The organism is Polyangium fumosum (assembly GCF_005144585.1).
Classification (GTDB): domain Bacteria; phylum Myxococcota_A; class Polyangia; order Polyangiales; family Polyangiaceae; genus Polyangium; species Polyangium fumosum.
The window spans coordinates 1-55,766 of the sequence record NZ_SSMQ01000083.1; the positions used below are offsets into that span (position 1 = coordinate 1).

Genomic DNA, 55,766 nt, shown 5'->3' on the forward strand with positions numbered 1-55,766 from the left:
CACGCCCGCGCCGGCCTCGCCGCCCTGGCCGCCGACGCCGCCGCTGCCGCCGTTGCCGCCGACCCCCGCGCCGCCGTCGCCGCCGACGCCGCCGGTGGGGGTGTTGTCCGAAACGATGACGCAGCCGCTGGTGAAGGCCGCGACCGCGAGGGAAGTAAGAACAAAGGCAAACGTAGCGCGAGACTGCATGTTCCGAGTCCTCCGAAGTTGGGAGGCGCCGGGGGCCCGGGGGGCTCCGGCGCGGACGATTTCAAGACGTGACAGGGTAGTACGAGCAGGCCGACGGATCCTTCAAAACCGACCCGTGCTCCGTACGCCCGTTCAGCGATCGCGGCAGATCCGTTCAGCCGGATCCCTCACGGACGATGGAGCGCGCAGATTTTCTGCGGATCTGCCTTGCAAGCGTCGTGGGGCTTTGCTAGACACCGCGCTCCGTTTTCCTGGGAGCGATCGCCTATGGCGTTCGTCTCTCCCGAAGCCGTAACGGCGCTTCGGTCTCAGCTCGCTTCTTCGGCCGCCGTGGGACACCCCCCGGTGACGCGAAGAGGGATCCTCGTCGCGAGACGTCGGGCTGATGTTCCGGAACGTACGACGGCAGGGCTCGGTTCGACAGGCGCAAGCTTGTCGACCGGGTTGGCCAACGACCGGGCGCCCTGGGCCGAACCGGCCCCCTGTCTGCGAGGTTTCTCGGATGCTAAGCAAGGCCAGTGCGATGTTTTCGCGGATTTCTCCGCGAAAGGCGCGCATGATTGCGGACCTGGTCCGCGGACGCGATGCAGCGGATGCGATCCAGCTGCTCCAGTTCACGGAGAAGTCAGCCGCGCCGGTGATGAAGAAGATCATCGAGAGCGCGGTGGCGAACGCCCGCCAGGGTGGCGCCGACGTCGACGCTTTGTTCATCAGCAAGGCGACGGTCGACAAGGGCCCGAACAAGTTCAACCGCCGCTGGCGCCCCCGAGCGATGGGGCGCGCGACGAAAGTCGTGAAGGGCGTCTCTCACATCGTGATCGAGCTCAGCGAGCGCAAGTAAAGGAACACGGCTTCCATGGGACAGAAGACCCATCCGTACGGCTTCCGCGTCGGCGTCATCAAGACGTGGAGCAGCAAATGGTACGAGGACGGTAACGCGTACCAGAAGTGGCTCCACGAGGACATCCGCATCAAGCGGGCGATCAAGCAGTACCTCTACAACGCGAACATCGCGAGCGTGGAGATCGAGCGTGCCGCGAACCGGGCCAAGGTCATCGTCTACACGGCGCGTCCGGGGATGGTGATCGGCAAGGGCGGCAAGGGCATCGAGACGCTGAAGGGCGGCAACGTCGGCACCGCGACCAAGGGTGAGACGGTGTTCCCGGGCGTCGCCTCCTTCACGGACAACGAGGTCTTCATCGACGTCCAGGAGGTCCGGAAGGCGGAGACGAATGCGCAGCTTGTCGCGGAGAACATCGCGACGCAGCTCGAGCGTCGCATCGCGTTCCGCCGCGCCATGAAGAAGGCCGTGGCGACGGCGATGAAGTTCGGCGCGAAGGGCATCCGCGTTCGGTGCGCGGGCCGGCTCGGCGGCAGCGAGATGAGCCGGGTCGAGACGTACCGCGAGGGTCGGGTTCCGCTCCACACGCTGCGCGCCGACATCGAGTTCGGCCTCGCCGAGGCGAGGACGAAGGTCGGCATCATCGGCGTGAAGGTGTGGATCTTCAAGGGTGAGGTTCTCCAGCGCAAATCGCGCCGGATTCAGTAGGACAGACCGATGCTGTCTCCCAAGCGAACGAAGTTCCGCAAGATGCAGAAGGGCCGCATTCGCGGGGTTGCGACCACGGGAAGCGACGTGTCCTTCGGTGATTTCGGCCTGCAGGCACTCGAGCCCGCGCGCATCACGTCTCGCCAGATCGAGGCTGCGCGTATGGCGATTCAGCGTCACTGCAAGCGCGCGGGTAAGCTCTGGATCCGCATCTTCCCGGACCGACCGGTGACGAAGAAGCCGCTCGAGGTCCGCATGGGTGGCGGAAAGGGTGCGCCGGAAGAGTGGGCCGCGGCGGTGCGGCCTGGCCGCGTCATGTACGAGATCTCGGGCGTGCCCGAGGAGATGGCGCGTGAGGCGTTCCGCCTCGCCGGGCACAAGCTCCCGATGGCGTGCAAGTTCATCGCTCGCGGGATCGTGTGAGGTATTCGAGATGAAGGCGAAGGATCTGCGCGAACGCACGACGGAGCACCTGCAGGAGCTCGAGAAGAATCTCGGCCGTGAGGTGTTCGACGCCAAGTTCAAGAACTTCACGAACCGGCTGAACGACACCTCGGCGATCCGCAAGGCGCGCCGCGATCTCGCCCGGGTCAAGACGATCCTCCAGCAGCGTGCCAGCGAGCCGGCAGCGGCGGAAGGGAACAAGTAGAGCCATGGCAACGAACGAGGCGAACGCGACCGCCGCCGGACAGGCTCAGGCCGATACGACCGCGAAGCCGCACGGCTTCCGCCGCAAGCTCGTCGGGCGCGTGAAGAGCAACAAGCAGGACAAGACCGTCGTGGTCGAGGTCGTGCGCAACTCGCCGGATCCGGTCTACAAGAAGTACGTCCGGGCTCGCGAGCGCTACAAGGCGCACGACGAGAAGAACGAGTACAAGGTCGGTGACCGCGTGGAGATCCAGGAGCATCGCCCGATCTCGCGCGAGAAGCGCTGGATCGTGACGAAGCTCATTTCCCGCCCGGTGGAGGAGTAGCCATGATTCAGGTCACGACGCATCTCGAAGTGGCTGACAACTCCGGGGCTCGGGTCGTCAAGTGCATCAAGGTTCTCGGTGGCTCGCGTCGTAAGTACGCGGGGCTCGGCGATGTGATCGTCGTGTCCATCAAGGAAGCCATGCCGGGCACCAAGGTGAAGAAGGGCGACACGGCGCGGGCGGTGGTGGTGCGCACGGCGCGTGAGTATCAGCGCTCGGATGGCACCTACATCAAGTTCGACACCAACAGCGCGGTGTTGATCAACAAGGAGAAGGAGCCGATCGGGACCCGTATCTTCGGGCCGGTGGCTCGCGAGCTCCGCGCGAAGAAGTTCATGAAGATCATCTCGCTCGCGCCGGAGGTGCTCTGATGCGACGGCTCCGAGTCGGTGACCTCGTGCAGGTCATCAGCGGAAAAGACAAGGGCAAGCAGGGTCGCGTGACGAAGGTCCTCGCGGAGGACGACAAGGTCGTCGTCGAGGGGATCAACGTGGTGACGCGGCACCAGCGCCCGACGCCGCGCAACCAGCAAGGCGGCAAGATCACGAAGGAGGCACCGCTTCATGCCTCCAAGGTGATGCCGGTGGATCCGACGACGGGCAAGCCCACGCGGGTGAAGTCTACGATCGTCGATGGCAAGAAGCAGCGCACCGCGAAGAGCGGCGCCGTGATCGCGGCAGGCTGAGCCATGGCGGACAAGAAGGAAGAAAAGGGCAAGGGCAAGGGCGAAAAGCCCAAGGACGCCAAGCCGGCGGCTGCGAAGCCGCAGGCGGCTGCGGCCGGCAAGAGTGGCAAGGAGGCCGGGAAGGGCGGCAAGGGCAAGGGCGAGGTGAAGGCCACGCCGCAAGCCGAAGTCGCTGACGTTCCGCGCGATCCGAGCTACGCGCCGCGCCTGCGCGCGAAGTACCGTGAGGCCGTCGGGCCCGCGCTTTCGAAGCGCTTCGGGTACAAGAACCCGATGATGGTGCCGCGCCTCGAGAAGGTCGTGATCAACATGGGCCTCGGCGCTGCCGTCGGGAACCCGAAGATCATCGACTCCGCTGTCGAGGACATGCGGGCGATCTCGGGCCAGAAGCCGGTCGTGACGCGCGCTCGCAAGTCGATCGCGACGTTCAAGCTCCGCGAGAACCTCCCGATCGGCGTGATGGTGACGCTGCGCGGAGAGCGGATGTGGGAGTTCGTCGATCGCTTGATCAGCTTCTCCCTGCCGCGCGTGCGTGACTTCAAGGGCGTGAGCCCGAAGGGCTTCGACGGCAAGGGCAATTTCACGATGGGTCTGCGCGAGCAGATCATCTTCCCCGAGGTCGACTACGACAAGGTCGACGTCGTGAAGGGAATGAACATCTCGTTCGTGACGACCGCGCGCACCGACGAGGAGGGACGAGCCCTTCTCACGGAGCTTGGGATCCCGTTCAGGCATTGAGGAACGTTCGATGGCCCGTGCAAAAGAATTCGCCAAGCTGAACCGGCCGCCCAAGTTCGCCGTGCGGCACCGGAATCGTTGCAAGGTGTGCGGCCGTTCGCGGGCTTATTACCGCGACTTCGAGCTCTGCCGCATCTGTCTTCGTACGTTCGCGCTCCGAGGCGAGCTGCCGGGCGTGATCAAGGCGAGCTGGTGATGCCATGATGACCGATCCTGTCGCCGACATGCTGACCCGGATCCGGAACGCCGCGCTCGCGCGGCACGATCGGACCGAGGTTCCTGCAAGCAAAATGAAGCAGGCCGTTGCCGAGATCCTCAAGTCCGAGGGGTATATCGCGGACGTGCGGCCGAGCGATGGCAACCCTGCGAAGCTCACGATCGTGCTGAAGTACGGGCGTGATCGCTCGAGCGCGCTCGACGGAGTCCGTCGGGTGAGCCGTCCGGGGCGACGCGTGTACGTCAAGCACGACCGCATCCCCCGCGTGCTCTCCGGGCTCGGGATCTCGATCCTGAGCACTTCGCACGGCCTGATGAGCGACCGCGACGCCCGCAAAAACAAGCTCGGAGGCGAGCTCATCTGCGAGGTGTGGTGATGCAGACGGCTACGACGCAAAATGGCGAGGCCTCCAAGACCTCGCGCGTCGGCAAGCGACCGGTGGACGTCCCCAAGGGTGTCACCGTGTCGATGCAGGGACGCAAGGTCGAGATCAAGGGCGCCAAGGGCCAGCTCGCTCGCGAGCTGCCCTCGACGGTCGACGTGAAGGTCGAGGGTACGAAGCTGCACGTGACCTCGACGGCCCCCGGGCGTGATGGCTCGCGGCTGCAGGGGCTCGTGCGGGCGCTGCTCGCCAGCATGGTGAAGGGCGCGGCCGACGGCTACGAGCGTGTGCTCGAGCTGAAGGGCACCGGTTACCGTGTCGACCTGAAGGGCACGACGCTCACGTTCGCGCTCGGGTATTCGCACCCGGTCGTGTTCAACGTGCCGAAGGGCCTCACGGCGACGATCCCGGCGGATTCGAAGGGCACGGTCCTCGTTCTGGCGGGCGCCGACAAGGAGCTCATCGGGCAGACGGCCGCGACGATCCGCGGCTTCCGCCCGCCGGAGCCCTACGGTGGCAAAGGCGTTCGTTATCGTGGCGAGCGCGTTCGCGAGAAGGCCGGCAAGGCTGGCGGTAAGGGCGGCAAGAAGTAACCGAGCGGGGCGACCTCGTGTCGCCCCTACAGGTACGGGGTTACGACCATGGCTATGAAGATCGTCGGACGGGAGCGCCGTAAGCTCCGTATTCGCAAGAAGGTGAACGGCTCGCCCGCTCGCCCGCGCCTCACCGTCTTCCGCAGCGCGAAGCACATCTACGCGCAGGTGATCGACGACACGACGGGTCAGACCGTCGCGCACGCGTCGACGCTGTCGAAGGACCTGAAGGGCACGCTCGACAACGACAACAAGGTCGACGCGGCCAAGAAGGTCGGGGCGCTCATCGCCAAGATCTGCAAGTCGAAGAAGATCGACCGTGTCGTGTTCGATCGGAACGGCTACCTCTATCACGGGCGCGTGAGCGCCCTCGCTCAGGCCGCGCGGGAGGCGGGGCTCGAGTTCTAGCCCCGAAGGCGCCGAGCCCGCGGGGGCCTCGGGCAAGACGTCTCGGGCGATAGCGAAGACTTCACGGACGACGAAGAAGGCACGGTATGGCGTTCGATCAGGTCGACGAAGAAAAGCTCAAGGAGCGGGTGATCCACATCAACCGCGTCGCCAAGGTCGTGAAGGGCGGGCGGCGCTTCAGCTTCTCGGCGCTCGTCGTTGTGGGCGACGAGTCGGGACATGTGGGCGTCGGCCTGGGCAAGGCCAACGAGGTTCCGGAGGCGATCCGGAAGGGCAATGACCAGGCCCGCAAGAACATCTTCCGCATCCCGCTCGACGGGGCGACGATCCCGCACGACGCGTTCGGGCATGTCGGCGCGGGCAAGGTGCTCTTGAAGCCGGCGAGCCCTGGAACGGGCGTCATCGCGGGCGGCGCGGTGCGCGCGGTCGTCGAGTCCGCGGGCATCCACGACGTTCTCTCGAAGTCGCTCGGCACGAGCAACCCGCACAACGTCGTTCATGCGACGGTCGCGGCGCTCAAGGCGCTGAAGAGCGTGGAGCAGGTCGCGGGCCGGCGCTCGATGCAGGCGGACGACGTGGGTTGGCAGCGCAAGGGTGGCAGCGCGACGGGCGGCGCGACGAACCGCCGCCGTGCGAGCCAGATTCCCCCGGCACGCAATCCGCGTGAGGGGGGTGAAGGAGGTACGCCGTGAAGAGCCATCTCCGCGTGCGGCAGACGGGCAGCGTGACGAACCAGACGGAGCACACGCGCAAGGTTTTGCGGGGCCTCGGCCTCCGCAAGCCGGGCAATGAGGTGCTCGTGGCGAACACGCCCTCGTTCCGTGGCATGGTCAAGAAGGTGATCCACCTCGTTTCGGTCGAGGAAGTCGACGGCAACGGCGCGCAGGCGTCGAAGTAAGGAAGCGTAGCAGCATGGACATCCTCTCGAAGCTTCAGGCCCCGGAAGGCGCCAACAAGAAGGAGACCCGCGTCGGCCGCGGCGTGGGCTCCGGCCTCGGCAAGACCGCGGGCCGTGGCCAGAAGGGCCAGAAGGCCCGGTCGACGGGCAACATCGGCAAGAAGCACTTCCAGGGCGGCCAGACCCCGATCCAGCGTCGCCTCCCGAAGCGCGGCTTCCGGAACCCGCTCGCGGCGATCGTCGCGAACGTGAATGTCGGCGACCTCGAGATCTTCGAGGCTGGCGCGGACGTGAACCAGGATGCGCTGGAGGGTAAGCGCCTGCTCCAGGGTCGTTACGACCTCATCAAGGTGCTCGGCGACGGCGAGCTCACGAAGAAGCTCACCGTGACGGCGCACCGGTTCTCGAAGAGCGCCATCGCCAAGATCGAGGCGGCGGGCGGCAAGGCGATCGTGCTTGCACCCGGCAAGGCTTCGGCGCAAGCCTAACGTCCCTCCGGCTCGAGCCCCTCCAAGGCAGCACACCGACGTACCATGGCCACACTCGCGGGAATTGCGAACTTCCACAAGGTCCCGGAGCTCCGGCGCAGGGTGATCTTCACCCTCGTGATGCTGGCCGTGTACCGCATCGGGGTCTTCGTCACGGTCCCCGGCGTCGATCGCGCCGCCATGTCGAAGTACATGGCGAAGCAGTCGGGCGGGCTGCTGAATTTCTTCAACATGTTCTCCGGCGGCGCGCTGGAAAACTTCTCCCTCTTTGCGCTCGGGATCATGCCGTACATCTCGGCATCGATCATCATCCAGTTGATGGGCATGGTCTACAAGCCCATCGACGAGCTGCGCAAAGAGGGAGAGCAGGGGCGCCGCAAGATCGACCAGTACACGCGCTACGGCACGGTCGCGCTGTCGCTCTTCCAGGCGTACGGCAGCGCCAAGCTCGTCGAGGGCTGGTCGGCCTCGGACTCGGGGGCGGGCATCGTCACGCACCCGGGCCTCGGCTTCCAGCTCATGACGATGATCACGCTGACCACGGGGACGGCGTTCCTCATGTGGATCGGCGAGCAGATCACGGAGCGCGGGATCGGCAACGGCATCTCGCTCCTGATCTTCGCGGGTATCGTGACGGGCGTGCCGGGCTGGGTGGGTAGTTATCTCGCGACGAACGCGGGTAACATCCAGCCGCTCACGATCTCTGCGGTGGGTGCGTTCGTCGTGGCGGCGATCGCGGTGATCGCGTTCTTCGAGAACGGGCGCCGGCAGATCCCGATCGTGTACTCGCGTCGGCAGGTGGGGCGGCGCGTGTACGGCGCGCAGAACGCGCACCTGCCGCTCAAGGTGAACACGGCGGGCACGATCCCGCCGATCTTCGCCTCCTCGCTGCTCATGTTCCCCGCGACGCTGGCGAACATGAACGTGCCGGGCGCGGACAAGCTTCAGTCGATCATCAGCGGCGGCGGCTGGGTGTTCAACACCGGCTACGCGCTCTTGATCGTGTTCTTCTGCTACTTCTACACGAGCGTCACGTTCCAGCCGGTCGACGTGGCGGAGAACCTCAAGAAGCAGCAAGCGAACATCCCCGGGATCCGCCCTGGCAAACAGACAGCGGACTACATCCAGGGCGTGATGAACCGCATCACGTTTGGCGGGGCGATGTACGTCGCTGCCGTGTGTGTCTTGCCGTCGGTGGTCGGCGACCTCCTGCGCGTGCAGATCACGTTTGGCGGGACGTCCTTGATGATCGTCGTGGGTGTTGCGCTGGATACGGTCAACCAGATCGAGGCGCAGCTCATCACGCGCAGCTACGAAGGGCTCACCGGCCCTGGGGCGAGCCGCATTCGTGCGCGGCGCCTCCCCGAGGGATGAGAAGGGGGATCTTCGGATGATCGCGATCTTGGTTGGTCCGCCCGGCTCGGGCAAAGGCACGCAGGCGAAGGTGCTCTGCGGCAAGTTTGGGATCCCGCAGATCTCGACGGGGGACATGCTTCGTGCGGCCAAGGGGGCCGGCACGCTCGATCCTCGTTACCGCGCGATCATGGACGCGGGTGGCCTCGTTCCGGACGAGGCGATGATCGAGCTCATCGACAAGCGCATCGACGACGCGGACTGCAAGAAGGGCTTCTTGCTCGACGGTTTTCCGCGGACGGTGCCCCAGGCTGAGGCGCTCGAGCGTCTGCTTGCGGGTCGGGGCTTCACGATCGATGCTGTTTTGCAGCTTGATGTGGCGCGATCGCTCCTGGAGGAGCGCTTGATCCACCGTCGGACCGACAAAAGGTCTGGACAGATCTACCATCTCGTCTATAATCCGCCGCCCCCGGATGCCGAGCTAGAGCATCGGGCGGACGATCGGCAGGAGGCCGTCGGAAAGCGTCTCGATGCGTACGAGGCGATGACGGCGGCGCTCCTGCCCTACTACGAAGCAAAAGGTCTCCTCCGGCGTGTCGACGGTGTCGGCAAACCCGAGGAGGTCACGGCGAGGGTGCTAGGGGCCCTTGGCCGAGTGCAGTCGGAAGAGTCATGAGGCGATCGAACCAAAGCTCGAAACCCGCAAAAGAACCGAAGGGCGACAAGCTCGAGTTCGATGGTGTCGTTCAGGAAGCTCTTCCGAACGCGATGTTTCGGGTGAAGGCCGACAATGGTCTCGGCGTGCTCGCGACCATCAGCGGCCGGATGCGTCAGTACTACATCAAGATTTTGCCCGGCGATCGCGTTACGGTTGAGGTTTCGCCCTACGACCCGACGCGTGGCCGGATCACGTATCGTCACAAGTAGACCAAGCAGCCCAAGTAGCGGAGCGAGGACAGGGAACGGAGCCGCGACATGAAGGTGCGACCGAGCGTCAAGAAAATCTGCGACAAGTGCAAGGTGGTACGCCGTCGCGGCGTCGTGCGCGTGATCTGCGAGAACCCTCGCCACAAGCAGCGTCAGGGCTGAGCTGGAGCAACCATGGCACGTATTGCTGGCGTCGATCTCCCGCGTCGTAAGCATCTCGCGTATGCGCTTCCGTACCTCTATGGTATCGGACGTGCGCTCGCGAAGCAGATCTGCGCGAAAGCCAAGATCCCCGAGAACAAGAGGGTGGAGGAGCTGAGCGACGCAGAGGTCAGGACGATCCGCGAGATCCTCGACGCCGAGTACAAGGTGGAGGGTGATCTCCGTCGTGAGGTTCAGCTCAACATCAAGCGGCTGATGGATCTCGGCTGCTACCGCGGTCTTCGGCATCGCCGTGGTCTGCCGGTGAATGGCCAGCGCACGCACACGAATGCGCGTACACGCAAGGGCCCCCGCAAGGGCATGCTGCAGCGTCGCCCGGCGACGAAGGCGTGACGGGACGTTAGGAAGAGGACGCTATGGCGAGTCCGAAGACGGCGGCCACCAAGGCCAAGCAGAAGAAGAAGGTCAAGAAGAACATCGCGGCTGGGATTGCGCACATCCAGTCGACGTTCAACAACACGGTCGTGACGATCACGGACATCAACGGCAATGCCGTGGCGTGGTCGTCGGCCGGTGCGCGCGGGTTCAAGGGGTCGCGCAAGTCGACGCCCTTCGCTGCGCAGCTCGCTGCCGAAGAGGCGGCGCGGCGGGCGCAGGAGCACGGAATGCGGTCGGTGGCCGTATTCGTGAAGGGCCCTGGCGCCGGGCGCGAGAGCGCGCTCCGTGCGTTGCAGACGGCCGGCTTCAAGGTGACGTTGATCCGTGACGTCACGCCCATTCCGCACAATGGTTGCCGGCCGCCCAAGCGGCGCCGGGTCTGAGGCAGCGCGCGCGGGAGTCCGCTCGAGGTTACGAACATGGCTCGCTACGTTGGTCCTGTCTGCAAGCTCTGCCGCCGCGAAGGCATGAAGCTCTACCTCAAGGGTGAGCGCTGCTATTCGGAGAAATGCGCCTACACGCGGCGTCCTTACCCGCCTGGCCAGCATGGTCAGGGTCGTATCAAGCTCAGCGAGTACGCCGTCCGGCTCCGCGAGAAGCAAAAGGTGCGTCGCATCTATGGCGTTCTCGAGAGCCAGTTCCACGGCTACTTCCAGGAGGCGAGCCGTCGCAAGGGCCGCACGGGTGAAGAGATGCTGGCGCTCCTCGAGCGTCGCCTCGACAACGTCGTGCACCGGCTCGGTTATGCGGCGTCGCGCTCCGAGGCGCGTCAGCTCGTGCGCCACGGTCACGTGAAGGTGAACGGCAAGCGCCTCGACATCCCGAGCTTCGTGGTTCGGGTGGGCGATCGCGTGGACCTCACCGAGGGCGCGAAGAAGTTCAAGTTCGTGGCGGCCGCCGTGGCCGGCGCGGACAAGCGCCCGATCGCCTCGTGGCTCGATGCCGACCGTGGAGCGTTCTCGGGCTCGGTCAAGTCGACCCCGGTGCGCGAGGACCTCAACGAGCCGGAGATCCGCGAGCAGCTCGTCGTCGAGTATTACTCGCGCTGATTTCCGTTCGCAGGTCGGTGGTTTTGCGGTGAATGTTTCGGAAAGCTGATCGGGGGCGTGCGATGGAGCGCGGCCCCGATCGCTTTTTGATTGCAGGAAAAAAGCGCCAACCGGCGCGACGCGGGCAGGAGACGGCTTCCGCGCACCGAGTGCGGTGACGGCAGCGAGATCTCCGCGCGAACCCCTCGAAGAAAGAGGACGCTGATGACGATGCAAACCAGCGGAAGCATGACGATGATCGCGCGAAATTGGCGCGATCTGATCCGGCCGAAGGGCATCTCGATCGACACCGAGTCGTCGAACAACTTCTACGCGAAGTTCACCTGCGAGCCTCTCGAGCGCGGCTTCGGGATCACGATCGGCAACTCGCTCCGTCGCGTGCTCCTCTCGTCGCTGCAGGGCGCGGCGATCACTGCCGTCCGTATCGAGGGGGCGCTGCACGAGTTCACCACGGTGCCCGACGTCGTCGAGGACGTCAGCGACATCATCCTCAACCTCAAGGAGGTCGTCTTCAAGGCGGCCGCCGCGCGTACCTACACGGTCCGCGTCGACAAAGAGGGCCCGGGGCCGGTGTACGCGCGCGATATCCAGCTCGTCGACGGGCTCAGCGTGCTGAACCCCGACCACCTCATCGCGGTGCTCGACAAGAAGGGCCCGCTCGCGATGGAGCTGACGGTGAACGTCGGCCGCGGCTACGTGCCCGCGGAGCGCAACAAGACGCCGACGATGGCGATCGGAACGATCCCCATCGACGCGCTGTTCTCGCCCATCCGCAAGGTCAACTACACGATCCAGAACGCGCGCGTCGGTCAGGTGACCGATTACGACAAGCTGACGCTCGAGGTCTGGACGAACGGTTCGGTGCTGCCCCAGGACGCGGTTGCGTTCGCTGCGAAGATCCTGAAGGAGCAGCTCTCGATCTGGGTCAACTTCGAGGAGTCGGAGGAGACGAGCTACCAGACGGTGCCGGGCGACGAGGAGCCGCTGAACGAGAACCTCTTCCGTTCGGTCGAGGAGCTCGAGCTCAGCGTGCGCAGCGCCAACTGCCTCCAGAACGCGAACATCACCCTGATCGGCGAGCTCGTGCAGCGGACCGAGCAGGACATGCTCAAGACCAAGAACTTCGGTCGGAAGTCCCTGAAGGAGATCAAAGAGATCCTCGCGAACATGGGACTTTCGCTCGGTATGAAGATCGACAACTGGCCGCAGCTGCTCGAGCGCTGGAAGGCGCAGCAGGCGCAAGCCTAGAGGGTGCGATATGCGTCATAAGAAGGCGGGGAGGCAGTTTGGTCGGGACACGTCGAGCAGGCGCGCGATGCTGCGCAACTTGACGGCGAACCTGATCACCCACGAGCGCATCGAGACGACGGACGCGAAGGCCAAGGAGCTCCGTCGCGTCGCGGAGCGGCTCATCAGCAAGGCCATGCGCCTCGGCAAGGTCGCCTATACCGCGCAGAGCGAGCTGTCGGCGGCCGACAAGGCGCGCCGGCTCCACGCCGAGCGCCTCGTCGCGGCCTACGTGCCGCGCTTCGGCGTGAAGGCTGACGGCACCAAGGTCGACGTCGTCGAGAAGGTGATGCTCGACCTCTCGAAGCGCTTCGAGGGCCGGCCCGGTGGTTACACGCGCATCATCAAGCTCGGCAATCGCCGCGGCGACAATGCGCCGATGGTCTACATCGAGTTCATCGATGCTGCCGCGGTGACCGACAAGCAGGCTCCCGAGGAGCCGGCTGCGGCGGTGACGGCCGAGCCCACGTCGGCCGCGTCGGCTTCGTCCGAGTCCGCCTCGACGGCGAGCTCCGGCGAGACCGCGTCGAACGAGTAAAGCGCTCCCACGAAAGCCCGTGGACGACGGATCGGGTGACCGATCGCCGCCGTTCACGGGTTTGCAAGGGAAACACGAACACGGGTACCGAAAGGTGTCCGTGTTTTCGTTTGTCTGGAGCGCGTGCTCCGCGGCCCCCTCAATCCGCGCCGGCGACGGGCGCAGGCGCATCCGGCGCGGGCGGTCCAGGCGGTCCGGGCGGATTGCCTCCCGCCGGCGGCCCTTCCGCATCGCGACCCGCGTCGGGCTTGCGCCTCGCCAGGAAGATCATCGCGATCAGCGCGACGAGCCCCACGCCGCCCGCCGCCACGTAGCGATGCAGCGAGCTCTTTTGTGGCTCGATGCGCTCCTGCTCCAGCGACGCGAGCGCCTGCTTTGCGCGCTCGTTGCTCGGGTCGAGCTCGATCGCCTTCGTCAGCGGGAACTTGTCCGGCGTGCCTCGCGCGATGAGCGTCACGCCTTCGAGGTACGCGATCTCTGCCTCGACCTTGCGCGCGCCCTCGCCCTTCGGGTCGAGCCGCAGCGCCTTGCGGAGCATCTCCAGCGCGGCCGCTGGTTCCTTCTCTTCGAGCGTCTTCGCGTGCGCCACGTACGCCGGCGCCATCTCCTTGCGACGCTCGAACACCGGCGAGCGCGCGAGCACCTTGTCGAACGCGCTCGTCGCCTCGACCCAGCGGCTTGCGGCCGCGTGCGCGGCGCCCTCGTCCATCAGCTTGTAGACCTCGGCGAGCCGCGCGCGGTCGTACATGCCGAAGAGCTCCCGCGCGATGCGGTCCCACGTGAACTCGCGGGGGGCCTTGTTGCCCGTCTGGTTCAGGTAGGCGTCGCGGAGCTGCCAGATGCCGGGCTCGCCGATCGCCGAAATGGCCTCGCGCGCGGCCTCGCGGAGCTGGATCCGGTCGCTGTTGCTGAACGAAAGGATCACGCGGACGGCGTCGACGTCGCGCGTGCGACCGTAAGCGCGCAGGATGTCGGCGAGGGCCTGCGGATCCGTCACGCCGACGGCCTCGCCGGGGATGGCGCGGCCGAGCAGATCGAGCTGCTTGCTCGCGAAACGCTGGACGATCTTGGCGTCGTGCTGACGGCCCTCGATGAGCGCGGGCACGGCGCGGTCGCGCAGCTTTGCGATCTGCCGCTGCAGATCGACGCGCAAGAACTCGCCGAAGTACGAGTACATCTGCAGGAGCTCGCGCGTCGCGGCCGTCGTGCCTGCGGCCGTCAGCATCCGCTCCATCGCGAGCAGGCGGACGAGATCCCGCCACGTATCGTTTTTCGGCTTGGGCGAGGCCAGGACAAACTCGAGCCAGTCCCCCTCGTCCTCCGCGTCCTTGTCCTTGTCGTCCTTGCTCTTCTTGGGCGCCTTCGTGTCCTTGCTGGCCTTCTCGTCCTTGCCAGCCTTCTCGTCCTTGCCAGTGCCCGCTTTGTCCTTCTCCTTGCCCGCCTTCTCCGCCTTTTCCTTGTCGCGCAGCGACTTGCGCCCGGCTTTGCGCGCGTCGTCGAGCAGGCCTTGCGCCTCCTTGCGGTCGAGCCCGGCGCGCAGCTCCTGCACGCGCGCGCGCACCGCGGGCACGACCGAGGGCGTCACCTCTGCGACGGCCGTACGTGCCGTCTCCTTCGCCCGCGCGTCGCCCGTCGTGAGGCGCTCGAGCACGCGGTCGAGCTCCTGCAACGCCGCGGCGTCGGGCTCTTGCAGCACGATCGGCTGGAGCTTGGGCAGATCTGGCAGAGAAGCGGGCGCGGCCGGCGCGGCGGCGGCCGACGACGAGGGTTGCGTAATCTCGCCCGCGGCGTGCACGTGCAGCGGCACGAGCGCGAGCGCAGAGACCAGAACGAACGACGAAGCGAGCTTCGAGACGTGATTCACGGTGCCCCCGAGAACGACGGGCGAGCGCGCGCCCCTTCCAGGGCGGATCACTCGACGATGCGGAAGTCCGAAAAATCGCCTTGGAATCCGCGCCAACGAACATCGACGCGCTCGACGCGCGCCGCGCTGGGTCCCTTCTGGGCCCAGGCGATGAGCTCTTTCAGGCCGTCTTCTTCGCCCTCGGCGAGGATTTCGACGCCTCCGTCCGCGCGGTTTTTGACCCAGCCACAGAGGCCGAGGCGCTTGGCTTCGCGCTGCGTCGAGGCCCGGAAGTAGACGCCCTGGACGCGTCCTGTCACGTGCAGATGCACTTGTTTCAGCCCCATCGGACCGCTCGATTCCTAGCCGCACGCAAGGGCCGAGGCAACCTCGTCGGCCCGCGGCGCGGACACGGCGCTGGAACGATCCGCCCCCGAAGGAGCGAACCTGTGAGGCAACACGGCCGATTGACAGGGCAGCATCGCTTGATAGAGTCCCCGCCCGCCGAGCCACACGCCCGGCCGCGCCCCTTCGCTGGGGACACCTCGTCACAGTCCGAAAACCCGCCCTTCCCAGGGGCGGGCATCCACGAGAGCCGGCCCAAGGGCCGACTCGAAGCTCGACCTTCCTACAACCCTACCGACCTCGGGGAACGCGCCGTCGACCGGCCGACGCCCCGCCGTGGAGTTTTCGATCGATGCACCTGCGTGAACTGAAGCAGAAATCGATGGCCGATCTGGTGCAGATGGCCAAGGGCCTCAACATCGAAGGAGCCGCGGGCCTGCGCAAGCAGGAGCTCATCTTTGCGCTCCTCCAGGCCCTGGCCGCGCAAGACCAGCCTGTCTACGGCGAGGGCGTGCTCGAGTGCCTGCCCGACGGTTTCGGCTTCCTGCGGGCGCCCGACTACAACTACCTGCCGGGTCCGGACGACATCTACGTCTCCCCGTCGCAGATCCGGCGCTTCAACCTGCGCACGGGCGACGCGGTGAGCGGCCCCATCCGGCCCCCGAAGGAGCGCGAGGCGTACTTCGCCTTGCTCAAGGTCGACAAGATCAACGGCGTCTCGCCCGAGGTCGCGCGCGACAAGATCCTCTTCGACAACCTCACGCCCCTCTACCCGCAGCAGAAGTTCAACATCGAGAACGGCACGAAGGGCTTCTCGACGCGCATCATCGACATGCTCTGCCCGATCGGGAAGGGCCAGCGCTGTCTGATCGTCTCGCCGCCCCGCGCCGGCAAGACGGTGCTCCTCCAGAACATCGCCAACGCGATCAGCACGAACCATCCGGACACCACGCTCATCGTGCTGCTCATCGACGAGCGGCCCGAAGAGGTCACGGACATGCAGCGCAACATCAAGGGCGAGGTGATCAGCTCGACCTTCGATGAGCCGGCGACGCGCCACGTGCAGGTCGCGGAGATGGTCATCGAGAAGGCCAAGCGCCTCGTCGAGCAGAAGCACGACGTGGTCATCCTTCTCGACTCGATCACGCGCCTCGCCCGCGCTTACAACACCGTCGTCCCCCCGAGCGGCAAGATCCTCTCCGGCGGCGTCGACTCGAACGCCCTCCACAAGCCGAAGCGCTTCTTCGGCGCGGCCCGCTCCATCGAGGAGGGCGGCTCGCTCACGATCATCGCGACCGCGCTCGTCGACACGGGCTCGCGTATGGACGAGGTGATCTTCGAGGAGTTCAAGGGCACGGGCAACAGCGAGATCCACCTCGACCGCAAGCTCATGGAGAAGCGGATCTTCCCCTGCCTCGACATCAACAAGAGCGCGACGCGCAAGGAAGAACTGCTCCTGCCCGAGTGGATCCTCCAGCGCGTGTGGCTGCTCCGCGGGCTCCTGCACCCCCTCAACGTCATCGACTCGATGGAATTCCTGCTCGACAAGGTGAGCCGCACCGAGACGAACCAGGAGTTCCTCGAATCGATGAATCAGTAACCGCTTGGGGGCTCCGCTTCGCTGCGCGACGCTGTGCCCCCAAACCCCCGGGACCACGGGGGGCCTCCTCGTGCCCCCTCCCCTCCCCCATCCACCCTCCCCTTCCCTGCCCGACCCTCGGGCAAACCGCTCGATCCATCGCGAATTTACGGGAGCGCTGTAGTGGCGGCCGGAGGCGTGTTAGCGTCGTATGGTGACCGGTAAGGCGGACCGCCTGCGAGAGCTCACGGCCCGAGTCGAAGAACTTGAGGCCAGCCTCGAACGCTCGGAGAAGACCGTCCGCGCCCTGCGCGACGTGGGGCTCGCGCTCGGCTCCACGCTCGACCTCGACCAGCTCCTCGAGCTCATCCTCGGCAAGATCACGGAGCTGCTCGAAGCCGACCGGGCCACGCTCTACCTGCTCGACGAGCAGCGAAAGATGCTGCTCTCGCGGGTGATCCTCGGCGGCGAGGTGCGCTCGATCGAGCTGCCCGTGGGCGAAGGCATCGCCGGCCACGTCGCCAAGCACGGCAAAATCGCCCGCGTGAAGGACGCGTACAGGGACAAACGCTTCCAGCGCACGTGGGACGAGCTCACGGGCTACCGGACGCGCTCGATCCTCGCCGCGCCCATGCGCAACCACGTCGGCCGCACGATTGGCGTCGTGCAGGTCTTGAACAAGCACGGCGGCAAGGGCGAGTTCTCGCAGCACGACGAAGAGCTGCTCTCGGCGCTCGCCACGCAGGCGGCCATCTCCATCGACAACTCGCGCCTGTTCCTCTCGGTCATCCAGAAGAACATGCAGCTCGTCGAGACGAAGGAGCAGCTCGAGCACCGCGTCGCCGACTTGAAGCTGCTCTTCGAACTCGAAACGGCGATGAGCGGGGCCTCCTCGCTCGAAGAGCTGAGCCGCGCCGTCATCGCTGAGGCCTCGAAGGCGTGCGAGGCGCGCGCCGGCGGCCTGCTCGTCGATGAAGGCGAGGCCGGCGTGTTCCTGTACTTCGTCGACGCGTCGGCGCCCGGCGTCTCGGTGCGCGACGTCGACGTCAAGCGCCTGCCCGTCAAGCGCGGCGAGGGCCTGCTCGGCTGGGCCATGACGCACAACGAGTCGGTCCACCTCGGCCCGAAGGATCCTCCCATCGGTCCGATCGCTGAGGCCGCGCTCGCGCACATGCATCCCTCGCTCGATCTGGACATCGAGAGCGCGATCGTCGTGCCGCTCGAAGGCGAAGAGGACACCTCGCTCGGCGCGCTCGGCCTCTACAACGCGAAGAACGCGCTCGGCTTCACGCAGGACGATCGCTCGCTCCTCCGGCTCGTGTCGGCGAACGCGTCGACCGCGGTGCGCCTCTTCCGCTCGCGCACCGAGCGCGAGAAGAGCGAACGGCTCACGGCGATCGGGCGGCTGCTCTCCGGCGTCATGCACGACATGCGCACGCCGCTCACGGTGATCAGCGGCTACGTGCAGCTCATGGCGACCGCGAGCGAGCCCTCGGTGCGCGGCGAGCACGCGCGGCTCATCCTCAAGCAGTTCGACGCCATCAGCGCGATGCAGCGCGAGCTGCTCGAGTTCGCGCGCGGCGAGCGCAGCATCCTCGTGCGCAAGGTCTACCTGACGAAGTTCTTCGGCGACCTGGAGAAGCAGCTCCAGCTCGACCTCGCGGGCAACCGCGTCACGATCGTGATGGAACTCGACGACCGCGGCACTGCGCGCTTCGACGAGACGAAGATAACGCGCGTCGTGCACAACCTCGTGCGCAACGCGGTCGAGGCGATGGAGCCGCACGGCGGCGGCAAGGTCGTGCTGCGCGCGCTCCGGCAAGGCGCGGACTTCGTGCTGAGCGTGTCGGACACGGGGCGCGGCATCCCGCCCGAGATCCGCGAGCGGCTGTTCCACTCGTTCGTGACGAGCGGCAAACGCGGCGGCACGGGCCTCGGCCTCGCCATCGTGAAGAAGATCGTCGACGAGCACGGGGGCGCGATCGAGGTGGAGTCGTCCGAGCGCGGAACGACGTTCACGATCCGGATCCCGCAAGAGACGCCGATGATGGCGACGATCGCGCCGCCGGCCCCGGCCGCGCCGCCGCAAGCTCCGCCGCCGGCGTCCGGCGCGCGTGGCGACGAGGCGACGGGACTGCCGCTCGTGCATTCGCCGAACGCCACGCCGGCCTCCGCCGCGTCGACGGCGCGCTCGCCGCAAGCGCCGGCCGCCGACGAGACCGACGCGAGCCGATCGACCAAGACGTCACGAGCGAGCCAGCCCGGCGACGACGCGCCGCCGAGCCGACGCAGCGGCCGCACGAGCAACCCCGGTCAGCCGGCGGGACGAACCGGATAGAGCCGTAGGATCTGCGGATCCCTTGCGCTCATCGTCCCGGGGGAAGACACTCCGGACGTGCTCCGTCTGCCCATCGTCGCCACGCACAAACGCGCACTGGAGACGTGCGTGTACTGCCCGAAGCTCTGCCGCGCCGCGTGCCCCGTCTCGAACGCGGAGGCGAGCGAGACGGTGACGCCCTGGGGCAAGATGAGCCTCACGTACTTCGCGGGCCGCGGCGACGTGCCGGTCGAGGCAGAGCACACCGCGCCGGCGTGGGCCTGCACGGGCTGCCACGCGTGCCGCGAGAAGTGCGACCACCGGAACGAGCCCGCGACAGTGCTCGTCGAGTCGCGCGCGGACTTCTTTGCGCGCGGGGCCGCGCCAAAAGGCGCCGTCGACGTCGTCACGCGGGCGCAAGAGCGCGCGCACGAGACGGCCGCGGCGCTCGACGCGATCGAGGCCGAAGCGCCTCCGCGCGGGCCTGTCGCGGCCGGCGTGCTCGTCGGCTGCTCCTACGCACGCAAACACCCTTCCGTGGCGAAGGACGCGCTCATGGCCGCGGCGAAGCTCGTCGGCGGCCCGGTGCGCGCGATTCGAAGCTGCTGCGGCCTCCCCTCGCTCCACGCGGGCGACCGGGAAGGCTTCCGTGTGGCGGCCGAGCGCCTCGCCGCTGAGGTCTCCGAGGTCCCGCGCCTCGTCGTCGTGGACCCGGGCTGCGCGCGCGCCACGCGGGTCGAGCACGCGCGCGTGGGGGTCACCCTGCCCCGCGAGCCCGAGCTCTTGCTCGACCTCGCGCACGCCGCGCAGGACCGCCTGCGCGTACTGCCCGAGCTCGAAGGCACGACCGTGCGGTGGCATTCGCCGTGTCAGCTCGGGCGTGGGCTCGGCCGGTACGACGAGCCGCGCGCCCTGCTCGCGAAGATGAGCGGCAAGGAGCCCGCGACGTTCCAGCGCGACCGCGAGCACGGCGAGTGCAGCGGCGCGGGCGGGCTCTTGCCCGTAACACGACCGCGCACGAGCGAGGCCATCGCGGACGCGCGCATCGCGGAGCACAAGGCGCGCGGCGGCGGCCTGCTCGTGACCGCGTGCGCGTCGAGCCTGCGGCGCTTCCGGAGCCGCGGCGAAGAGGCCGAGGACCTCGTCAGCCTGCTCGCGCGGGCGCTCGCACCCTGACGCCCGCGCGCGCATGACGACCCCGAAGGTTCCTCGCCGCAGGCGGACCGTCTCGAGCAGGCTCCTCGCGAGCTATGTCCTCGTGCTCGCCGCCTTCGCGCTCACCGTGACCTGGAGCTTCCGCGCGCTCCGCGACACGTCCCAAGGCGCGGAGCTCTTGCGCAGCGGCTACGCGCCGCTCCTGCTCCGCGTGGGCGAGGCGCTCGCCGCGCAGAACGTCTTCAACGCGCAGCTCAACCACATCACCGCGGCGAAAAACCCCGGCGACGTGCGCGAGTGGATCGAGACCGCGCGCCGCACGCGCCCGCTCACGTTCGCGCACGTGCGCGAGGCCGCGGAGAAAGGGCTCGTCGACGAAGACCCCTCCGTCGCGAAGTTCCAGGAGGAGATCGTCCGCGAGGCCGCGGCCATCGAAAAGCTCCTCGGCGCGGACCCCGAGCGCTTCGGGCAGCTCTTCCAGGCGCTCGCGGTGAGCGACCGCGAGGCCGCGGAGCGGGCGCGGGACGAGCTGCTCAAGCGCGAGGCCGAGGGCGCGCAGCGCCTCCGCGCCATCAAGCTGCGCGTCGAGGAGCGGATGGAGAGCCTCACGGCCGAGGCAAAGCGGCGCGAGGCCCGCTCGATCCAGCTCCTCGTCGGCCTCTTCGTGCTCACGCTCCTCGTCGGCGTGGTCATCTCGCTCTACGCGCGCCGCGTCCTCGCGCCGCTCACGGCCGTCACCGAGCGCGCGAAGGCCGTCGCGCGCGGTGACCTCACGCCGCGCGAGGTCATGGCCACGAACGACGAGATCGGCGAACTCGCGACGACGTTCGAGGGCATGGTCGCCGCCATCCAGCGCGCCCGCAGCGAGCTCGTGAACGCCGAGCGCCTCGCCGCCATCGGCAAGATGGCCGCGCACGTCACGCACGAGATTCGCAACCCGCTCTCGTCGATCGGGCTGAACCTCGAGCTGCTCGAAGAGGAGGTCGCCTCGTCGGACAACAAGGAGGCCTCGCAGCTCGTCGTCGCCATCAAGGCCGAGGTCGAGCGTCTCTCGCGTATCGCCGAGCAGTACCTCAGCATCTCGCGCAGGCCTCGCCCGCGGCTCGAACGCGAGCGTGTCGAGGACCTCGCGCGCGAGCTCGTCGCCTTCGTGCGGCCCGAGCTCGACCGCGGCGGCGTGGCGAGCCGCGTCGACGCCGACGACGATCTGCCCGACGCGCGCCTCGACGAATCGCAGTTCCGTCAGGCGCTCCTGAACCTCGTGCGCAACGCGCGCGAGGCCATGGCGAAAGGCGGCGAGCTCGTCGTCTCGATCCACAAGACCGAGGACGGCGGCATCGACCTCGCGGTCGACGACACGGGCTCGGGCGTACCCGAGGAGCTACGCGCGTCGATCTTCGATCCCTTCTTCACCACGAAGCAACGCGGCACGGGCCTCGGCCTCGCGGTCACGCGTGACATCGTGGAGGCGCACGGCGGCACGATCCGCTGCCTCGGCCGCGAGGCCGGCGGCACGCGGTTTCTGATTCACCTACCCGCCGCGGGCGTATCGACGCCGGATCAGACCGAAGCGCTGTCGTACTCGTCGGAGAACAACCGGTAGGAATCGGCGTTCGTCACGGCCTTCGCCGGGGCCTCGACCGCGACCGCGAGGCACTTGCGCGGGCCGTAGAGGACCTGGCCGCTCGCGTTTTTCTCGTCGTTCGTGGCGCACACCGCGTGCGACAGCTCGTGGACGATCACGCCGGCCCCGCTCATCTTCGTCACGTCGGTCGGGTGGGAGACGTCCTGGCAACTCGTGAAGAACGCTCCACCGAGGAGGATGTGCGTGCGGTCGCGCTCGGCCCCGCCGTTCGGCCAACCGGGGATGAAACAGCCGTAGTTGTTCGGGTCCTCGCGCAGCTTGACGTGGATGTTGTGGTAGGAGGAGCCCGGCTGATCATCCAGCTTGTTGCTGACGCCCGCGCCTCGGTAATACAGCTTGAGAGGGCGCGTCGTGACATCGCGGAACATCATCTCGACGTTCCTTCGTACCGCGTCGTAGCGCGTCGCTTCCATCGGGCCAAACCACTTCTCGAAGCGCGCTCGCTCCTTGGCGTCGGCCTTCGCCGCGTTGATGCCCTGGTACATGTCGCCGAGGATCCGCTTGGCCTTCGTGACGGCTGCTTCCGCGCGCCGCGCTGCGTCCGCGGGGCCGTAGTTGAACGACTCGGCGATCTGCACCGTGCCTGCGGGCGGCGTCGCGGCGACGGCCTGGGCCAATCCGACGACGAGGCCTCGGAGCTGCGCTTCCGTCAGCGAGTCGGCGATCTGCTTGCACGTCGCCATCTGCACGTCCGTCTTCTTCCCGACGACGCGCTCCGCGAGCAGGTAGATCCGCTCGACGTGCCGGCGCTGCGCGCCGCCGATGTGAAGCCCTCCGATCGACAACGCCTTGCTGAGGCTCGCGCGCGCGGGTCCGGCTGCGAACTGCGTCATCAGCGCGTTCTGGATCGCGTCCTTCAGCCCACGCCCCTCCGCAGGAAAGAGCACCATGATCTGCTTCATGGTCTCGTTGATGCGGACATCGTCGTCTTTGGACATGACAAGCCCTCCTATGAGGCTTGTCAGATTACCTGATCCTCAAGGCAACGCGCCGCTGCCCCACGGAACGAGCACCAAAAATACGAACGCGACGAGCACGAGCATCAGGATGCTCGTCACGAGGTACGTCGAGCGCGGCGAGCGCGACGTGCTCCATCCATCGCCGTAGAATTTTCCTCGCGAACGCGTGCGCAGCTTCTTCTGCACGCCTCCGAGCAGGCTCGGCGCCACCGAGCCCGGCGGCGGACGCAGCGCGCGTCGCAAGAGCTCGCGCACCTCGACCTCGTCGAGCGGCGCTTCGTCCTCGTCCTCGTCGTGCTTCTTCGCGCCGCGCGTCTCGTCCTTCGCCTCGGCCTTCTCTTCGGCTTCGAGCCAGCGCTCTGCTTCGGCCGCGAGGCGCTCGGCCTCCTCGTCGCTGACGTCGCCCTCCGCGCCGAGCTGATCCTCATCCCGATCGTCGGCCGGCGCGTCCGCCTCTGGCTTTCGCTTCGCGTCGCCGCTCATGCCTTCTTCTCGCTCCTCAGCTTGTCGCCGAGCGCCTTTTCGACCAGGGCGCGAAGCTGCGCGCGGGCGCGGAAAATGCGGCTCTTCACCGTGCCTTCCGGCAAGCCCGTCACCTCCGCGATCTCGTCGTAGGACATGTCCTCCACGTCGCGCAGGATCAACACCTCACGGAAGTCCGCGTCGACTTGCTCGATCGCGCGCTTCACGATGCGCTCGAGCTGCATCCCCTCCAGAATCTCGTCCGGGCGGTTGATCGCCCCGCTCACCGTGACGCCCTTGCCCGCGTCGCCGTCCACGCGATCGGCGATCTCGTGGACGTCCTCTTGCTCGCCCACCTTGCGCCGCGAGAGGTACTTCGCCTTGTTCTTGCAGAGGTTCACGGCGATCCGGAAGATCCACGTGGAGAGCTTCGACTCTCCGCGGAACTGATCGATCGCCTTGAAGACCTGGACGAAGACCTCTTGCGCGAGGTCCTCGGCCTCCTCGCGTCGCCCGATCATCCGGAACACGAGCGCGAACACGCGCCGCTCGTACGCGACGACGAGTTCGTTGAAGGCCGCCTCGTCCCGCGCCACGAGACGCGCGACGAACCTGGCCTCCTCGGTCTCGTCGTCGCTCGTCACGCCCGGCTGCTCCCTCGGCAGCTACCGTAAACGCCCTCGCACGCGCAGCGCTAGAGTCTGTCTCGCGTGCCCGTCGTCTTCGCGGTCCGGACGGGCCCGGCGGCCCGCCTGCGTGCCCCCCGCGGACCTGGTTCCGGCGCATGGATTCGAACCATGATTAGGGGATTCAAAGTCCCCCGTCCTGCCCTTAGACGACGCCGGAGTGAGCCCCGGGCGTGCCCGGAGCGTCAGAGGGGCGGGACGATAGCGCGACTCTTTGCGCTTCGCACGCGCCGCGAAGGTGGTCGCTACGGTCTCCGGGAGGGTTGCTCCCGTCTCCAGGGAGGGTCGTTCCCCCCTCCGGGGAGGGTCGTTACCCTCTCCAAGGAGGGTCGCGAGGGTCCCGAGCGAGGGTCGCTACCGTCGCGCGCCCCGTCGTGACCGTTTCTGACCAGGGTCGGTATGGTGGCGCGCCGAGGGTGGAGGGGGCGCCACGGGGGTCGCCTCCGTCTGCCGCACGGTCGCGGCCGTCCTCTGCCCCACCTTCGACACGAGCTCGGAGGCTCCGGCCACGAGCGCGGGAGGGTCCGTACCCGGCGCTTGCCCGGACAGGACCACGGGCGCGATCCCTCGATGCACGAGCGCGATACCCACGGCCGTCACCGCCACGACACACCCGAGCAGGAAGGAGAACCCTCCTTGCCCTGCCAGAGACCGTCGGGACCCACCTTTGCGACCGAAGGGCCATGCCCGGACAGGGAGCGAAATGGGCTCCGAGCGGGTCTCGTCCCCCTCCAAAGACCGTACATGCGGCGGATCCCCCGTCTGCGCGACGGCCCCGCTGAAGGTCAAAGGCGTCTTCGCGTCGCCACGCGCGGGCGTGAGCGCGACGTCCGGCAGAGGCGCGGGCGTCACGAGGAGCGGGTCGAACGAGACCGAATCGGCGAGCGCATACGCGAGCTCGGGGATCTGCTCGATGCGGGTCCAGCCCTCCATTCCGTCGCGCCAGACCGAGGTGTCGGCCTCGATCTCGCCCCTGGCGAGGGCCATCCAGAGCTCGAACGTGGTCATGGCCCGGAGGCCGGCGCCGTGCTCCACGCACCACTCGGGCATGGGCCGGCCGTTCTCGGTGCTCTCCTCGTCGAGGTCGAGCCGCGCGAGCCTGCGGCGCTTCTTGTGGTTGGCGAACCAGGACTTGGGATTCGCGCGCTCGTAGGGGATCGTCGGGTGGCTTTCGCGCGCAAACGGGGCCGGCTGCGTCTCGACCTCATTCGCCGCGGGGGGCGGGAGCATGGACGAGCGCGGCTGGAAGACGGACGGGATGGTGTCTTCCGGGCTCCTGCTTTTGATGGACGACGACGCACACGACGCCTGCATGAGACGCCCCTTCCCGACAAACGCAGGCATCCGCAGGCCCCGCGGGTTGGGGCGACAAGCAGACGCACGGCGTGACTAGGGCGCTCGTACAGGGTTCGCGGGAGGTCGGCCAAGTTTTGCGGGGGGCTCCGGAGCGAACCTTTCCATCCTCATGTGGGGCGGGTACACGGTGAGGGTGACCACGAAGCACGTGGGACGGGGCCCGGGGGGCCGAACCGCGCACCCGAACGAACGCCGCGGGGCCTTTGCAGCAGAACGTTTCCCACGCTGCCGGTGTCAGACCGGAATACCCGTTTTGACCTCTACCTGGTTCGCGATAGGCTCATAGATATCTACGGTTTGCGCGCGGGTGCGAATACTCACCACGAGTGCATACCGTGCTGCCTGCGACCAGCGCTCCAGATGAGGGCGTTCTCGCCACCATCCGGTGACCGGATACACCGCCAGAATGTCGCGACTTGCAAGATCCGCGGCCGTACCGATCCAGTAATCTTGGTGAAGCGACCCTTTGTTACGCAAGTCCGTCCCAAGAAACCAGCCGCGATCACTCGTGCTGATCTTCCCGTCCTCTTCTGCGCGTGCCGCTTTGTTCACACGCTTGCGGAATTCATCCTTGGATTCGGTCGGTTTGCTGACAGCGAAGCGGAGCCCGTGCGAAGCATATCGATGGCGACGCACCCAGCCACGGCGCGCTGGGTTCGGTTCAATGAAATAAGACAGGGTTATACAGAGCTGAACTTTTTCTTCGCCAAGGTCTGCGAGGGCCTCCTTTGGCCAGGGCAGCGTGTGGAGGTGCATTTCCTTGGTTGAATCGCGATCAAACGGCTGGAGCCGATCCTGAATCACAAGCGTGGCCGCGTTTTTCGCGCTCCAGAGCGCACGCTCACGATTAGGAACTCCGAAGCCATAACATCGAAGGAGGTGCTCAAACTCATGGCCCTTTTTCTTTTTGGCTTCGCGCAGCTCTTTCTTCATCGCTTCTGTCCACTGCGCCGAGTGGACAAGCAGCGCCCGGATCGTCTCGGGCCAGAACGACGGATACTCCGCCCAGATTGCTGCCGCGAGGCGTGCAGCACCGGCGGTGGCGGCGCTCGTGCCATCCGTGGTGGCGAGTAGCTTCTCCTGTGGCCTGGAGTGCGTCGTAAGTAACGCGAGCGAATCGACCTGATAAGCTTCTTTCCGATTGGGGCTCAACGCCATGTTGCCCCCTTCCATCACGATGTCCGGCTTTCGTGGCCACTGTCCTTTCCAGATGCACGAGGTCGTGCTGCTCGGGGATAGATCCCCGGGAGCAGCAACGGGTGTCCATCCCGCGAGCGAGGGGTCATCGATCTGAAAGCGCTCGGTGTACGCACCCACGGTGATGGCATTCCACGATTGTCCGGGGTCGTGGATCCCTTCAGTCTCGTTGCCACTGCGGAACGAAGGGCCGATGTTGTTCCCTGTCCGGTTGCCGGCACAGATCAGAAAAAGCCGGCGTGGTTCGTCGTCGGCTCCTGAGCTGAGTCGATCAATCTCCGCCGACCAGGACGATGGCTGCCCGCGATCACGGAACTCGGTCGTCGCAACCGCCATCGAGAACGCCCGGTTCCGGGTGGGAGCAGCGACCTCCACGCGGGCGACGCTCTCAGCCGTAACGACCCCATAGAGATCCGGATCGTTTCGCCCTTGAGGCGGAAGGATTTTCACGGACTCGAGCTGATGCGTCAGACTGACTGGAGTGGACGATGGCAGGATCTGGGCGAGATCTCCATAGAGTGCGATTCCAGCCATCTCCGTGCCGTGTCCGTGGTGATCTGAAAGCCCCCACTCGGGGTTGTACGCATGAAGGTTCCCTTCTGCCAGCGCGAGGACAAGAAGAGGGTGCGCACGATTTACGCCCGTATCCAAGATGCAGACAGCAGGGCCATCCGGCGGGGGAGGCGTGATTCGGCGCGAGAGATCCTTCACCCAGGCTGCCTGCTCGGGTGCAGGCATTTCAGCGAATGATGCAGGGACCTCTTTGGCGAGCCTCAGTTCAGCAATGACGTCGAGGATCTCGACCGAACCTGCCATCTGTTCCCGGGTTCCCCACGCGAGCACGACGATCCGTTCTGGAAAGCGCAGGTGTCGCTCTCCGACTCGAATGTTCGACATGCCGGCGAACCCATTGAATCGCTCCAGGGTGCCGCTGCGATCATCACGGAGCCAGACTTCCCACCAGATCGCTTTCTTTGTCGGTGGAAAGAGCGCGGGGTCGTCGGTCCAGAAGCCCTCGAGTACGGCGAGTCGGATCTCGTGGATACTCTCGACCAATGGCTGATGTTTGGGCTTTCCGCTCTTGCTATCCTCGGACGTGTATTCCTCGACCCTCTTCGTGAATTGCGCAACTTGGCCTTCCGGCACATAGACTGTCGCATACGTGACGGGACCGACGTCGCGTTTTGCTACGAGCTCGATGCCGGCGCTCGGGAGGTCGAGCCGATCGAGGGCGAGCTCAAACCCAGGGGCACTGGCAAACTCGAGATAGAGACCCCGGCGCGCCTCGAACGCGACAACATCACGATCGGCGTCACGTGACTGAAGCTCCTGACGTGCGCGCTCGAGTTGCTCGAGCAACTGCTCACCGTGTCGGGCTCGTTCAACAGGCGGGAGACGTGGTTTGCCTCCGCCCATCACGGGCGAGGCATAGGGCTCAGCCACAGATGTGTTCGGCACGAGCAGATGTCGCAGCTTCTTTCGCGGCTGGGCCATCCTCCTCGATCCCTCCCCTTCGCTTCACAGCCGACTCGCGTGCCGCGCTGCAAGAGCGTCCAACACAGCTTGCGTTGTGACCTCAGAGCGATCGCTAAGGACCGCATCCTTGGCCGCATCCTCGCACGTCCTGACGATCTCCGCGTAGCTTGAGCCGCGCGCGGCGTTCACCACCTGCTTCCAGTCCACGAGTTTGGTATCAAACAGCGCGAGCCGCGAGCGAAGCATCCGCTCTGCAAGGGCATCGTCCGGGAGGCTGTACTCGAGCACATCGTCGAAGCGTCGAAAGAGCGCCCGATCGAGAAGCTCGGGGTGGTTCGTCGCGGCGATGATGAGGCTCTCGGACTCGTCTTGCTCGAGGAACTGGAGGAACGAGTTGAGCACGCGACGTATCTCGCCGACGTCGTTCGGCGAGGTCCGATGGCTCCCGAGCGCGTCGAACTCATCGAAGAGGTAAACGCCGCGCGTGCGCTGGAGAGCGTCGAAGACGAGGCGCAGCTTCGCCGCTGTCTCGCCCATGTACTTCGTGATGACACCGTCGAGCAGGATGGCGAAAAGCGGCTGCGAAAGCTCCCCCGCGAGCGCGCGGGCCGTGAGGGTTTTCCCTGTTCCAGGCGGCCCGACGAGGAGGATCTTTCGCCGCGGCGAGAGCCCGTGCGCGAGCAGCTTCTCGCATTGTCGCTGCTCGAGAAGGATGCGGTCGAGCCGCGTGCGGAGACTCGGCTCGAGCACCATGTCCGACAAACGCGTCTTCGGGTAGCTGACTCCAAGCAGCCCTGCGAGCTCGCCGCGTGGCTGCACGACCGGTACGGGCGCCCGCGCGCCTCGTGGGGACGGACCTTTCGCCTTCGCGGCGTCGATTAGCTCGCGCAGCTCCTGAGCGAGCTTGCCATGTCCCTGCCGAGCAGCGTGCGCAGCGACCTGCATCGCCACCGCATAGAAGCGATCTTCGTCGCCCTCGCTGTAGCTCTTCAGCAGGGCCTTGAGCTGCTCCGCGGTCGCCATGGTTCCTGTTCGCCTTCTTTAGTCTACACGGATGAGCATGGGGCAAGACAGCGGAACAGGAACCACCGGTCTTCCGCAGTGTACTGCCTCTCCCGGAACAAGTCCGCATCCGCGCGTCGCGTGATGCTCGCCCTTGCCGCGATCGCCACCCCGCCCCGCGCCTCTTCCTTTGCCTACCAACGATTCAGCCGCGCGCGACGTATGTGCAACCCGTCGCGCGCCGCGCCTCCTCGAACGAGCTCGATGCTCAGACCCCCTTGATGACCTCGCACCCCATGAACGGCCGCAGCACCTCGGGCACGACCACGCTGCCGTCGGCCTGCTGATACTGCTCCAGGATCGCGATCACCGTCCGGCCGACCGCGAGCGCAGAGCCGTTCTGCGTGTGCAGGAGCCGCGGCTTCGCCTTGGGCTCGGGCCGGTAGCGGATCGCCGCGCGCCGCGCCTGGTAGTCGCCGAAGTTCGAGCAGCTCGAAATCTCGCGATAGAGGCCCTGCCCAGGAAGCCACACTTCGAGGTCGTACGTCTTCTGCGAAGAGCCGCCCATGTCGCCCGCGCAGAGCAGCGACACGCGGTAATGGAGCTTCAGCCGCTTGAGGACCTCCTCGGCGTGCTGCGTGAGCGTCTCGTGGTTCTCCGGCGAGGTCTCGGGCGTCGAGAATCGAACGAGCTCGACCTTGTCGAACTGATGCTGCCGGATGAGCCCACGCACGTCCTTGCCGTGGCTGCCCGCCTCGGCGCGGAAACAGGGCGTGTACGCGGTGTAGGCGAGCGGCAGCTTGTCCGCTTCGAGGATCTCGTCGGCGTGGAGGTTCGTCACGGGCACCTCCGCCGTCGGGATCAGATACAGGTCGTACGCGCGCTCGGGGTCGCTCTTGTGCGTCTTGAAGAGGTCGTCGGCGAACTTGGGGAGCTGCCCCGTGCCGAAGAGCGCCGAGTCCTTCACCAGGAAGGGCGGGAGAACCTCGGTATACCCCTGCTCGCGCGTGTGCAGGTCGAGCATGAAGTTGATGAGCGCGCGTTCGAGCCGCGCCGCCGCGCCCCAGAGCACGGTGAAGCGCGAGCCCGAGAGCTTGGCGCCGCGCGCGAAGTCGAGGACGCCGAGGCCCTCGCCGATGTCCCAGTGCGACTTGGGCGTGAACGTGTACGACGGCTTGTCGCCCCAGGTCCGGACGACGACGTTGTCGTTCTCGTCCTTGCCGTCGGGGACCGACGCGTCGGGCAGGTTCGGGACGAGGGCAAGCTGCTCCTGGATCTTCGCCTCGACGTCCTTCAGCGCCTGCTCCGCGTCCTTGATCTCCACGGACAGGCGCTTCAGGGCCTCGCGTTGCTCGGCGAACTCGGCGGACTTCTTGTCCGCCTTGGCCATCTGCTCGTTGGCCTGGTTGCGCGCGGCAGCCTTGGACTCGGAGAGCGCGATGAGCTCGCGCCGTTTCTGGCCGAGCTCGGCGATGGGGGCGAGGGCGGCCGCAGCCGCGGGCGAGCGCCGCGCCAAGGCGGCGCGGACGTCGTCCATGTGATCGACGACGTGGCGGAGGTCCAGCATGGGGCCGGGTTTAGCCGAGACCTCCGCCGCTGTCAGCTACTCGCTCGCTAGTTGTACGTCACTTTCGAGAAGGTCAGGCCTTCGCCCGACCGTCCAATCGCGATGGTATCGCCCGGCTTGAACTCGCCGCCGAGCAGCCGCTTGGCCAGCTCGTCCTCGATGTAGCGCTGGATGGCCCGCTTCAGCGGCCGCGCGCCGTACTGCGGATCCCAGCCGTGCTCGATGAGGAAGGCCTTCGCCGCGGGCGCCACCGTCATCGTGATCCCGCGCCGCGCGAGGCGCTTCTCGAACTGCGCGAGCTGGATGTCGACGATCTTCTCCATCTCGCCGTGCTCGAGCCTGCGGAACACGATGATGTCGTCGAGCCGGTTCAAGAACTCCGGCCGGAAGTGCTTGCGCACCTCTTCGAGCACCACGCGCCGCACGAGCTCGGCCTTGTCCCGCGGGTCGAGCCCCTCGCGCTCCTCGATGGCCATCGCCGCGGGCGTGCCGATGTTCGAGGTCAGGATGAGGATCGTGTTCTTGAAGTCGACCGTATGCCCCTGACCGTCGGTCAATCGGCCGTCGTCGAGCACCTGCAAGAGCACGTTCCACACGTCCGGATGCGCCTTCTCGATCTCGTCGAAGAGCACCACCGTGTACGGCCTGCGCCGCACGGGCTCCGTGAGCTGACCGCCTTCCTCGTAGCCGACGTATCCGGGCGGCGCGCCGATGAGCCGCGCGACCGTGTGCCGCTCGCCGTACTCGCTCATGTCGATGCGCACCATCGCCTTCTCGTCGTCGAAGAGGAACTCGGCGAGCGCCCGCGCGAGCTCCGTTTTGCCGACGCCCGTCGGCCCGAGGAACATGAACGAGCCGATGGGCCGCTTCTCCTCGCCGAGCCCCGCGCGCGAGCGGCGGATGGCGTTCGCCACCGACACGAGCGCGTGGTCCTGCCCGACGACGCGCCTGCGCAGCTCGTCTTCGAGGCGGAGGAGCTTCTGCATCTCGCTCTCGAGCATCTTCGAGACCGGAATGCCGGTCCATTTCGACACGATGGCCGCGATGTCCTCGTCGGTGACCTCCTCCTTGAGGTAACTGCCCTTCTCCTGGAGCTTGGAGAGCGATTCGCGCAGCCCTTCGAGCTTCTTCTCGACCTCGGGGATCTTGCCGTAATGGATCTCGGCCGCCTTGCCGAGGTCGCCGCGGCGCTTCTCGCGCTCCTCGTCGAGGCGAAGCTGCTCGATCGTCTCCTTCGTCTTCTTGATCTCGGTGAGCAGCTCCTTCTCGCGCATCCATTGCGCCCGCATCGTGTCGCGTTTGGACTGGAGCTCGGCGATCTCGCGCTTGAGGTCCTCGAGCCGCGCCTTGCTCGCCTTGTCCGGCTCGCGCTGGAGCGCTTGCTCCTCCATGCCGAGCTTGACGAGCTGCCGCTCGACGTTGTCGATGGGCGTCGGCAGGCTCTCGATTTCCATGCGGATGCGGCTCGCGGCCTCGTCGACGAGGTCGATCGCCTTGTCCGGCAGGAATCGCTCGGTGATGTAGCGGTTCGAGAGCATGGCCGCGGCCACGAGCGCCGCGTCCTGGATGCGGATGCCGTGGTGAATCTCGTACCGCTCCTTGAGCCCGCGCAGGATCGCGATCGTATCCTCGACGCTCGGCTCACCCACGAGGACGGGCTGGAACCTGCGCTCGAGCGCCGCGTCCTTCTCGATTCGCTTTCGATACTCGTCGAGCGTCGTCGCGCCGATGCAGCGCAGCTCCCCGCGCGCGAGCGCGGGCTTCAGCATGTTCGCCGCATCCATCGCGCCCTCGGCCGCGCCGGCGCCGACGAGCGTGTGCAGCTCGTCGATGAACAGGATGATTCCCCCCTGCGCGCCCTCGATCTCCTTCAAGACGGCCTTGAGCCGGTCCTCGAACTCGCCGCGGAACTTCGAGCCCGCGACCATCGCCGCGAGGTCGAGCGCCGCGAGCCGCTTGTCTTTCAGCGACTCGGGCACGTCGCCGGCCACGATGCGCTGCGCGATGCCCTCGACGATCGCCGTCTTGCCGACGCCCGGCTCGCCGATGAGCACGGGGTTGTTCTTCGACCGGCGCGAGAGCACCTGGATGGTGCGGCGAATCTCCTCGTCGCGGCCGATCACCGGGTCCATCTTCCCGCGCCGCGCGAGGTCCGTGAGGTCCCGCGTGTACTTGTCGAGCGCCTGGAACTTGCCCTCCGGGTCGCGATCGGTGACGCGCTGATTGCCGCGGACCTGCGTGAGGGCCGCGAGCAGTTTGTCGTGGTTCAGGCCCGCGCGCTCGAGGAGCTGCGACGTGTCCTTGTCGCCCTTCAGCGCGGCGAGCAGGAGGTGCTCGGTGGAGATGAAGTCGTCCTTGAGGCCCTTCATCTCGTCTTCGGCCCGCTGGAGCAGGCCGAGCGCGCGTCGCGACAAGCTCGGCTCGGCGCCGCCGCTGACGCGGGGGTAGCTATCGATCTTGGCGTCGAGGGCCTGCAAAACGCGCCCCGCGTCGACGCCGGCCTTTTCCAGGAGCGGCGCCCCGATCCCATCCTCCTGAGCGAGGATCGCTCGCAAAAGGTGCTCCGGATAGAGCTCCGGGTTCCCGCGACGGCTCGCGAGGTCGACGGCGGTGCGAACCGCTTCCTGGGCCTTGGTCGTCATTCTATCGATCCGCATGGCACGACCGAAACTAAGGCCGGATCCCAGGTAAGCAAGGCCCTTGCCAAGTCGACGAAGAGGCCACACGCTCGGGGGTCCTTTTCGGGTTCTTCGCGATCGACATGGACGGGCGCCCTCGGCGAAGATGCGCCCTTATGCGAAAACATCGGCTCTCTTTCCTCGCTTTCACGGCACTCGCCGTGCCATCCCTCGCGGTCGCCCTCGCTTCGTGCAGCGGTGGTGACGGAACCACGGGCAGCGGCGCGTCGGCAGGCGCGTCCTCGACCGGCAGCGGCGGCCAGGGCGGCCAGGCCGGCGGCGCCACGGGCGGCGGCGGCGAGGGTGGCGACCTCTTCGGCGACAGCGGCACGAACGGATGCACGCCGGGCGAGGCCTGCGGCGACGGCGGCGTCTGTACGGTCGGCGACGTGTGCTGCACGCAGGACAAGGCCTGCGGGACGTCGTGTTGCGGCGACGCGGAGGTGTGTTCGTTCCAGCAATGCGTGACGCCGGGCGCGACGTGCATCGACGCCACCGAATGCCCGCAGAACTCCTACTGCGAATATGCGCTCGGCGAGCCGGGCATGCCCGGCGGCGGCGGCGGCGGCTCGTGCCAGGGCGGCGTGACGCCGGCCACGGGCAAATGCTTGCCGCAGCCTCCGGAATGCGCGCCCGGCATGGAGCCCGGCCCGAACGACCCGATCACGTGCCTCGCGAAATGCGAGTACAAGCCGCCCGTCGGCCAGTTCGAGCCCGTGCTCAAGTATACCTGGGGAAACCCGGCCGCGCCAAACACGCAGGACAGCGTGATGATGGCGCCCGTGGTGATCCAGCTCGACGACGACACGTGCGACGGCGTCGTCGACGAGCGCGACATCCCGGAGATCGTCTTCTCCACGTTCCAGACGAACAAGTACAACGAAAATGGCACGCTCCACGCCATTTCGATCGTCGATGGCCAGGTCGTCGAGAAGTGGACCGCGAACGCGGGCGCGACGAGCCCGAACCACCCGGGCCGCTCGATCGCCGCGGGCAACATCGACGGCGTGCCGGGCAACGAGATCGTGATCTGCACGATCGACGGCCGCGCGCGCGCCTATTCGGCGACCGGCACCGAGCTCTGGCTCAGCGCGGCCGGGACGTGCACCATGCCCTCGCTCGCGGACCTCGATCAGGACGGCGACGTCGAGGTCGTGGTGGACTCGCAGATCCTCGACGGGAAGACCGGCGCCACGGTCGCCACGTTCAACCCGGCGAATACCTCGAACGTCGTGGTCTCCGACATGGACGCCGACGGCAAGCTCGACATCGTCGGCGCGAGGCGCATTTACAAGAGCGACGGCACGCTGCTCGTCGACACCGGCCTCGTCGCGAGCTTCCCCGCCGTCGGCGACCTCGACAAGGACGGCATTCCCGAGGTCATCGCCATCTACAATTTCAACCACGAGCTGCGGATCTGGCGCGTCGACCCGAACGAGCCCGGCGGCTTCAAGATCGTGCGCACGGGCGTCGACATCAACGGCACGCTCAACCCCGCGCTCTGCCCCGCGAACAGCACGGGCTTCACGCAAGGCGGCGGCCCGCCCACGGTGGCGGACTTCAATGGCGACGGCGTGCCCGACGTGGCCATGGCCGGCGGCGTCGGATATGCGGTCTTCGACGGCAAGAAGCTCATGGACCCGGCCGTGCCGAACGCCGAGACGCTGCTCTGGATCCGACAAACGCAGGATTGCTCGTCCGCGTCGACGGGCAGCTCGGTCTTCGATTTCCAGGGCGACGGCAAGGCCGAGGTCGTCTACGCCGACGAGAAGATGATCCACGTCTATTCGGGGACCGACGGCGCGGTGCTCTACGAGACGTGCAACACGAACGGGACGCTCTACGAGTATCCGCTGGTCGCGGACGTCGACAGCGACGGGCAGGCCGACATCGTGGTCGTGTCGAATTCGTATTCGAGCTTCACCTGCGCGGACGGCACGAAGACGGCGGGCGTGCGGATCTTCGGCGATAAGAATGGCAACTGGGTGCGCACGCGACGGGTGTGGAACCAGCACGGCTATCACGTGACGAACGTGGAGGAGGACGGGACGATCCCCCAGGTGGAGCTGCCGAACTACAAGCAACCGAAGCTCAACAACTTCCGGCAAAACGTGCAGCCTTCGGGCGAGTTCTCCGCGCCGGACCTCGTCGCCACGGTGTTCCCGGTCTGCGGAAGCCCGACATATGGGCTCATCGCGCGCGTGCGCAACATCGGCGAGGCGAGCGTGCCGGCGGGCGTGAACATCGGGTTTTACCTGGACGACCCGGCGAACGGCGGCGTGGCGCTGCCGGGCAGCCCCGTCATGACCACGAAGGTATTGTACCCGGCCGAAGCCGAGGACGTGAGCCTGCCGCTGCCCACGCCGCCGCCCGGCGTGCTCGACGGGTCGAAGAAGATCTTCGTGATCGTCGACGATCAATCGCCGCCGCACGCATGGCACGAATGCCGGACCGACAACAACGTCGCGCAAGGCAGCGGCGTTTGTGAGGGCGGACCGAACTGACCGGTTAGCCGGTTTTCACGACGACGCGACGCCCGAGGCGATCGGACAAACTGGACAAGCGGGCGGATGCCGGCCTACAGTCCCGCGCAATGAAGACGAACCATCTCGTTGTTCCGGTTGTCCTCGGTGCGTTGCTGCTCGCCGGCTGCGGGCAGTCCAAGACCGAAACCAATCAAGACAAACCCGCCGCCGAGGCGAGCGCCAAGAGCGCCGACGCCACCGCCGCGCCCAAGAAAGAGGCGGAGCCGGCCAAGGCCGAGCCGAAGAAGCTCGACAGCGCGGCGCTCGAAGCCGTCGCCGACGCGGTGAAGTTCGAACAGGGCGCCGTCGCGGACAAGGGCTTCAGCGGGAAGCTGAAGAACACGAGCGAGCAAGGCATCAAGATGCTCGAATACAAGGCGTTCGCGTACGACAAGGACGCGAAGCTCGTCGAGATGATCAGCGGCAAGCACCCGAAGGGGCTCGAAGCCGGGAAAGACGCCGAGATCACGGTCGGTCCCTTCGACAAGGCCGCCGGGAAGGCCGATGTCACCATCGAGGTGGTCGTCTCCTGGATGAACGTCGACGGCACCTCGTGGCAGAGGCCCGTGCCCAAGGACCGGGCCAAGGGCGGCCCGAACAACATGCTGAAGAAGTAAAACCCCTCGAAAAACGAAGCCCCCCTCGAACAACGCCGAGAGGGGCTTTGTGCTCGGGGGGTTTGCCCCCGTCAGATGTCGAGGTTCTTCACGTTCAGCGCATTCACCTCGATGAAGCGCCGGCGCTCGTCGACCTGCTCTCCCATCAGAATCGCGAAGAGCCGCGCGGCCTCGGTCTCGTCGTCGATCTTCACCTGGCGCAACGTGCGGACGTCCGGGTTCATCGTCGTCTCCCAGAGCTCTTCCGCGTTCATCTCGCCGAGGCCCTTGTAGCGGCCGAGCGTGATGCCCTTCTTGCCGCGCTCTTCGAGGTATTCGATGAGCGCCTCGCTCGTCTCGAGCTTGGTCTCGGCGCCGCCCTTCGACACGGCGGTCCAGGGCGCCGGGCCCGCGGTCTCCACGAGCATGCGCTCGACGTCGAGCGCGTCCTTGTACTCGGGCAGGCCGAGGAGCTGCCAATCGATGACGGCCACGCGGCTCGACGCGCCCGGCCGCGGCGTCACCGTGATGCGATGCGCGCCGTGCTCCGAGTCGAGCGTCGAGACGACCTTGAACGGCATCATGTCGGGATACCGGCGCTCCAGGTACGTCTGGAGCTTCTCCCGCGCCGACGCGACCTTCGCCTCGTCGCGCAGGTCCTCCTGCGCGAGGCCCGTCGCGCGGATGAGCGAGGCCACGATACGCGCGTCGCACCGTTTGTCGAGGTTGCCGAGGACAATCTTGAATTGCTTGAGCCGCTTCGCGAGGCTCGGCAGCACCGCGGACGGCACCGGCACGCGGCCCTCCGACGACAGGGCGAGCTCTTCGACCGCATTGCTGCCGAGGTACTCGTCGAGCGCCGCCTGGTCCTTGAGGTAGACGTCCTTCTTGCCCTTGCGCACGCGATAGAGCGGCGGCTGCGCAATGTAGAGGTGGCCTTGCTCGATGACCTCGCGCATCTGCCGGAAGAAGAACGTGAGCAGCAGCGTGCGAATGTGCGACCCGTCGACGTCGGCGTCGGTCATCAGGATGATCTTGTGGTACTTGAGCTTGTTCAGCTCGATCCCGTCATCATCCTTGTCGTCGCCCTCGCCGCGCGCCGTGCGCACGCCGCTGATGCCGCAGCCGAGCGCCGTGATGATCGTGCCGACCTCGGCCGAGCTCAACATGCGGTCGAGCCGCGCGCGCTCGACGTTCAGGATCTTGCCACGGAGCGGCAGGATCGCCTGGAAGTGGCGGTCGCGCCCCATCTTGGCGCTGCCGCCGGCGCTGTCGCCCTCGACGATGTAAACCTCGCTCTTCTCGGGATCCTTCGACTGGCAATCGGCGAGCTTGCCCGAGAGCGAGGTGATGTCGAGCGAGCCCTTGCGGATGACCTCACGCGCCTTGCGCGCAGCTTCCCGCGCGCGCGCCGCGAGCACGGCTTTCTCGATGATCTTCCTCGCGCCCTGCGGGTGCTCCTCGAAATACTGGCCGAGCTTGTCGGTGACGGCGCGCTCGACGATGCCCTTCACCTCGCTCGACACGAGCTTCGACTTCGTCTGCGAGTCGAACGAAGGGTCCGGGTGCTTCACGCTGAGCACGCAGGTGAGGCCCTCGCGGATGTCCTCGCCCGCGAGCTCCTGCTTGAGCTCCTTGAACAGGTTTTGCGCCTTGCCGTACTGATTGACCGTCTTCGTCAGCGCCGAGCGCATGCCGGCGAGGTGCGTGCCGCCGTCCTTGTTGTGGACGTTGTTGGTGTAGCAATAGATCTGCTCGGTATACGAGCCGCTCCACTGCATCGCGACTTCGACCGTGATGGGCGGCACGGGCTTCGAGCCGCCGTTGCCCGCCGGCTCGGCCTGTCCCTCGACGACGAACGCGATGACATCGTCGTGAATCGCCTCCTGCGCCTGGTTCAGGAGCGCGACGAACTCGGCGATGCCGCCCTTGTAGTGGAATGTCTCGCTGCGGCCGTTCGGGCGCTGGTCTTCGAGGTTGATGATCAGGCCGGCGTTCAAGAACGCGAGCTCGCGCAGGCGATTGGCGAGGATGTTGTAATTGAACTCCGTCACCGAAAAGATCTGCACGTCCGGTTTGAACGACACCTTCGTGCCCATCCGGTCCGTCTCGCCGAGGGCCTTCAGGGGCTTGCGCGGAACGCCGCGCTCGTACTCCTGGTACCAGACCTTGCCCTCGCGCTTGATTTCGAGCTTCAGCCACTCGGAGACGGCGTTCACCGCCGAGACGCCCACGCCGTGCAGGCCCGCGCTGACCTTGTAACTCGCGTTGTCGAACTTGCCGCCCGCGTGGAGCACGGTCATCACGACCTCGGCCGCGGAGACGCCCCTCGCGTGCATGCCGACCGGAATGCCGCGGCCGTTGTCCTCCACGGATATCGACCCGTCGAAGTGCACCGTGACGCGAATCTCGGTGCAGTGCCCCGCGAGGTGCTCGTCGACCGCGTTGTCCACGGCCTCCCAGACGAGGTGGTGCAGCCCCGAGCCGTCGTGCACGTCACCGATGTACATTCCCGGGCGCTTGCGGACAGCTTCAAGGCCTTCGAGCGCCGTGATGCTGTTCGCGTCGTAAGCCTGGCCCGCGGTCGTCTTGGATTCGGTTTGCTGGATGCTCGTCGGTTCGGTCGTCATCGGTCTCGTGCTTTCGGCTCCCGAGCGTCGGGCCGATCGGTTCGTTCCGACCCGCACGTTCGCGCGGGTCGAGAGGTTCCTCGGGCCGAGCGCGGACGCTTTCCGGTCACGCGCGCGGGGGCCGTTTGGAGTCGCGGAAATCTAGCCTTTTTGTGCCTCTTGGGCAAGCGAAGTGGGGCCCTTTTCGTGAGGAAATCACGCCCGATTGGTGCCCGTTTCTCATGCTCGCTCCCGAGGCGCTCCGTAGCGGCCGGAGGTCAGCCCGCGCCCTCGTCGAGCTCGCCCCGAAACACCCGGAAGTCACGACGTCCCTCGGCCGGTATATCTTCGGCGCGGATGAGCTCGGGGCGCGTGGTCGTCAGGAAAATCTGACCACGATGGAGCGCAAGGAATGAAAAGAGCGCGCCGGTGCGCTCCGGATCGAGCTCGCTCGAAACATCGTCGAGCAAGAGCAAGGGCTCGATGCCCCGCTCTTTGGCGATCGTCGCCGTCTCGGCCGCCTTCAGCGCGAGCGTGAGCGCGCGATGTTGCCCCTGCGACGCGACGATCCGCGCCGGATGCCCGCCCAGCCGTAGCTCGAGCTCGTCGCGATGCGGGCCGAACCCCGCCGACGCCCGAAACGCATCCCGCTTTCGGCCCCGCTCGAGCTCGGCGCGCGCGGTCTCCACATCGACCGAGCCTCCCGGCGCGTATCGCGCTTCGAGCTGCAGGTCCGGCGCGGCGATTTGCGCGAACGCCCCCGCGAGCTCGACCACGAGCGCCTCGGCCGCCGCCGCGCGCGCCCGCGTGAGGGCCGCGCCATGCTCGGCGCAGAGCGCCTCGAACGCGTCGAGCTCACGGGTATCACTCGAAGGCATGTCCGCGCCGCGCCGCAAAAGCTCGTGCCGCGCTTTGAGCGCATGTGCATACCGCGCGCGCGCGTCCGCGCTCTCGGGCCGCGTGAAGAGCGCGAGCCGGTCGAGTAGCGTGCGCCGCCCCTGCGCGGGCCCGCTCGACAGCGTGAGCTCCTCGGGATGAAACACGACGACGGGCGAGCGCGTCGCGTACTCGACGAGCGAGCGCGGCCGATTGCCATCGATGTGCACGGCGACGCGCTTGCCCTGCACCGCGGCCGTCTGCTCGCGCGCGAGCGCCGGCAGCGCGCCGCCGCGCTCGACGAAGCGCGCCTTCACGCTCGCCGCCTGCTCGCCGTGCCGCACGAGCTCGCCCACGCGCGAGGTCCGAAAGCTCTTCGAGGTCGCCGCGAAGTAAATCGCCTCGAGCACGCTCGTCTTGCCGTGCCCGTTGTTGCCCCACACGACGTTGAGCCGCGGCGCGGGCTCCATGTCCACCCGCGAGAGGACGCGCAGGCCACGCACGCTGAGCCGTTCGAGCTCCAGGCGATTCATCGAGATTCACCCCTCTCCCAGCGAGAGAGGGGTCGGGGGTGAGGGAGGTTCGGCCATGGCGCGGGTGCGCACGCGCGCCCCATGTCGCGGCCGCGTTTCAAATCCGCATCGGCATGATGACCGAAACGTAACTCTCGGCCGCCGACTCCGTCGCGGGACGGATGACCGCCGGGTCGAGTTCGCCCGACACGCCGAGGACGACCTCGTCGTCGTTGATGCCCGCGAGCACGTCGAGGAAGTACTTCGCGTTGAAGCCGATCGTCACCTCGCCGCCCTCGTAGTCGATCGGCACCTCGTCGAAGCCGTTGCCGCTCTCGGGGCTCTCGCTCGTGATGCGCAGCGCGCGCTGCGTGACCGTGAGCTTCACGCCGCCCGTGCGGTCGCTCGCGGCGAGCGAGACGGCGCGCAGGGCCTCGGCGAGCGGGGCGCGCGGCGCGCGGATGCTCCGGTCGCTCACGTTCGGGATGACCTGCTGGTAGGGCGGGAACTGCGCGTCGACGAGCTTCACCGAGAAGGTCATGCCACCGACGCCGAAGAACGCGTTCGGGCCGCTCTGCGTGATGTGCACCGTGGGCGTCTCCTTGTCGACGCCGCTCGTGAGCCGACGCAGCTCGTGGATGGCCTTCAGCGGGATGAGCATCGTCGCCGTCGCGCTCGTGCCCTCCAGCGTGACCTCCATCTTGGACAGCCGGTGACCGTCCGTCGTGACCATGCGGACGCGGTGGCCGGCCCACTCGAAGAGAGCGCTGTTCACGTGCGCGCGCGTCTCGTCGGTCGAGATGCTGAAGTGCGTGCGCTCGATGAGCCGCGAGAGCAGCTCGACCGGCAGCTCGAGCGAGGGCGCGTCGGGCGCGGCCTTGGGCAGGGCGGGGAACTCGCTGCCGGGCATGCCGTGCAGCGTGTAGCGGCGGGGCGAGCCGACGGCCTTGATGACGGTCTGCGCGCCCTCGCGCGCGGTCACCTGGATGGGCCCGTCGGGCATGGCCTTCACGCGGTCGAGCAGGTCCTTCGCCGGAACGGCCACGGAGCCTGCGCTCACGATTTCTGCCGCCGTCTGACCACTCACCGCGAGGTAGAGGTCGGTCGCGGCGACGCGCAGCGCGTTGCCGTCGGCGGCGAGCAGCACGTTGGCGAGCACCGGCATGGCGCTCTTCTTGTCGGCGACGCCCTGGCAGCGGTCGACGAGGCGCAGCAGATCTTTCTTCGCGATGACGAGGTCCATGGCCCTTCAACTCCGCCGCGGCTCAAGGCAGCGGGTCGGTCCCTCTTAGCAGGGTTATCGGCGGGGCGAAGGTCGAAAAGAGGACCGAGGCAAACGTGACCAGGCTCACGCGTTCCCCTCCGATCTAGGGAAGATCTTTAGATCTAGATCAGGTCGTCATCGTAGGGCCTGTGGACGATGGGGAAAACTCTGGATCGGTCCATCATTTCGATGACTTACGGTGCCACCCCCCTGTGGAAGGTTCGGGGAAACTTCGGGGTCGGGTCGGGGAGATCTTTAGGGGGGGGCGGCCGAGCCCGGTTCTGTCCCCAAGCCTGACCCTGGGATCACCGGAAGTTATCCCCAGCTTGCCCCCGCTCGGGTGTATGCGCCGTGGCCTCGCCCGACAGACGGCGCGCGGATCGAACACGGTCGTGCGCGCCGCGTTCGGCGTGAGCTTCCGTCGTGGGAACGAAAACGCGATCGCCGAGCGATTTTGCAGTGGCCCCCCGCGTCGGAATGGCCGAACGTAGGGCTCTCGCGATGAGCGAACTCCGTTGCCGCCACTGCGGCATCCGGCACGACGAACGACTCGTGATCTGCCCGGCGACGGGGCTCGCCATCGGGCCAGGTTCGAGCCTGCCGCCGCGCCAGGCGATGCACACGCCGCGTTCGTTCATCCCACCCGCGCCGAGCATCCCGCGGCCGATGGGCATCCCGTCGCCGCGCGTGCCCGTCGCCACGCCCGCCGCGCCCGCTCGCCCGGCGCCCCCCGGCGCCGTCCCGAGCCGCAAGGACGGTCCCCCCTCGCAAGGCGCGCGCAGGAGCGAGCGGCGCGACTTCGTGGGCCACGTCATCGGCGACAAGTACCGCGTGAAGGCGCTGCTCGGCGAGGGCGGCATGGGCGCGGTCTACGAGGCCGAGCACCTGGCCATCGGCCGCATCGTCGCGGTGAAGGTGCTGCACCCGAAGCAAGCGCAGCAGGCCGACTCGGTCGCGCGGCTGCGGCACGAGGCGCGCATCGCCGGCTCGATCGGGCACCCGAACATCTGCGAGATTCACGACCTCGGCCGCCTCGAAGACGGCACGCCCTACCTCGTGATGGAGCGGCTCATCGGCGAGACGCTCGACCAGCGCATCAAGCGCGACGGCGCGCTGCCCGAGCGTGACGTCGCGGACGTGATGCACCAGGTCCTCTCCGCGCTCATGGCCGCGCACGCGAAAGCCATCATCCATCGCGACCTCAAGCCCGAGAACGTGTTCCTCGTCCGCAAGGCCGGCACGCCGCCCATCGCCAAGCTCCTCGACTTCGGCATCTCCAAGACGATCGACGAGGACACATCCACCGAGCTCACGATGCCCGGCATCGTCATGGGCACGCCGTACTACATGGCGCCCGAGCAGGCGCGCGGCGACCGCGGGCTCGACCACCGCGTCGACCTGTGGGCCGCAGGCGTGATCCTCTACGAAGCGCTCACGGGCCGGCGCCCGTTCGTCGCACGAAACTACAACGCGCTGCTCGTGCAGATTCTGACCTCGAAGCACCGCGCGGTCTCCGAGGTGCGTCCCGGCGTGACGCGCGGGCTCGAGCGTGTCGTCGACAGGGCGCTCGCCAAGATGCGCGAGGACCGCTACCAGAACGCCGCCGAGTTCCAGGACAGCATGCGCCGCGCCCTCGAGCCCGAAGCGCCGCCGCCCTCGCGCCGCGCGCCGCTGCCGCCGGCGAGGATGTCGTTCTCCGAGGACGAGGACGACGAGACGATGGTGCTCTCGTTCTCGCGCAAGGACCTCGGCCTGCCCATGGCGCCGCCGCGCTCGTCGCGCCAGGGCACCGGAAACGCAGGCCCGCCGTCGAGCCGCGCAGCCCCGCCCACGACCGTCACCGCGCCGCACGTCCCAGCGCCGCTGCCGCCTCCCTTGCCGCCGCCGCCCGCGCCGCTGCCGCCGCCGGCGCACCCTGCCGCGCAACAAGCCTCCCAAGCGTCCAGCGCCTCGGCGGGCCCGCCGTCGACCATGCCGGCGGGGCAGCTCGCCAGCATGGGCGTGGGCAGCGGTCGTCAGGCGTGGCTGCCGCCTCCGCCCGCGCCGCTGCCGCCGCCCTCGGCGCCGCCGCCGCTGCCTGCGCCGGTGCCCATCCCGGTCCACGCTGCGGCTCCCTTGCCGCCGCCTCCGCCGCGCCCGGTTCCGCCGGCGCGTCCTGTGACCGACGCCGACGACGAGGAGCGCACGCTCGTCGACCCGCCTTCGTTCAACGACGACCGCGACCGGCCCTCGGTCTCCGACGACCGGCCGACGCTCGTGCGCCCGTTCCCGGCGCCGCCCGTACCCGGGAAGGGGTCGTGAGCGGCGAAGGTCGCGTCGGATGAGCCGAACCCCACGCCTCTCGCGGATCGTCGGCAAGGGCCTCATCAAGTCCTATGGCCCCACCGTGGCTTTGCGGGGCGTCAGCCTCACGATCGAGCTCGGCAAGCTGCTCGTCATCGAGGGCGCGAACGGATCGGGCAAGTCCACGCTGCTCGGCATCCTCGGCACCGTGATCAAGCCGACGGCGGGCACGGTCGTGTACGAGCCGCTCGGGGACGACCTGCTCGCGGTGCGTGCTGAAATCGGCTGGGTGTCGCACGAGACGATGGCGTATCCGGACCTGTCGGGGCGGAAGAACGTCGAGCTCGCGGCGCGGCTCGTGGGGCTCGACGCGGACGAGGCGTGGAAGCGGGCGGCGACGCGGTTCGAGCTTGGGCCCTTTGCCGAGCGGCCGGTGCGAACGTACTCGCGTGGGCAGCGGCAACGTATCGCGCTCGCGCGGGCGCTCACGCACGAGCCTTCGCTGGTCCTGCTCGACGAACCGACGACGGGCCTCGACAAGGCGGGCGTCTCGCGCCTGCTCGCGGTGGTGGACGAGGAGGTCGCGCGGGGCGCGGCCGTGGTCGTCGTCTCGCACGAGCCCGAGCTCTTCCGCGAGCGGGCCGGCGCGCGCCTCGTGCTCGATCGGGGTCGCGTGGTCGAAGCAGTGACCGGTTGAGGCACTGTCGCAAAAAAGACGCAATGGGTCGTCGCCGCGAATGCGCGGTGACCATGAACGCGAATTCATATTCGCGCGAAACCCGCGAACGTCCACGGTGTGTCGAATTTCCGTCGGCCGGTATTTTCTTTTCTTTTTTGATTTGATTCGATAAAGATCGATCGCAGCGTGTTCGATCCAGAAACTGTATTGAACCGGGGGAGCACGGGGGCGCGCCTCGTTGCGGTGCTGGCCGCGCTCTGCTTTCTCGGAATCGCGACGGGCGCCGGGGCGCAGACGAAGACGTCTGCCTCGGACGCAGCGCCCATCGAGGTCACGGGGACGGTGCTCGCGCTCGAAGAGGAAGGCGAGGAGCTGATCCTGGACCTCGGTGGCAGCCAAGGAGCGACGGAGGGGGCGACGGTCGAAATCTGGCGCCCGCTGAAGCTCAAACACCCCGTGACCGGCAAGGTGATCTCCGATCGATTCCGGATCGGAACGCTGGCGCTCGGGCAGGTGCGGCCCTCGATGTCGATCGCCACGGCGACCGGCACACTCACGCGGACCCCCGAAAAGGGCGATCTCGTGATCCTGCGCAAAGCCGCCCCGGCCCCCACGAAGCCCGACGCCGGAGGCCCGACCGAAGCGCCGGACAAGCCCAGCGGCCAAGGCGACGCGCCGGGCGCCGACCCCGAGGCCGTCGTGATCGCCACGATGTTCGACAAGCTCAAGGGCGCCGACCTCGTCACCCGCATCAAAGCCTACGAGGATTACGTCCGGGAGAAACCGAACGGCCGGTATGCGCGCGTGCTCTACGAAGAAGCCGCGTCGTTGCGCCGCCTGCTCGAAGCCGAGGGCAAACCCAGCGCAAAAGCACCCGCGAAAGGCCAGAGGACGCGGACCGAGCCTTCGCTCGTGAGCTTCAAACCCCCGACGGCGGCCGTCGAAGGCACCCCGCTCGAACTCGCGGTGGAGCTCGACGACCTGGCCACGGGCGCGATCCTGCACGTACGGACGCGAGGGAAACAGACGTACACGCCGCTCGTGATGGCGAGCGCTGGCCTCGGATACTGGGCCGCGACCGTGCCCGGCGACCGGCTCGTGCCCTCGGAGATCGAGTACTTCATCGAGGCGACGATGGCGAACGGCGACGCGAAGGCCGTCGTAGGCGTGCCCGGTTCGCCCGAGCGGATCCAGATCCAGGACGCGCCCAAGATCGCGAAACCGGAAAAGCGTATCGCATCGGCGATGCTGCTCACGGACTTCGCCGATTACAACGGGCTCAAGGGCAACGATCGGGTCTGGCAAACCGAAGGCACGTTCGGCCTTCGGTACGGCGACACGGGCGTGCGCGCGCTGCGCTCGGGGTTCGGCGTCTACCGCGGCGTCGGCGGGTCGCTGAACGACCTCGACACGCTGAACCTCTCGGGCCGGCCCGTGGGGCTGACCTACGGCTACCTCGAAACGGAGGTCGGCTTCCACCGGCTGTTCGGCGTGATCGGCAGGGTGGCGATCGGGCTGCTCGACGACGGCATCTCGGGCGGCGGGCAGATCCTCTTCCGCATCGGCAACGACCGCGAGACGAACCTGGTCCTCGGCGGCGAGCTGCTCGGCGGCGTGGGTCTGCGCGGCTTCACCCAGCTCGAACTGAACACCTTCAAGCGGGTGCCCATCCTGGTCCGGACCGAGGTGACGAACCAGCCAGCCGGATCGAGCCGCTTCAGGCCCCCGAGCGAGAACGGGCAGCCGACGGAGTCGACCCAGGAAGGCGAGGTCGGCGCACGTGGGATCGTGCAGGTGGGCTACCGGCTCACGCCCGGGCTGGTCGTCGCGGCGCGGGTGTCGTTCCAGGGCCGAACCATCAACCATGCAGGGCCGGGCTTCGGCGGAGCCGTGGGGTACGAATGGTGACGCGAACCTTCGCGAAGACCCTGGCCGTGCTGAGCGCGGCCACGTTGTCCCTGTCGCTCGCGCCGCGCGACGCTGCGGCCCAACAAGCCGCGGACATTCCGGCCGGCGAGGCGCCCAAACCCACGACTCCGCGCATCCATCACGCGCCGATCGCCAGCGCGGAGCCGGGCACGAAGCTCGTGCTGGAGGCGTCGTTCGAGCACGCGGAGCTCATCCGGAACGTGCTCGTCGTCTACCAGACGTCGCTCGGCGAGATGAAGGCCGTGCCGTTCCAACGAGGCGGCGAACGAGGCTACATCGCCGTCATCCCAGGCGAGGCGATGAAGGCGCCGGGGATCGGCTACACGATCGAGGTCGAGCAGACGAACGGGACACGGGTCTCGGCGTTCGCCACCCGAAAGCAGCTCCACCCGGTCAGCGTGATCGAGGACCGGACCGACGCGCGGGAGCGCGCGGCGCTGAGCCGGCTCGGCGGACGTCGTTCGGTCGTCGGCGTGTCCGGCGAGTATGTCGGCTTTGGCACCACGACGGGCACGACGCCGATCCCATGCGCGGCGGGCCAACCGACCTGCCAAGCGGGCGAAGAGGTGTTGCCGTCGGTCGACGAGCAGTACTACCGGGTGGAGGCGAGCTACACGTACCGGCCGCTGCGCACGGTGTCGGAGTTCGGCTTCCGGCTGGGCCTCGTGCGCGGTTGGTCGCTCGTGTCGCTCTCGGCGTTCAACGAGGAGCGATACAAGGTCGGCCTGAACTTCGGCTCGGCCCGGATCCGCTTCCGGCTGCTCGACCTCTGGCACCTGGAGACGGAGCTCTTGACGAGCGTCACGGAGATCGGCTTCTCGGTCGGCTTCGGGGCGTCGACGTTGATCGGCGACCCGTACGGCTCGAAGCTCATCCTCGGGTTCGAATCGATCGGCCTCGGCGACAGCGCCCCGTTCGGGAACCGGTTCTACAGCCGGCTCGACCTGGTCGCCGGCGACCGCGTGCTGGTCTCGCCGATCGTCGAGGTGACGGACATGCCCAACGCAGAATCGTACGGCGTGCGTCTGCTCGGCGAGGTGGGCATCACGCTCGGGCGTGGGTTCTCGGTGCAGCTTCGCGGCGGCTACCAGGCGCGAAGGTCGACCTCGGGCGGACCCGGGTTCGGCGGCAGCGTGCTCTACGCCTTTTAGGCGTGCCTCACCCGTCCTGAGATCACTTCAGCTTCCACTTCTTGAGTTTCGGGGAGGTGCTCACGGCATCCCACTCCGGATCCCCCGCCTCCAGGCGCGCTCGGGCATACGCGAGGATTTCCGCCTTTCGGATGGTCGAGCGCCGCTCGGAAGGATCTTGAGAGAGCTCAAGGATGAAGGCGTGCAGGTCATCCACGTCCTTCAGAAGCACCTCTCGATGTGCCTCCATGATGAAAGAAAACTTCGCGCTACCTGGCGTGGGGACCGATGTTCGTGCTGGGTTCGAGGCGTCGATCGCCAGGGCTGTCGTGGGAGGGTCGATTTCAGCGGCGGCAGCGTGCTCTGCGTAGGCCTGAACGAGCGCTGGATGGCTAACGTCGAGTTCGTACACCGAAGGTCGGAGGTCAGGACTTCCGTCGCGGTTCCGGAATTCGATCCGCTGAAGCTCCTCGATGGGATGGTCAGCTTCCCAGGCCGCAAGCCGCTTGGCGAACCGTATGAGGCGTTTCGTCACGGGTCGTCGAGCGCGTCGGACGCTGCTGCTCGAACGGCGTTGCTCGGATCATACAGGGCCAGCCTGCGGAGCGCCGCGCGAACCGGCTCATCGAGGTGCGCTCCAAGTCCGTAGATGGCGCCTTCACGCACAACGGCCTTCGGGTGCTCGAGTAGCTTCAACAGCACACGCCGGATCGAGGATCCCTCCACGGTTCGACCGGCGATCTCGGCGGCGAAGGTCAAATCCGCCGGTTCCAGATTCCCGTGCTCCATGAGCGTGATGAGTTGCTCAGGCCATCGCTGCGCCAGGTAGTCGAACGCCGCTTCGCACGGTTCTGTCCATCGGCGCGATACGAGCAAGCCTACCTCCGGCACAAGCACATCGAACGGCGGCGGAACGGCCGGTTGGAGGTTCGTCCAGCGACGTTCAAGACAGCTGAGCACTCCGGCCTCCGGCCCTTTCGCTGGTGATGGCGTGTAAGCCGCTGGGGAGACATAAGCGGCGACCGGGAGAGCGTCGTTGATCGCGTGGGTCATCGGTACCTCTCCAGGGCTTCAGGGGTCAGCGACTCAAAGAAGCAAAGGTTCTTGATCTCGCGAAGCTGCTCGAACTCCGCCCACATGTCGCTCGACCGCGGATCGAAGGAGCGGCTCACGAAGGCGTCCAGGTCCAGAAGGAGCCCAACGCTGTTCCCCGCTTCATGCATACCGTTTCCAAGGAGATCAACGTCCTCCGTTGCCTGTGTAAGCACCACCTGACGGCTCTCTGGAAAAGGCAGAACGAGGCGCATAAAGTGATTGGTTGGGTGCTGCGGCAAAGCGGAATTGATCTTGGGCAGGGTGCGGAGGGATCGCTCGAGCGGTGCGTCGGCAAGTAACTCCAGACGATTGACGTAACGGAGTGCGATACGAACGACGCGGACAGGATGGGCTACATCCGCGTAAAGTCGCCAAAGCTCTTGCGCCTGTAAACGCAGCGACTCCCAGTCCTTGTAGGAGTTCACGTGGTTCACCGTGAAACCATCGAGGCGACCCTGAACAGCGCGCGACTTGTCCTGTGTCCAGTGGATGTGCCCGACGATCCTGGGAGGCGCCGAGGAGATTTCAGGCGCTTTATCCCCGATGGCAAAGTTTGCAGAGATCGTATGGATGGGTCGGACTTCCGGGAAGCTTGCGGACAGCAGATCCGTGAATGGAGCTAGCTGTTCGAGCGCGAAGGACGCTGGAAGCTCGACACGAATGTCGAGCACCGCTTCACGGATCGGAGCACGGGAGAGGTGGGGATAGATGCCGCTCATCAGGCTGCCCGGTGGACCTACTACACGAAAACCGGTGGCATGCGGAGTCTTGCTCAGGGGGCTACCACGTGTCGAGCATAGACTCACCATGCGTTCCTATGTGGAAACCATAAGCACGTAACAGCCGTCGAGCTGTACTGGTGGTCTGATCACGAGACCACCGCGGAATCGTACGGCAGCGTGCTCTACGCCTTCTGAGTCTCGCCTTGGAGGGCGAGCGTCGAGAGCACCAGCTTCGCCGACGCCCTCGTCTCCTCGGCCGTCGGCTCGGCCCGGGGAAACACGACCAGCCCCGGAACGATCTTCAACTCCACGAGCTCCTCCGCATTCGTCCCGGTGGACGCATCCGCCACGGTCGGCGGCTGGAGCACGAGGAGCGGCGCCGGCAGGTCCGGGGCCATCGTGCGCATCGCGTGCAGCGTGACCGCGACATCATGGAGCACGCCCAGCCGATCCGAAGCCACGAGCAGGAGGTGGTCGGGTCGCAGCGCGCGCGCGAGGTCCAGGTTGACGAGCCCCGACCCGAGCGGCGACAGCAACGCCCCCGCCGTCTCGATGACCAACACCTCCGCGCACGCATGCGCATCGACCCACTCGGTCACGCGACCGATGTCGATGCCCATTCCCAACCGACGCGCGGCGAGGTGCGGCGAGACCGGATCCGGCAGCGCGTAGGGCGGGGGATGTTTCACGTGAAACGTGCTGAACGCGGCAAGCGCGGAGGCGTCGGTCGTGATCGCGGGCGAGGGCGCGACAGGGACGCCGGACTCGATGGGCTTGAGGCCCGCAACCGAGACGCGGGCCGAGGCGAGGGCCGAGACGAGGGCGACACCCGCATGGGTCTTGCCGACCCCGGTGCCGGTTCCGATGACGACGATGCGGCTCATGGCTTCCAGCTCTCCGCGAAGGCAGCGACGATCCGAGAGAGGTCCGCGTCGGTGAGGCGCGCGTGGGCGGTGACGCGAAGGCGCGAGGTGCCCGGCGGCACGGTCGGCGGGCGAATGGCCTGCACGAGAATTCCGCGCTCGCGGAGGCGGAGGGAGATCCGAACGGCCTCCTCGGGAGGACCCACGAAACAAGGGAGGATGGGTCCATGCGAGGGGAGGAGCGCATCCCCGACGACGGAGGTGAGGTCGGCACGCAAGCGGCTGGTAACCCGGTCGAGTCGTGCCCGCGCTTCGTCATCGGACGCGACGCGGAGGACCCGATGCCGGATGGCCGCGGCGAGCGCAGGGCTGATGCCCGTCGAAAACACGAAGCTGCGCGCACGATTCCAGAGCCAGGTGCGAAGCACCATCGGCCCGGCCACGAACGCACCCTGAAGCCCGAGCGCCTTCCCGAGCGCACCCACGAGGACATCCGGTCGAACCCCAGCCCGCGCCGCGAGCCCGCGCCCGTCAGGTCCGAGGCTCCCGACCGCATGGGCCTCATCCACGATGAGCGCTGCATCCCACCGGTCACACGCAGCCCGGAGCCGAACGAGGTCGGGCGAATCGCCATCCATGCTGAAGTACGACTCGGTCACGAGCCACCGTCGCGGCGCCCCCTGCGCCTGCTCGAGCGCAGCCTCGGCGGCAGCCACGTCCCGATGAGGAACGACAACGACCTTGGCCCCGGAGAGGCGGCAGCCATCAATGATGGAGGCGTGGTTCAACGCATCCGAGACGATGACGTCCCCGGGCCGAGCGAGGGCCGAGAGGGTACCCACGTTCGCCGCATACCCGGACGAGAAGAGGAGCGCGGCTTCAAAGCCGAACCAGGTGGCGATCGTCTGCTCGGCGAGCGCATGTTCGGCATGATGCCCGCTGACGAGGCGTGACGCCCCAGCACCAGAAGGCACCTCCGCGGGCGCAGGCCAGGGATCGGTGCCGTACCCGAGGTAGTCGTTCGAGCAGAGGACGAGGCATCCCGCGGGCGGAGGCGCGCTCGGCTTGCGGAGCAGTCCAGCCTGTTCGAGCGCCGTGAGCTCCGCCGCAAGATGGCGAAGGGCGCCGAGGTCCGTCATCGATCGTCCTCGTCGGGGGTATCGGCGCCGGGTTCGAGGGCGCCGAGGGCAGCATCCACACGTTCGAGCATGCGACCGAACGCGATGCGGGTGCGGGCCATCTGGTCGGTATGCCGAGCGCGCTCCTCTTCGAGGTCGTGAGCAAGAGCGAGGGCGGCAAGAAGGAGGGCCTGGGGGTTGACCATGCGGCCCGGACCAGCGACCTGGGTGAGCTTCTCCTCCACCATGAGGGTGAGGCGGTGGAGCTCGTCGTCGGACGCGGAGGTGACGACCCGGTATGTCTGACCGCTGATGCGGAGCTGGACCTGACGGCCACCCATGGCGGGGGGACGGTACCATGAGGGGGGCCAGGATGCGAGGCGGGGAGGGAGCTCGGCGGGGGTGGTCACCCGGAGGGGCACGAAAGAGAACCGAGCGAGGTACACGCACGGTCAGGCCTCGCGAGGCAGTGCGGTGCCAGGGGTCACCCCGCTCCCGGACGCACCCACCCGAGCGAGACGTCCGGGCACCACCCCGCAAAGAACCCCACCCGTCCAAATCCAATCAGAACACCCCTGAGTGCCCCACCGGGTGGCCACCCCCGCCGAGCTCCCTCCTGCGTCGATCTTTGGGGAGAGGGGCGAGGGGATGTTTCACGTGAAACGTGGGGGCTTGCTTGACGGGGTGGGGGAGGGTGGGCGATGGGAAGAAGATGGAAAGCAGGCGGGCGTGCTTGCGAGGGTTTCGGTTGGGTAGGACGGGACGGCGGGCGCTGGTGGGTGGGGCCGTGCTGGCGGGGTGCCTAGCGGTCGGGGCGGAGGCGCGCGCCGAGCCGCAAGGGACGGTCGGGCTGACGATCGGTGCAGCCGGGCGAGGGCTCGATCGAAAGATTTGGGACCAAACAGCCTTCCACCTGGGGCTGCGGGGGGACGTGTTGTTCGGTCGGAGCAAGGTGACCGACTTCGGCGTGGGACCCTATGCCGAGGTGATGACGCACGCCTTCGACGAGGTGCAGTTCGGCGCTGGGGTGTCGACGTTGTTCCCCGTGCTGCAAGCGCTGCCCCTCGTGGCCTCGGTGGGCGGGTACGGGCGGTACGCGCCGATGCAGGGGCTCGAGCCAGGGGTGGCGGGGGCGCTGTTCTGGGGGAGCCGCAGCTACAACTTCCACGCCTCGTACGTCATGGCCTTCGGGCTGCTCGTGCAGTTCCGGTACGGGCTCGGTCCCTCGCGGGAGACCTCGATCGTCATCGGCGCGCAGCTCGACCTGGTGGCGTTGAGCTTGCCGTTCCAGCTCCTCTTCAACGCGGTGCGCGGAGGGTCGCGGGATACGAGACCCGTGCGGTGACGGGTCCAGGGGGATGTTTCACGTGAAACGTTGAGGGCGGCGGGTCGCCGTGGGAGGGCGGCTCAGGGGGTGCAGATCGGGTTCCCCTGGCAGGCGCGGCAGTCGACCCAGTTGTCGACGCCGGGTCGGCAAATGCCGGACGGGCCGTCGGCCGTGATGCTGCAATCCGCTCCGGGCACGAGTGGGTCGTTGGCCTCGCTCGGGAAGAAGACCAGGCAGCCGCGGCAGACGTCGACCGGCCACTGGAACTCGCCGGTAGCGATCTCTTCACCGCCGAGGGTATGTCCACGAACGATGACGCGTGCGATGACCTCGACCGGGGGGCCATTCGCGACCGCCCCGGCCGCCGCCGAGCTGCCCGAGTCGATCAGCACGACATGCGCGATGCCATACCCCGGCTCGACGCCCGTCGACGGGTCGGCGAACCCGGTGGCCGCCGCGGAGAAGGCGCCGAGCTCGTTGCCCGCCGAATCGAAGGTGTGGACGTCCGCGCTCTCGAACATGACGCGGGAGGTCTCCGTGCGAAGCGTCGCAGCATTGCCGCGCCGGACCAACTGGTTGCCGACCAGCAGCGCCGCGCTGTACTCGGTGCTGAACTCGACATCGAGGGCGCCGCGGAGCACGACCGGGGCCGAGGGTTCAGCCGAAACCTCGCAGGTATCTTCGGGGAACTTCAGGACCCCCCGGACGAAGAGGCTGCTCTCGTTCTCCGCGCATCCAGAACCGAGCAACGCGCCGAGCGCCAGAAGCGCGGTCAAACTGCCGACATGCCTTCGCTGGGTCTTCATGTTGGAGGAGCCTCCCTCGACGCCTGAGGTCAACCATCAGTGTATCGGGAAAGGCCCCGAGCCGGCAAAGATCCGCAGGGTTCAGACGGAAGCGCTCTGCATCCCCGCATGAAGGAGGCGCCCCAGCGCGTCGAGCGAGAGGAGCTCGATGCGAGGTCGTCCGAGCCCTTCGAGGAGGACGACACGAATGCCCGCCACGGTGCGCTTCTTGTCGAGCGCGGCCAGGCGGATGGCCTCGTCGAGGGGCTCGCGCGAGAGGTCGGTGGGCAAGCCGAGGTCGACGAGGAGACGCTCGATACACGCCGCTGCCTCGGGATCGGTGACGCCGAGGGCACGGCCAACCCGCAAGATGGCGACCATGCCGAGCGAGACAGCCTCGCCGTGGGTAAGCCGGGTGTACGCGCCAGCCGCTTCCAGGCCATGCCCGATCGTGTGGCCGAAGTTGAGCAGGACCCGATCGCCGGCCTCTCGCTCGTCCCGGGTGACGATCTCCGTCTTCACCCGGACCGCACCGAGGACCATCTCCCGAACGAGGTCGAGGTCACGCGCGAGGACACGCGTGCGCTCCCGGCCGACGAGGTCGAAGAGGGAGAGGTCGGCGATGGCCGCGGCCTTGACGACCTCGGCCAAGCCGGAGACGTAGGCCCGGGGGGACTCGCTCTGCACGCGCGCCGGGTCGATGAGCACGGCCGAGGGCTGGTGGAAGGTGCCAACGGCATTCTTGGCGACCCCGAGGTCGACGCCGGTCTTCCCCCCAACGGCAGCATCGACCATCGAGAGCAAGGTCGTGGGCATCGCGACCCACCGGACGCCCCGAAGCAAAAGGGACGCGGCAAACCCGGCGACATCGGAGACGACCCCGCCGCCGAGGGCAACGACGAGGCACTCGCGGTCCGCGCCCGACTCGACGAGGGCCGCGAGGATGCGCTCGACCGCCGGGAGCTGCTTGTGCGGTTCACCGGGCGGAAGGACGACCGTGGCCGGGACGCGAAGGCCCGCGGTACGGAGGGACGCGAGGACCGGTTCGAGCGCGAGCGGCGCGACGTTCTCATCCGTGACGACGAAGACGGCGGAAGGCGCAAGGGTACACGCGACCTCGGCGAGGGTGCGCGGGGCGTCCTGGGTCAGGCGGACCGGGTAGGACCGAGGGCCGAGCGGGACGACGAGGGTGGGGTCGAGCCAAGCGCGGAGGACGGCATCGGCGACGTCCTCGGGGGAGCGATCGTCGGTGCGAATGTGGGCATGGGCCTCGGCGTAGACGGCCGCGCGGGAGGCAAGGAGGCTGCGGAGGCGCTGGAGGCGGTCGGGGGCTTCGTCGAGGAGGGGTCGACCGGGCGCTGCGGTGCGCGCAGCGAGGGTGTCGGGTCGCGCCGTGAGGGTGACGACGTGCGCGTGGGCAAGGGCAAACGCGCGGAGGTCCGGGTCGAGGAGGGTGCCGCCGCCGAGCGAGATGACACGAGGTTCCGAGGAGGCGAGGAGTCGACGAAGGGTGTCGGCTTCGAGGGCGCGGAAGGCCGGTTCGCCACCAGGCTCCGCAAAGAGGGCCGGTACGGAGCGGCCGGTGGTCTGCGTAATGACGGCGTCGAGGTCGAGGAAGGGGACAGCCGCTTGGGCCGCGACGAGGGGGCCAATGGTGGACTTGCCTGATCCCATCAGTCCAGAGAGGAGGAGGGGACGCTGGGGGCGAGGCTGGGGAACGGGAAGCGGAGGCATGGGGATTACGATTCGATGGGGGAGAGGTTTTGTCGAGGTGGGAGTGTGCGCGGGGGGCGCGGAGGGGGCGCCGGGCGGCGTGAGGTCGGGGGGGCTGGGGGCCCCCCCCGAACTCGCGAGCCACGCCGGACGGAGTGGAAGGAGGTCGAGGTTTTGGCAAGACCCGGGAGGGGATGGATGTCGCCCACCGGCTAGGTCACGTGGGTGACGGATGGGGCGTGGGGTTTCCGGGAGGTAGGGCGTGGCTCGCTCAGACAACGGGTCCCCCCCCAGCCCCCCCGACCTCACGCCGCCCGGCGCCCCCTCTGGTCCCAGGGTGGGACAAAGCCCCCAGGTCCAGAAGAGAGGTGGGGTGGAGAGGAGGGCGATCAGAAGGGTGGAGAGGGTTCCCGGTACGACGAGCACCGCTAGGCGCATCGGTCGAGAGGGTTCCCGGTACGACGAGCACCGCTAGGTGACTGGTGTTTTTCTCTACCAAACCATCGCGGGATGGTGTAATGCGGGGCCATGTCCCTTGGACAAACCCCGAAGCAGGGCGAGATGTGGAGGTCGACGTCAGCGTATTGCGAGGCCAAGC

The 55,766-nt window shown here is 67.4% G+C and carries 57 protein-coding genes and 1 tRNA gene; 35 read left to right on the forward strand and 23 right to left on the reverse strand.

The genetic code is table 11. The annotated features are described in order from the left end of the window. On the reverse strand, positions 1–189 hold a 189-nt coding region (locus tag E8A74_RS53435), incomplete at its 3' end, for a hypothetical protein (RefSeq protein WP_211365605.1). 502 nt (positions 190–691) lie between these two features. Here E8A74_RS53435 and rplV point away from each other — a divergent pair. From rplV to rplQ, 24 genes are all read left to right on the forward strand, one after another. Beyond that, the gene (gene rplV, locus E8A74_RS44535; protein WP_136935250.1) at positions 692–1,030 is read left to right on the forward strand and encodes a 50S ribosomal protein L22; all 339 of its coding nucleotides are present in this window, start codon (positions 692–694) and stop codon (positions 1,028–1,030) included. A gap of 15 nt (positions 1,031–1,045) precedes the next feature. Next, positions 1,046–1,738, forward strand: coding sequence for a 30S ribosomal protein S3 (gene rpsC / locus E8A74_RS44540; RefSeq protein WP_136935251.1), 693 nt, complete (start codon positions 1,046–1,048; stop codon positions 1,736–1,738). A 9-nt stretch (positions 1,739–1,747) separates the two neighbouring features. Then, complete coding sequence (rplP, locus tag E8A74_RS44545; RefSeq protein ID WP_136935252.1) at positions 1,748–2,161, forward strand: 50S ribosomal protein L16; 414 nt, start codon at positions 1,748–1,750, stop codon at positions 2,159–2,161. Positions 2,162–2,171: 10 nt separating this feature from the next. Next, complete coding sequence (gene rpmC, locus E8A74_RS44550; protein WP_136935253.1) at positions 2,172–2,387, forward strand: 50S ribosomal protein L29; 216 nt, start codon at positions 2,172–2,174, stop codon at positions 2,385–2,387. A 4-nt stretch (positions 2,388–2,391) separates the two neighbouring features. After that, positions 2,392–2,712, forward strand: a complete 321-nt coding sequence (gene rpsQ, locus E8A74_RS44555; protein ID WP_136935254.1) for a 30S ribosomal protein S17 — start codon at positions 2,392–2,394, stop codon at positions 2,710–2,712. A gap of 2 nt (positions 2,713–2,714) precedes the next feature. After that, on the forward strand, positions 2,715–3,083 hold the full coding sequence (rplN, locus tag E8A74_RS44560) for a 50S ribosomal protein L14 (RefSeq protein WP_136935255.1): 369 nt from the start codon (positions 2,715–2,717) through the stop codon (positions 3,081–3,083). Beyond that, complete coding sequence (gene rplX, locus E8A74_RS44565) at positions 3,083–3,397, forward strand: 50S ribosomal protein L24 (RefSeq protein ID WP_136935256.1); 315 nt, start codon at positions 3,083–3,085, stop codon at positions 3,395–3,397. The genes rplN and rplX overlap by 1 nt, the downstream gene beginning before the upstream one ends. A 144-nt stretch (positions 3,398–3,541) precedes the next feature. Further along, the gene (rplE, locus tag E8A74_RS44570; protein ID WP_136935301.1) at positions 3,542–4,135 is read left to right on the forward strand and encodes a 50S ribosomal protein L5; all 594 of its coding nucleotides are present in this window, start codon (positions 3,542–3,544) and stop codon (positions 4,133–4,135) included. 10 nt (positions 4,136–4,145) lie between these two features. Next, complete coding sequence (locus E8A74_RS44575) at positions 4,146–4,331, forward strand: type Z 30S ribosomal protein S14 (protein ID WP_136935257.1); 186 nt, start codon at positions 4,146–4,148, stop codon at positions 4,329–4,331. Positions 4,332–4,335: 4 nt separating this feature from the next. Continuing rightward, the gene (gene rpsH / locus E8A74_RS44580; RefSeq protein ID WP_136935258.1) at positions 4,336–4,728 is read left to right on the forward strand and encodes a 30S ribosomal protein S8; all 393 of its coding nucleotides are present in this window, start codon (positions 4,336–4,338) and stop codon (positions 4,726–4,728) included. Beyond that, positions 4,728–5,327: a 50S ribosomal protein L6 gene (gene rplF / locus E8A74_RS44585; RefSeq protein ID WP_136935259.1), complete on the forward strand. Its 600-nt coding sequence runs from the start codon at positions 4,728–4,730 to the stop codon at positions 5,325–5,327. The genes rpsH and rplF overlap by 1 nt, the downstream gene beginning before the upstream one ends. A gap of 48 nt (positions 5,328–5,375) precedes the next feature. Then, on the forward strand, positions 5,376–5,735 hold the full coding sequence (rplR, locus tag E8A74_RS44590; protein WP_136935260.1) for a 50S ribosomal protein L18: 360 nt from the start codon (positions 5,376–5,378) through the stop codon (positions 5,733–5,735). Between the two features lie 86 nt (positions 5,736–5,821). Continuing rightward, positions 5,822–6,427 (forward strand): 30S ribosomal protein S5, encoded by a 606-nt coding sequence (gene rpsE, locus E8A74_RS44595; protein WP_136935261.1) that lies wholly within the window; start codon positions 5,822–5,824, stop codon positions 6,425–6,427. After that, positions 6,424–6,633, forward strand: a complete 210-nt coding sequence (gene rpmD, locus E8A74_RS44600) for a 50S ribosomal protein L30 (RefSeq protein ID WP_136935262.1) — start codon at positions 6,424–6,426, stop codon at positions 6,631–6,633. The genes rpsE and rpmD overlap by 4 nt, the downstream gene beginning before the upstream one ends. Positions 6,634–6,647: 14 nt before the next feature. After that, positions 6,648–7,121, forward strand: coding sequence for a 50S ribosomal protein L15 (rplO, locus tag E8A74_RS44605; protein ID WP_136935263.1), 474 nt, complete (start codon positions 6,648–6,650; stop codon positions 7,119–7,121). Positions 7,122–7,166: 45 nt separating this feature from the next. Beyond that, the gene (gene secY, locus E8A74_RS44610) at positions 7,167–8,495 is read left to right on the forward strand and encodes a preprotein translocase subunit SecY (RefSeq protein WP_136935264.1); all 1,329 of its coding nucleotides are present in this window, start codon (positions 7,167–7,169) and stop codon (positions 8,493–8,495) included. A gap of 16 nt (positions 8,496–8,511) precedes the next feature. Next, complete coding sequence (locus E8A74_RS44615) at positions 8,512–9,150, forward strand: adenylate kinase (protein ID WP_136935265.1); 639 nt, start codon at positions 8,512–8,514, stop codon at positions 9,148–9,150. After that, a complete protein-coding gene (gene infA, locus E8A74_RS44620) occupies positions 9,147–9,401 on the forward strand; it encodes a translation initiation factor IF-1 (RefSeq protein ID WP_136921418.1) in 255 nt (84 codons plus the stop codon). Before E8A74_RS44615 ends, infA begins: the two co-directional genes overlap by 4 nt. 48 nt (positions 9,402–9,449) lie before the next feature. Then, a complete protein-coding gene (gene rpmJ / locus E8A74_RS44625; RefSeq protein ID WP_136935266.1) occupies positions 9,450–9,563 on the forward strand; it encodes a 50S ribosomal protein L36 in 114 nt (37 codons plus the stop codon). Between the two features lie 12 nt (positions 9,564–9,575). Continuing rightward, on the forward strand, positions 9,576–9,956 hold the full coding sequence (rpsM, locus tag E8A74_RS44630) for a 30S ribosomal protein S13 (RefSeq protein WP_136935267.1): 381 nt from the start codon (positions 9,576–9,578) through the stop codon (positions 9,954–9,956). Positions 9,957–9,979: 23 nt separating this feature from the next. Further along, positions 9,980–10,384 carry a 30S ribosomal protein S11 gene (rpsK, locus tag E8A74_RS44635; RefSeq protein WP_136935268.1) on the forward strand — a complete coding sequence of 135 codons (405 nt, stop codon included), beginning with the start codon at positions 9,980–9,982 and terminating at the stop codon, positions 10,382–10,384. Positions 10,385–10,420: 36 nt separating this feature from the next. Then, complete coding sequence (rpsD, locus tag E8A74_RS44640; RefSeq protein WP_136935269.1) at positions 10,421–11,050, forward strand: 30S ribosomal protein S4; 630 nt, start codon at positions 10,421–10,423, stop codon at positions 11,048–11,050. A gap of 210 nt (positions 11,051–11,260) precedes the next feature. Next, positions 11,261–12,298, forward strand: coding sequence for a DNA-directed RNA polymerase subunit alpha (locus E8A74_RS44645; protein ID WP_373372440.1), 1,038 nt, complete (start codon positions 11,261–11,263; stop codon positions 12,296–12,298). Positions 12,299–12,308: 10 nt separating this feature from the next. Then, positions 12,309–12,875, forward strand: coding sequence for a 50S ribosomal protein L17 (rplQ, locus tag E8A74_RS44650; RefSeq protein WP_136935271.1), 567 nt, complete (start codon positions 12,309–12,311; stop codon positions 12,873–12,875). A 139-nt stretch (positions 12,876–13,014) separates the two neighbouring features. Here rplQ and E8A74_RS53440 read toward each other — a convergent pair whose 3' ends face one another. Continuing rightward, positions 13,015–14,739: a tetratricopeptide repeat protein gene (locus tag E8A74_RS53440; protein ID WP_170229860.1), complete on the reverse strand. Its 1,725-nt coding sequence runs from the start codon at positions 14,737–14,739 to the stop codon at positions 13,015–13,017. Positions 14,740–14,786: 47 nt separating this feature from the next. Continuing rightward, positions 14,787–15,065, reverse strand: coding sequence for an acylphosphatase (locus E8A74_RS44660; RefSeq protein WP_136935273.1), 279 nt, complete (start codon positions 15,063–15,065; stop codon positions 14,787–14,789). 350 nt (positions 15,066–15,415) lie between these two features. On the opposite strand from E8A74_RS44660, the gene rho reads away from it, so the two are divergent. The 4 genes from rho (at position 15,416) to E8A74_RS44680 (ending at position 21,717) form a co-directional block, all read left to right on the forward strand. Further along, positions 15,416–16,663, forward strand: a complete 1,248-nt coding sequence (gene rho, locus E8A74_RS44665; protein ID WP_136935274.1) for a transcription termination factor Rho — start codon at positions 15,416–15,418, stop codon at positions 16,661–16,663. Between the two features lie 190 nt (positions 16,664–16,853). Next, a complete protein-coding gene (locus tag E8A74_RS44670; protein WP_232380023.1) occupies positions 16,854–18,980 on the forward strand; it encodes a GAF domain-containing protein in 2,127 nt (708 codons plus the stop codon). Between the two features lie 57 nt (positions 18,981–19,037). Continuing rightward, complete coding sequence (locus E8A74_RS44675) at positions 19,038–20,135, forward strand: (Fe-S)-binding protein (protein WP_136935275.1); 1,098 nt, start codon at positions 19,038–19,040, stop codon at positions 20,133–20,135. 13 nt (positions 20,136–20,148) lie between these two features. Further along, a complete protein-coding gene (locus tag E8A74_RS44680) occupies positions 20,149–21,717 on the forward strand; it encodes a sensor histidine kinase (protein WP_136935276.1) in 1,569 nt (522 codons plus the stop codon). On the opposite strand, the gene E8A74_RS44685 is transcribed toward E8A74_RS44680, so the two are convergent. From E8A74_RS44685 to clpB, 9 genes are all read right to left on the reverse strand, one after another. Further along, on the reverse strand, positions 21,675–22,697 hold the full coding sequence (locus E8A74_RS44685) for a M35 family metallo-endopeptidase (RefSeq protein ID WP_136935277.1): 1,023 nt from the start codon (positions 22,695–22,697) through the stop codon (positions 21,675–21,677). The two genes, E8A74_RS44680 and E8A74_RS44685, sit on opposite strands and share 43 nt — an antisense overlap. Positions 22,698–22,736: 39 nt before the next feature. Further along, positions 22,737–23,201 carry a hypothetical protein gene (locus tag E8A74_RS54360; RefSeq protein ID WP_211365606.1) on the reverse strand — a complete coding sequence of 155 codons (465 nt, stop codon included), beginning with the start codon at positions 23,199–23,201 and terminating at the stop codon, positions 22,737–22,739. Next, positions 23,198–23,824: a sigma-70 family RNA polymerase sigma factor gene (locus E8A74_RS44695; RefSeq protein ID WP_136935278.1), complete on the reverse strand. Its 627-nt coding sequence runs from the start codon at positions 23,822–23,824 to the stop codon at positions 23,198–23,200. The genes E8A74_RS54360 and E8A74_RS44695 overlap by 4 nt, the downstream gene beginning before the upstream one ends. A gap of 128 nt (positions 23,825–23,952) precedes the next feature. Further along, positions 23,953–24,026: transfer RNA gene (locus E8A74_RS44700), tRNA-Gln, on the reverse strand. Between the two features lie 194 nt (positions 24,027–24,220). Beyond that, positions 24,221–25,096 carry a DUF4339 domain-containing protein gene (locus E8A74_RS44705; RefSeq protein WP_136935279.1) on the reverse strand — a complete coding sequence of 292 codons (876 nt, stop codon included), beginning with the start codon at positions 25,094–25,096 and terminating at the stop codon, positions 24,221–24,223. 360 nt (positions 25,097–25,456) lie between these two features. Further along, positions 25,457–27,913 (reverse strand): S8 family peptidase, encoded by a 2,457-nt coding sequence (locus tag E8A74_RS44710; RefSeq protein ID WP_136935280.1) that lies wholly within the window; start codon positions 27,911–27,913, stop codon positions 25,457–25,459. A gap of 24 nt (positions 27,914–27,937) precedes the next feature. Beyond that, a complete protein-coding gene (locus E8A74_RS44715; protein ID WP_136935281.1) occupies positions 27,938–28,918 on the reverse strand; it encodes an AAA family ATPase in 981 nt (326 codons plus the stop codon). A 247-nt stretch (positions 28,919–29,165) separates the two neighbouring features. Next, positions 29,166–30,464, reverse strand: coding sequence for a serine--tRNA ligase (gene serS, locus E8A74_RS44720; protein WP_136935282.1), 1,299 nt, complete (start codon positions 30,462–30,464; stop codon positions 29,166–29,168). Positions 30,465–30,511: 47 nt separating this feature from the next. Beyond that, entirely contained in the window at positions 30,512–33,121 is a 2,610-nt protein-coding gene (clpB, locus tag E8A74_RS44725; protein ID WP_136935283.1) for an ATP-dependent chaperone ClpB, read from the reverse strand. 137 nt (positions 33,122–33,258) lie between these two features. On the opposite strand from clpB, the gene E8A74_RS44730 reads away from it, so the two are divergent. Beyond that, a complete protein-coding gene (locus tag E8A74_RS44730; RefSeq protein ID WP_170229861.1) occupies positions 33,259–35,646 on the forward strand; it encodes an FG-GAP repeat domain-containing protein in 2,388 nt (795 codons plus the stop codon). Positions 35,647–35,735: 89 nt separating this feature from the next. After that, positions 35,736–36,284 carry a hypothetical protein gene (locus E8A74_RS44735; RefSeq protein WP_136935285.1) on the forward strand — a complete coding sequence of 183 codons (549 nt, stop codon included), beginning with the start codon at positions 35,736–35,738 and terminating at the stop codon, positions 36,282–36,284. A 71-nt stretch (positions 36,285–36,355) separates the two neighbouring features. Here E8A74_RS44735 and gyrB read toward each other — a convergent pair whose 3' ends face one another. The 3 genes from gyrB to dnaN all read right to left on the reverse strand — a co-directional run bounded on the left by gyrB (position 36,356) and on the right by dnaN (position 41,503). Continuing rightward, complete coding sequence (gene gyrB / locus E8A74_RS44740; protein WP_136935286.1) at positions 36,356–38,893, reverse strand: DNA topoisomerase (ATP-hydrolyzing) subunit B; 2,538 nt, start codon at positions 38,891–38,893, stop codon at positions 36,356–36,358. A 257-nt stretch (positions 38,894–39,150) separates the two neighbouring features. Next, positions 39,151–40,281, reverse strand: coding sequence for a DNA replication/repair protein RecF (gene recF, locus E8A74_RS44745; RefSeq protein WP_136935287.1), 1,131 nt, complete (start codon positions 40,279–40,281; stop codon positions 39,151–39,153). Between the two features lie 97 nt (positions 40,282–40,378). Further along, positions 40,379–41,503 carry a DNA polymerase III subunit beta gene (gene dnaN / locus E8A74_RS44750; protein WP_136935288.1) on the reverse strand — a complete coding sequence of 375 codons (1,125 nt, stop codon included), beginning with the start codon at positions 41,501–41,503 and terminating at the stop codon, positions 40,379–40,381. A gap of 522 nt (positions 41,504–42,025) precedes the next feature. Here dnaN and E8A74_RS55250 point away from each other — a divergent pair. The 4 genes from E8A74_RS55250 to E8A74_RS44770 all read left to right on the forward strand — a co-directional run bounded on the left by E8A74_RS55250 (position 42,026) and on the right by E8A74_RS44770 (position 47,566). After that, positions 42,026–43,825 (forward strand): serine/threonine-protein kinase, encoded by a 1,800-nt coding sequence (locus E8A74_RS55250; protein ID WP_232380024.1) that lies wholly within the window; start codon positions 42,026–42,028, stop codon positions 43,823–43,825. Positions 43,826–43,844: 19 nt separating this feature from the next. Continuing rightward, complete coding sequence (locus tag E8A74_RS44760) at positions 43,845–44,504, forward strand: ATP-binding cassette domain-containing protein (RefSeq protein WP_136935289.1); 660 nt, start codon at positions 43,845–43,847, stop codon at positions 44,502–44,504. 168 nt (positions 44,505–44,672) lie between these two features. After that, a complete protein-coding gene (locus E8A74_RS44765) occupies positions 44,673–46,394 on the forward strand; it encodes a hypothetical protein (RefSeq protein WP_136935290.1) in 1,722 nt (573 codons plus the stop codon). Then, positions 46,388–47,566, forward strand: coding sequence for a hypothetical protein (locus E8A74_RS44770; protein ID WP_136935291.1), 1,179 nt, complete (start codon positions 46,388–46,390; stop codon positions 47,564–47,566). The genes E8A74_RS44765 and E8A74_RS44770 overlap by 7 nt, the downstream gene beginning before the upstream one ends. Positions 47,567–47,588: 22 nt before the next feature. Here E8A74_RS44770 and E8A74_RS44775 read toward each other — a convergent pair whose 3' ends face one another. The 6 genes from E8A74_RS44775 to zapA all read right to left on the reverse strand — a co-directional run bounded on the left by E8A74_RS44775 (position 47,589) and on the right by zapA (position 51,684). Continuing rightward, positions 47,589–48,080 carry a hypothetical protein gene (locus tag E8A74_RS44775; RefSeq protein WP_136935292.1) on the reverse strand — a complete coding sequence of 164 codons (492 nt, stop codon included), beginning with the start codon at positions 48,078–48,080 and terminating at the stop codon, positions 47,589–47,591. Further along, positions 48,077–48,598, reverse strand: coding sequence for a HEAT repeat domain-containing protein (locus E8A74_RS44780; protein ID WP_136935293.1), 522 nt, complete (start codon positions 48,596–48,598; stop codon positions 48,077–48,079). The genes E8A74_RS44775 and E8A74_RS44780 overlap by 4 nt, the downstream gene beginning before the upstream one ends. Next, complete coding sequence (locus tag E8A74_RS44785; protein WP_170229862.1) at positions 48,595–49,359, reverse strand: TIGR04255 family protein; 765 nt, start codon at positions 49,357–49,359, stop codon at positions 48,595–48,597. Before E8A74_RS44785 ends, E8A74_RS44780 begins: the two co-directional genes overlap by 4 nt. 185 nt (positions 49,360–49,544) lie before the next feature. Further along, the gene (bioD, locus tag E8A74_RS44790; protein ID WP_136935295.1) at positions 49,545–50,246 is read right to left on the reverse strand and encodes an ATP-dependent dethiobiotin synthetase BioD; all 702 of its coding nucleotides are present in this window, start codon (positions 50,244–50,246) and stop codon (positions 49,545–49,547) included. Continuing rightward, positions 50,243–51,364 (reverse strand): aminotransferase class I/II-fold pyridoxal phosphate-dependent enzyme, encoded by a 1,122-nt coding sequence (locus E8A74_RS44795; RefSeq protein WP_136935296.1) that lies wholly within the window; start codon positions 51,362–51,364, stop codon positions 50,243–50,245. Before E8A74_RS44795 ends, bioD begins: the two co-directional genes overlap by 4 nt. Beyond that, positions 51,361–51,684: a cell division protein ZapA gene (gene zapA, locus E8A74_RS44800; RefSeq protein ID WP_136935297.1), complete on the reverse strand. Its 324-nt coding sequence runs from the start codon at positions 51,682–51,684 to the stop codon at positions 51,361–51,363. Before zapA ends, E8A74_RS44795 begins: the two co-directional genes overlap by 4 nt. 590 nt (positions 51,685–52,274) lie before the next feature. Here zapA and E8A74_RS44805 point away from each other — a divergent pair. Beyond that, positions 52,275–52,688 carry a hypothetical protein gene (locus E8A74_RS44805; RefSeq protein WP_232380025.1) on the forward strand — a complete coding sequence of 138 codons (414 nt, stop codon included), beginning with the start codon at positions 52,275–52,277 and terminating at the stop codon, positions 52,686–52,688. A 62-nt stretch (positions 52,689–52,750) separates the two neighbouring features. On the opposite strand, the gene E8A74_RS44810 is transcribed toward E8A74_RS44805, so the two are convergent. After that, on the reverse strand, positions 52,751–53,476 hold the full coding sequence (locus E8A74_RS44810; protein ID WP_136935299.1) for a hypothetical protein: 726 nt from the start codon (positions 53,474–53,476) through the stop codon (positions 52,751–52,753). An 81-nt stretch (positions 53,477–53,557) separates the two neighbouring features. Further along, the gene (gene aroB, locus E8A74_RS44815; RefSeq protein WP_232380026.1) at positions 53,558–55,129 is read right to left on the reverse strand and encodes a 3-dehydroquinate synthase; all 1,572 of its coding nucleotides are present in this window, start codon (positions 55,127–55,129) and stop codon (positions 53,558–53,560) included. Positions 55,130–55,766 lie beyond the last annotated feature (637 nt).

Bases quoted from the DNA above. Each gene is read 5' to 3' on its own strand.
- recF (WP_136935287.1), bottom strand. From the start codon at position 40,281: ATGAATCGCCTGGAGCTCGAACGGCTCAGCGTGCGTGGCCTGCGCGTC.
- rpmJ (WP_136935266.1), top strand. From the start codon at position 9,450: ATGAAGGTGCGACCGAGCGTCAAGAAAATCTGCGACAAGTGCAAGGTG.
- rplP (WP_136935252.1), top strand. From the start codon at position 1,748: ATGCTGTCTCCCAAGCGAACGAAGTTCCGCAAGATGCAGAAGGGCCGC.
- E8A74_RS55250 (WP_232380024.1), top strand. From the start codon at position 42,026: ATGAGCGAACTCCGTTGCCGCCACTGCGGCATCCGGCACGACGAACGA.
- rpsD (WP_136935269.1), top strand. From the start codon at position 10,421: ATGGCTCGCTACGTTGGTCCTGTCTGCAAGCTCTGCCGCCGCGAAGGC.
- E8A74_RS44705 (WP_136935279.1), bottom strand. From the start codon at position 25,096: ATGCTCCCGCCCCCCGCGGCGAATGAGGTCGAGACGCAGCCGGCCCCG.
- rplX (WP_136935256.1), top strand. From the start codon at position 3,083: ATGCGACGGCTCCGAGTCGGTGACCTCGTGCAGGTCATCAGCGGAAAA.
- E8A74_RS44795 (WP_136935296.1), bottom strand. From the start codon at position 51,364: ATGACGGACCTCGGCGCCCTTCGCCATCTTGCGGCGGAGCTCACGGCG.
- secY (WP_136935264.1), top strand. From the start codon at position 7,167: ATGGCCACACTCGCGGGAATTGCGAACTTCCACAAGGTCCCGGAGCTC.
- rplN (WP_136935255.1), top strand. From the start codon at position 2,715: ATGATTCAGGTCACGACGCATCTCGAAGTGGCTGACAACTCCGGGGCT.
- E8A74_RS44760 (WP_136935289.1), top strand. From the start codon at position 43,845: ATGAGCCGAACCCCACGCCTCTCGCGGATCGTCGGCAAGGGCCTCATC.
- E8A74_RS44730 (WP_170229861.1), top strand. From the start codon at position 33,259: ATGCGAAAACATCGGCTCTCTTTCCTCGCTTTCACGGCACTCGCCGTG.
- rpsM (WP_136935267.1), top strand. From the start codon at position 9,576: ATGGCACGTATTGCTGGCGTCGATCTCCCGCGTCGTAAGCATCTCGCG.
- E8A74_RS44660 (WP_136935273.1), bottom strand. From the start codon at position 15,065: ATGGGGCTGAAACAAGTGCATCTGCACGTGACAGGACGCGTCCAGGGC.
- bioD (WP_136935295.1), bottom strand. From the start codon at position 50,246: ATGAGCCGCATCGTCGTCATCGGAACCGGCACCGGGGTCGGCAAGACC.
- rpsC (WP_136935251.1), top strand. From the start codon at position 1,046: ATGGGACAGAAGACCCATCCGTACGGCTTCCGCGTCGGCGTCATCAAG.
- E8A74_RS44685 (WP_136935277.1), bottom strand. From the start codon at position 22,697: ATGTCCAAAGACGACGATGTCCGCATCAACGAGACCATGAAGCAGATC.
- rplV (WP_136935250.1), top strand. From the start codon at position 692: ATGCTAAGCAAGGCCAGTGCGATGTTTTCGCGGATTTCTCCGCGAAAG.
- infA (WP_136921418.1), top strand. From the start codon at position 9,147: ATGAGGCGATCGAACCAAAGCTCGAAACCCGCAAAAGAACCGAAGGGC.
- E8A74_RS44715 (WP_136935281.1), bottom strand. From the start codon at position 28,918: ATGGCGACCGCGGAGCAGCTCAAGGCCCTGCTGAAGAGCTACAGCGAG.
- E8A74_RS44710 (WP_136935280.1), bottom strand. From the start codon at position 27,913: ATGGCCCAGCCGCGAAAGAAGCTGCGACATCTGCTCGTGCCGAACACA.
- zapA (WP_136935297.1), bottom strand. From the start codon at position 51,684: ATGGGTGGCCGTCAGGTCCAGCTCCGCATCAGCGGTCAGACATACCGG.
- E8A74_RS44735 (WP_136935285.1), top strand. From the start codon at position 35,736: ATGAAGACGAACCATCTCGTTGTTCCGGTTGTCCTCGGTGCGTTGCTG.
- E8A74_RS44780 (WP_136935293.1), bottom strand. From the start codon at position 48,598: ATGACCCACGCGATCAACGACGCTCTCCCGGTCGCCGCTTATGTCTCC.
- clpB (WP_136935283.1), bottom strand. From the start codon at position 33,121: ATGCGGATCGATAGAATGACGACCAAGGCCCAGGAAGCGGTTCGCACC.
- E8A74_RS44670 (WP_232380023.1), top strand. From the start codon at position 16,854: ATGGTGACCGGTAAGGCGGACCGCCTGCGAGAGCTCACGGCCCGAGTC.
- E8A74_RS44680 (WP_136935276.1), top strand. From the start codon at position 20,149: ATGACGACCCCGAAGGTTCCTCGCCGCAGGCGGACCGTCTCGAGCAGG.
- E8A74_RS44575 (WP_136935257.1), top strand. From the start codon at position 4,146: ATGGCCCGTGCAAAAGAATTCGCCAAGCTGAACCGGCCGCCCAAGTTC.
- E8A74_RS44770 (WP_136935291.1), top strand. From the start codon at position 46,388: ATGGTGACGCGAACCTTCGCGAAGACCCTGGCCGTGCTGAGCGCGGCC.
- rpsK (WP_136935268.1), top strand. From the start codon at position 9,980: ATGGCGAGTCCGAAGACGGCGGCCACCAAGGCCAAGCAGAAGAAGAAG.
- rpsE (WP_136935261.1), top strand. From the start codon at position 5,822: ATGGCGTTCGATCAGGTCGACGAAGAAAAGCTCAAGGAGCGGGTGATC.
- serS (WP_136935282.1), bottom strand. From the start codon at position 30,464: ATGCTGGACCTCCGCCACGTCGTCGATCACATGGACGACGTCCGCGCC.
- dnaN (WP_136935288.1), bottom strand. From the start codon at position 41,503: ATGGACCTCGTCATCGCGAAGAAAGATCTGCTGCGCCTCGTCGACCGC.
- aroB (WP_232380026.1), bottom strand. From the start codon at position 55,129: ATGGGATCAGGCAAGTCCACCATTGGCCCCCTCGTCGCGGCCCAAGCG.
- E8A74_RS44645 (WP_373372440.1), top strand. From the start codon at position 11,261: ATGCAAACCAGCGGAAGCATGACGATGATCGCGCGAAATTGGCGCGAT.
- rplF (WP_136935259.1), top strand. From the start codon at position 4,728: ATGCAGACGGCTACGACGCAAAATGGCGAGGCCTCCAAGACCTCGCGC.
- rpsH (WP_136935258.1), top strand. From the start codon at position 4,336: ATGATGACCGATCCTGTCGCCGACATGCTGACCCGGATCCGGAACGCC.
- rplQ (WP_136935271.1), top strand. From the start codon at position 12,309: ATGCGTCATAAGAAGGCGGGGAGGCAGTTTGGTCGGGACACGTCGAGC.
- rplR (WP_136935260.1), top strand. From the start codon at position 5,376: ATGGCTATGAAGATCGTCGGACGGGAGCGCCGTAAGCTCCGTATTCGC.
- rho (WP_136935274.1), top strand. From the start codon at position 15,416: ATGCACCTGCGTGAACTGAAGCAGAAATCGATGGCCGATCTGGTGCAG.
- rpsQ (WP_136935254.1), top strand. From the start codon at position 2,392: ATGGCAACGAACGAGGCGAACGCGACCGCCGCCGGACAGGCTCAGGCC.
- rpmC (WP_136935253.1), top strand. From the start codon at position 2,172: ATGAAGGCGAAGGATCTGCGCGAACGCACGACGGAGCACCTGCAGGAG.
- E8A74_RS44615 (WP_136935265.1), top strand. From the start codon at position 8,512: ATGATCGCGATCTTGGTTGGTCCGCCCGGCTCGGGCAAAGGCACGCAG.
- rplO (WP_136935263.1), top strand. From the start codon at position 6,648: ATGGACATCCTCTCGAAGCTTCAGGCCCCGGAAGGCGCCAACAAGAAG.
- E8A74_RS44810 (WP_136935299.1), bottom strand. From the start codon at position 53,476: ATGAAGACCCAGCGAAGGCATGTCGGCAGTTTGACCGCGCTTCTGGCG.
- gyrB (WP_136935286.1), bottom strand. From the start codon at position 38,893: ATGACGACCGAACCGACGAGCATCCAGCAAACCGAATCCAAGACGACC.
- E8A74_RS54360 (WP_211365606.1), bottom strand. From the start codon at position 23,201: ATGAGCGGCGACGCGAAGCGAAAGCCAGAGGCGGACGCGCCGGCCGAC.
- E8A74_RS44785 (WP_170229862.1), bottom strand. From the start codon at position 49,359: ATGAGCGGCATCTATCCCCACCTCTCCCGTGCTCCGATCCGTGAAGCG.